Annotated in this window: 55 protein-coding genes and 1 CRISPR repeat array (2 of these 56 cut by a window edge); of the genes, 7 read left to right on the forward strand and 48 right to left on the reverse strand. The window is 34.9% G+C overall.

Going from position 1 to position 57,671, the window contains the following annotated elements; genetic code table 11:
* From kdpA to BCR23_RS09980, 5 genes are all read right to left on the reverse strand, one after another.
* Window positions 1-294: the 5' end (the start) of a potassium-transporting ATPase subunit KdpA gene (gene kdpA / locus BCR23_RS09960; RefSeq protein WP_069635351.1), read on the reverse strand. 1,389 nt of this gene lie to the left of the window's left edge; the window shows 294 of its 1,683 coding nt (coding positions 1-294); its start codon is at window positions 292-294; the stop codon falls past the left edge of the window.
* Window positions 291-371, reverse strand: a complete 81-nt coding sequence (gene kdpF / locus BCR23_RS15020) for a K(+)-transporting ATPase subunit F (RefSeq protein ID WP_069635352.1) — start codon at window positions 369-371, stop codon at window positions 291-293. The genes kdpA and kdpF overlap by 4 nt, the downstream gene beginning before the upstream one ends.
* A 531-nt stretch (window positions 372-902) precedes the next feature.
* Window positions 903-1,376: a glutathione peroxidase gene (locus BCR23_RS09970; RefSeq protein ID WP_069635353.1), complete on the reverse strand. Its 474-nt coding sequence runs from the start codon at window positions 1,374-1,376 to the stop codon at window positions 903-905.
* A 109-nt stretch (window positions 1,377-1,485) separates the two neighbouring features.
* Window positions 1,486-2,748, reverse strand: coding sequence for an MFS transporter (locus tag BCR23_RS09975; RefSeq protein WP_083241938.1), 1,263 nt, complete (start codon window positions 2,746-2,748; stop codon window positions 1,486-1,488).
* A gap of 282 nt (window positions 2,749-3,030) precedes the next feature.
* A complete protein-coding gene (locus BCR23_RS09980) occupies window positions 3,031-4,362 on the reverse strand; it encodes a dihydrolipoyl dehydrogenase family protein (RefSeq protein WP_069635354.1) in 1,332 nt (443 codons plus the stop codon).
* Between the two features lie 817 nt (window positions 4,363-5,179).
* Here BCR23_RS09980 and BCR23_RS09985 point away from each other — a divergent pair.
* Window positions 5,180-5,713 carry a LysM peptidoglycan-binding domain-containing protein gene (locus BCR23_RS09985; protein ID WP_069635355.1) on the forward strand — a complete coding sequence of 178 codons (534 nt, stop codon included), beginning with the start codon at window positions 5,180-5,182 and terminating at the stop codon, window positions 5,711-5,713.
* A gap of 352 nt (window positions 5,714-6,065) precedes the next feature.
* Here BCR23_RS09985 and BCR23_RS09990 read toward each other — a convergent pair whose 3' ends face one another.
* From BCR23_RS09990 to BCR23_RS10015, 6 genes are all read right to left on the reverse strand, one after another.
* Window positions 6,066-7,616, reverse strand: coding sequence for a bifunctional metallophosphatase/5'-nucleotidase (locus BCR23_RS09990; protein ID WP_069635356.1), 1,551 nt, complete (start codon window positions 7,614-7,616; stop codon window positions 6,066-6,068).
* A 26-nt stretch (window positions 7,617-7,642) separates the two neighbouring features.
* Entirely contained in the window at window positions 7,643-8,851 is a 1,209-nt protein-coding gene (locus BCR23_RS09995) for a bifunctional metallophosphatase/5'-nucleotidase (protein WP_069635357.1), read from the reverse strand.
* Window positions 8,852-8,868: 17 nt separating this feature from the next.
* On the reverse strand, window positions 8,869-9,648 hold the full coding sequence (gene phnE, locus BCR23_RS10000; protein ID WP_069635358.1) for a phosphonate ABC transporter, permease protein PhnE: 780 nt from the start codon (window positions 9,646-9,648) through the stop codon (window positions 8,869-8,871).
* On the reverse strand, window positions 9,648-10,427 hold the full coding sequence (gene phnE / locus BCR23_RS10005) for a phosphonate ABC transporter, permease protein PhnE (RefSeq protein WP_069635359.1): 780 nt from the start codon (window positions 10,425-10,427) through the stop codon (window positions 9,648-9,650). The genes phnE (BCR23_RS10000) and phnE (BCR23_RS10005) overlap by 1 nt, the downstream gene beginning before the upstream one ends.
* Window positions 10,424-11,191 carry a phosphonate ABC transporter ATP-binding protein gene (gene phnC, locus BCR23_RS10010; protein WP_069635360.1) on the reverse strand — a complete coding sequence of 256 codons (768 nt, stop codon included), beginning with the start codon at window positions 11,189-11,191 and terminating at the stop codon, window positions 10,424-10,426. Before phnC ends, phnE (BCR23_RS10005) begins: the two co-directional genes overlap by 4 nt.
* A gap of 164 nt (window positions 11,192-11,355) precedes the next feature.
* Window positions 11,356-12,285 (reverse strand): phosphate/phosphite/phosphonate ABC transporter substrate-binding protein, encoded by a 930-nt coding sequence (locus BCR23_RS10015; RefSeq protein WP_083241939.1) that lies wholly within the window; start codon window positions 12,283-12,285, stop codon window positions 11,356-11,358.
* Between the two features lie 681 nt (window positions 12,286-12,966).
* Here BCR23_RS10015 and BCR23_RS10020 point away from each other — a divergent pair.
* On the forward strand, window positions 12,967-13,446 hold the full coding sequence (locus tag BCR23_RS10020) for a hypothetical protein (RefSeq protein ID WP_069635362.1): 480 nt from the start codon (window positions 12,967-12,969) through the stop codon (window positions 13,444-13,446).
* A 210-nt stretch (window positions 13,447-13,656) separates the two neighbouring features.
* Here BCR23_RS10020 and BCR23_RS10025 read toward each other — a convergent pair whose 3' ends face one another.
* From BCR23_RS10025 to BCR23_RS10105, 17 genes are all read right to left on the reverse strand, one after another.
* On the reverse strand, window positions 13,657-14,193 hold the full coding sequence (locus tag BCR23_RS10025) for an HdeD family acid-resistance protein (protein WP_069635363.1): 537 nt from the start codon (window positions 14,191-14,193) through the stop codon (window positions 13,657-13,659).
* A 337-nt stretch (window positions 14,194-14,530) separates the two neighbouring features.
* On the reverse strand, window positions 14,531-18,910 hold the full coding sequence (locus BCR23_RS10030; RefSeq protein WP_069635364.1) for a MucBP domain-containing protein: 4,380 nt from the start codon (window positions 18,908-18,910) through the stop codon (window positions 14,531-14,533).
* Window positions 18,907-19,968 carry a WxLIP family cell surface protein gene (locus BCR23_RS10035; RefSeq protein ID WP_069635365.1) on the reverse strand — a complete coding sequence of 354 codons (1,062 nt, stop codon included), beginning with the start codon at window positions 19,966-19,968 and terminating at the stop codon, window positions 18,907-18,909. Before BCR23_RS10035 ends, BCR23_RS10030 begins: the two co-directional genes overlap by 4 nt.
* A 135-nt stretch (window positions 19,969-20,103) precedes the next feature.
* Window positions 20,104-20,829: a WxL domain-containing protein gene (locus tag BCR23_RS10040; RefSeq protein WP_069635366.1), complete on the reverse strand. Its 726-nt coding sequence runs from the start codon at window positions 20,827-20,829 to the stop codon at window positions 20,104-20,106.
* An 87-nt stretch (window positions 20,830-20,916) separates the two neighbouring features.
* Window positions 20,917-21,141, reverse strand: coding sequence for a hypothetical protein (locus BCR23_RS10045; RefSeq protein WP_069635367.1), 225 nt, complete (start codon window positions 21,139-21,141; stop codon window positions 20,917-20,919).
* Between the two features lie 9 nt (window positions 21,142-21,150).
* On the reverse strand, window positions 21,151-21,468 hold the full coding sequence (locus BCR23_RS10050) for a hypothetical protein (RefSeq protein ID WP_069635368.1): 318 nt from the start codon (window positions 21,466-21,468) through the stop codon (window positions 21,151-21,153).
* A 2-nt stretch (window positions 21,469-21,470) separates the two neighbouring features.
* On the reverse strand, window positions 21,471-22,574 hold the full coding sequence (locus tag BCR23_RS10055; RefSeq protein WP_069635369.1) for a WxLIP family cell surface protein: 1,104 nt from the start codon (window positions 22,572-22,574) through the stop codon (window positions 21,471-21,473).
* A gap of 34 nt (window positions 22,575-22,608) precedes the next feature.
* On the reverse strand, window positions 22,609-23,262 hold the full coding sequence (locus BCR23_RS10060; protein ID WP_069635370.1) for a hypothetical protein: 654 nt from the start codon (window positions 23,260-23,262) through the stop codon (window positions 22,609-22,611).
* 126 nt (window positions 23,263-23,388) lie between these two features.
* Complete coding sequence (locus BCR23_RS10065; RefSeq protein WP_069635371.1) at window positions 23,389-24,138, reverse strand: winged helix-turn-helix domain-containing protein; 750 nt, start codon at window positions 24,136-24,138, stop codon at window positions 23,389-23,391.
* Between the two features lie 267 nt (window positions 24,139-24,405).
* Window positions 24,406-25,497 (reverse strand): tyrosine-type recombinase/integrase, encoded by a 1,092-nt coding sequence (locus tag BCR23_RS10070; protein ID WP_069635372.1) that lies wholly within the window; start codon window positions 25,495-25,497, stop codon window positions 24,406-24,408.
* A 599-nt stretch (window positions 25,498-26,096) separates the two neighbouring features.
* Window positions 26,097-26,401: a CRISPR direct-repeat array (repeat unit 34 nt; unit sequence AATTTCAATCCACTAGCTCTATACAGAGCTAGAC).
* A gap of 171 nt (window positions 26,402-26,572) precedes the next feature.
* Complete coding sequence (cas2, locus tag BCR23_RS10075) at window positions 26,573-26,863, reverse strand: CRISPR-associated endonuclease Cas2 (RefSeq protein ID WP_069635373.1); 291 nt, start codon at window positions 26,861-26,863, stop codon at window positions 26,573-26,575.
* A gap of 9 nt (window positions 26,864-26,872) precedes the next feature.
* The gene (cas1c, locus tag BCR23_RS10080; protein WP_069635374.1) at window positions 26,873-27,904 is read right to left on the reverse strand and encodes a type I-C CRISPR-associated endonuclease Cas1c; all 1,032 of its coding nucleotides are present in this window, start codon (window positions 27,902-27,904) and stop codon (window positions 26,873-26,875) included.
* Complete coding sequence (cas4, locus tag BCR23_RS10085) at window positions 27,901-28,554, reverse strand: CRISPR-associated protein Cas4 (RefSeq protein WP_069635375.1); 654 nt, start codon at window positions 28,552-28,554, stop codon at window positions 27,901-27,903. Before cas4 ends, cas1c begins: the two co-directional genes overlap by 4 nt.
* A 1-nt stretch (window position 28,555) precedes the next feature.
* The gene (gene cas7c / locus BCR23_RS10090; protein ID WP_069635376.1) at window positions 28,556-29,419 is read right to left on the reverse strand and encodes a type I-C CRISPR-associated protein Cas7/Csd2; all 864 of its coding nucleotides are present in this window, start codon (window positions 29,417-29,419) and stop codon (window positions 28,556-28,558) included.
* 3 nt (window positions 29,420-29,422) lie between these two features.
* Window positions 29,423-31,345: a type I-C CRISPR-associated protein Cas8c/Csd1 gene (gene cas8c / locus BCR23_RS10095; RefSeq protein WP_069635377.1), complete on the reverse strand. Its 1,923-nt coding sequence runs from the start codon at window positions 31,343-31,345 to the stop codon at window positions 29,423-29,425.
* A complete protein-coding gene (cas5c, locus tag BCR23_RS10100; RefSeq protein WP_069635378.1) occupies window positions 31,345-32,076 on the reverse strand; it encodes a type I-C CRISPR-associated protein Cas5c in 732 nt (243 codons plus the stop codon). The genes cas8c and cas5c overlap by 1 nt, the downstream gene beginning before the upstream one ends.
* A gap of 44 nt (window positions 32,077-32,120) precedes the next feature.
* A complete protein-coding gene (locus tag BCR23_RS10105; RefSeq protein WP_069635379.1) occupies window positions 32,121-34,550 on the reverse strand; it encodes a CRISPR-associated helicase/endonuclease Cas3 in 2,430 nt (809 codons plus the stop codon).
* Between the two features lie 97 nt (window positions 34,551-34,647).
* On the opposite strand from BCR23_RS10105, the gene BCR23_RS10110 reads away from it, so the two are divergent.
* Window positions 34,648-34,863 carry a hypothetical protein gene (locus BCR23_RS10110; protein ID WP_141706733.1) on the forward strand — a complete coding sequence of 72 codons (216 nt, stop codon included), beginning with the start codon at window positions 34,648-34,650 and terminating at the stop codon, window positions 34,861-34,863.
* A gap of 217 nt (window positions 34,864-35,080) precedes the next feature.
* Here BCR23_RS10110 and BCR23_RS14635 read toward each other — a convergent pair whose 3' ends face one another.
* Window positions 35,081-35,173, reverse strand: coding sequence for a type I toxin-antitoxin system Fst family toxin (locus BCR23_RS14635; RefSeq protein WP_071870065.1), 93 nt, complete (start codon window positions 35,171-35,173; stop codon window positions 35,081-35,083).
* Window positions 35,174-36,100: 927 nt separating this feature from the next.
* Between BCR23_RS14635 and BCR23_RS10115 the strand changes: the two genes are divergently transcribed.
* Window positions 36,101-36,373: a hypothetical protein gene (locus BCR23_RS10115; protein WP_069635381.1), complete on the forward strand. Its 273-nt coding sequence runs from the start codon at window positions 36,101-36,103 to the stop codon at window positions 36,371-36,373.
* A gap of 212 nt (window positions 36,374-36,585) precedes the next feature.
* A complete protein-coding gene (locus BCR23_RS15025; RefSeq protein ID WP_420809726.1) occupies window positions 36,586-36,738 on the forward strand; it encodes a hypothetical protein in 153 nt (50 codons plus the stop codon).
* An 88-nt stretch (window positions 36,739-36,826) separates the two neighbouring features.
* Here the strand turns inward: BCR23_RS15025 and BCR23_RS10120 are convergent, their stop codons facing one another.
* The 5 genes from BCR23_RS10120 to BCR23_RS10140 form a co-directional block, all read right to left on the reverse strand.
* Window positions 36,827-37,102 (reverse strand): type II toxin-antitoxin system RelE family toxin, encoded by a 276-nt coding sequence (locus BCR23_RS10120; protein ID WP_069635382.1) that lies wholly within the window; start codon window positions 37,100-37,102, stop codon window positions 36,827-36,829.
* Window positions 37,099-37,320: a type II toxin-antitoxin system RelB family antitoxin gene (relB, locus tag BCR23_RS10125; RefSeq protein WP_069635383.1), complete on the reverse strand. Its 222-nt coding sequence runs from the start codon at window positions 37,318-37,320 to the stop codon at window positions 37,099-37,101. The genes BCR23_RS10120 and relB overlap by 4 nt, the downstream gene beginning before the upstream one ends.
* Before the next feature lie 291 nt (window positions 37,321-37,611).
* Window positions 37,612-38,229, reverse strand: a complete 618-nt coding sequence (locus BCR23_RS10130) for a type 1 glutamine amidotransferase family protein (protein ID WP_069635384.1) — start codon at window positions 38,227-38,229, stop codon at window positions 37,612-37,614.
* 59 nt (window positions 38,230-38,288) lie between these two features.
* Entirely contained in the window at window positions 38,289-39,227 is a 939-nt protein-coding gene (locus BCR23_RS10135) for a helix-turn-helix transcriptional regulator (RefSeq protein ID WP_069635385.1), read from the reverse strand.
* A gap of 170 nt (window positions 39,228-39,397) precedes the next feature.
* Window positions 39,398-40,054, reverse strand: a complete 657-nt coding sequence (locus BCR23_RS10140) for a Crp/Fnr family transcriptional regulator (RefSeq protein WP_069635386.1) — start codon at window positions 40,052-40,054, stop codon at window positions 39,398-39,400.
* A gap of 257 nt (window positions 40,055-40,311) precedes the next feature.
* On the opposite strand from BCR23_RS10140, the gene BCR23_RS10145 reads away from it, so the two are divergent.
* Window positions 40,312-41,496 (forward strand): MFS transporter, encoded by a 1,185-nt coding sequence (locus BCR23_RS10145; RefSeq protein ID WP_069635387.1) that lies wholly within the window; start codon window positions 40,312-40,314, stop codon window positions 41,494-41,496.
* Between the two features lie 21 nt (window positions 41,497-41,517).
* Window positions 41,518-41,685: a hypothetical protein gene (locus tag BCR23_RS14750; RefSeq protein WP_167352169.1), complete on the forward strand. Its 168-nt coding sequence runs from the start codon at window positions 41,518-41,520 to the stop codon at window positions 41,683-41,685.
* A gap of 59 nt (window positions 41,686-41,744) precedes the next feature.
* Here BCR23_RS14750 and BCR23_RS10150 read toward each other — a convergent pair whose 3' ends face one another.
* The 14 genes from BCR23_RS10150 to BCR23_RS10215 all read right to left on the reverse strand — a co-directional run.
* Entirely contained in the window at window positions 41,745-42,566 is an 822-nt protein-coding gene (locus tag BCR23_RS10150; protein WP_069635388.1) for a MetQ/NlpA family ABC transporter substrate-binding protein, read from the reverse strand.
* 19 nt (window positions 42,567-42,585) lie between these two features.
* Window positions 42,586-43,260 carry a methionine ABC transporter permease gene (locus tag BCR23_RS10155; protein WP_069635389.1) on the reverse strand — a complete coding sequence of 225 codons (675 nt, stop codon included), beginning with the start codon at window positions 43,258-43,260 and terminating at the stop codon, window positions 42,586-42,588.
* Window positions 43,257-43,988 (reverse strand): methionine ABC transporter ATP-binding protein, encoded by a 732-nt coding sequence (locus BCR23_RS10160; RefSeq protein WP_069635390.1) that lies wholly within the window; start codon window positions 43,986-43,988, stop codon window positions 43,257-43,259. The genes BCR23_RS10155 and BCR23_RS10160 overlap by 4 nt, the downstream gene beginning before the upstream one ends.
* 15 nt (window positions 43,989-44,003) lie before the next feature.
* Window positions 44,004-45,017, reverse strand: coding sequence for a lipoate--protein ligase (locus BCR23_RS10165; RefSeq protein WP_069635391.1), 1,014 nt, complete (start codon window positions 45,015-45,017; stop codon window positions 44,004-44,006).
* 400 nt (window positions 45,018-45,417) lie between these two features.
* The gene (locus tag BCR23_RS10170; protein WP_069635392.1) at window positions 45,418-47,703 is read right to left on the reverse strand and encodes a glycosyl hydrolase family 18 protein; all 2,286 of its coding nucleotides are present in this window, start codon (window positions 47,701-47,703) and stop codon (window positions 45,418-45,420) included.
* A 299-nt stretch (window positions 47,704-48,002) separates the two neighbouring features.
* On the reverse strand, window positions 48,003-49,325 hold the full coding sequence (locus BCR23_RS10175; RefSeq protein ID WP_069635393.1) for a hypothetical protein: 1,323 nt from the start codon (window positions 49,323-49,325) through the stop codon (window positions 48,003-48,005).
* Between the two features lie 120 nt (window positions 49,326-49,445).
* The gene (locus tag BCR23_RS10180) at window positions 49,446-50,186 is read right to left on the reverse strand and encodes an LptM family lipoprotein (protein WP_069635394.1); all 741 of its coding nucleotides are present in this window, start codon (window positions 50,184-50,186) and stop codon (window positions 49,446-49,448) included.
* 10 nt (window positions 50,187-50,196) lie between these two features.
* Window positions 50,197-51,138, reverse strand: a complete 942-nt coding sequence (locus tag BCR23_RS10185) for a DUF5067 domain-containing protein (RefSeq protein ID WP_069635395.1) — start codon at window positions 51,136-51,138, stop codon at window positions 50,197-50,199.
* A 9-nt stretch (window positions 51,139-51,147) separates the two neighbouring features.
* Window positions 51,148-53,760, reverse strand: coding sequence for a YfhO family protein (locus BCR23_RS10190; RefSeq protein ID WP_069635396.1), 2,613 nt, complete (start codon window positions 53,758-53,760; stop codon window positions 51,148-51,150).
* A gap of 28 nt (window positions 53,761-53,788) precedes the next feature.
* The gene (gene lepB, locus BCR23_RS10195; RefSeq protein ID WP_083241940.1) at window positions 53,789-54,520 is read right to left on the reverse strand and encodes a signal peptidase I; all 732 of its coding nucleotides are present in this window, start codon (window positions 54,518-54,520) and stop codon (window positions 53,789-53,791) included.
* Window positions 54,521-54,540: 20 nt separating this feature from the next.
* Window positions 54,541-55,272 (reverse strand): signal peptidase I, encoded by a 732-nt coding sequence (lepB, locus tag BCR23_RS10200; RefSeq protein ID WP_069635397.1) that lies wholly within the window; start codon window positions 55,270-55,272, stop codon window positions 54,541-54,543.
* Window positions 55,273-55,296: 24 nt separating this feature from the next.
* Window positions 55,297-55,965, reverse strand: a complete 669-nt coding sequence (locus BCR23_RS10205; protein ID WP_069635398.1) for a hypothetical protein — start codon at window positions 55,963-55,965, stop codon at window positions 55,297-55,299.
* A 23-nt stretch (window positions 55,966-55,988) separates the two neighbouring features.
* The gene (locus BCR23_RS10210; protein ID WP_069635399.1) at window positions 55,989-57,095 is read right to left on the reverse strand and encodes a WxLIP family cell surface protein; all 1,107 of its coding nucleotides are present in this window, start codon (window positions 57,093-57,095) and stop codon (window positions 55,989-55,991) included.
* An 85-nt stretch (window positions 57,096-57,180) separates the two neighbouring features.
* A protein-coding gene (locus BCR23_RS10215; RefSeq protein ID WP_069635400.1) for a WxL domain-containing protein crosses the window boundary here: on the reverse strand, window positions 57,181-57,671 show its 3' portion. Its footprint extends 280 nt past the window's final position; the window shows 491 of its 771 coding nt (coding positions 281-771); its start codon lies off the right edge, out of view; the stop codon is at window positions 57,181-57,183.

Raw genomic sequence — 57,671 nt, forward strand, 5'->3', positions numbered from 1 at the left:
TGGAAGCTTTTCCGGATTTAACGGTAAAAACTGCTGCCCCATCATCATTGCTATCAGTAAAATCAGCGAAAAGACGCTAAAAAATAACACACTGAAAGTGTATTGTTTGGCATTCATTTCTTTTTGAGCCGGAGTTCCTAAAAATCGATAAATCTTTTCTTCAAGTGGATTGATGATTCTTGTCAAGATTGTTTTTTGACCCGTCATCACTTTATGGATATAAAAGCCTAGCGGAATCGCTAAACCGATTAATACAATAAAAAAGATGGCTTGTTGAATAAAAATAGCGCTCACTGTTGATCCCCCCAAAATAGTTCATAGAATAAATAAATTAGCAGTAATGCTGCAATAATTCCAGAAATAATCGTCATCAAAATTCCTCTCCTTCATTTGATAGGAGTATGATATCAAATTTCATATAAAGATAGTGTTAAAGATGAAGTTGCTTCTTTATACAATCTTTATACGTGAAAAACAGCTTAATTCATCCTAAAAAGCCGTCCAAAAATACTATTGCCGGACAGCTTTTTATCATCGATTCTCTTAGACTATTTTTAATCTTACCATTCGCCATAAAAATAATTACCATCTCAAGTAATTAAAATAACGGATTTATCCCCCATACAACGTATGTTATTTTGTCGCCTTTCATACAGCCTTGCGACCGAATGGAGGTGTCCTCTTTATGTTTTTAGCATTTATCTGTCCACTTCTCGTTGGAATTCTGATCTCGTTATTCGAGTATTGGCTAAGCAACAAATACAAGAAGTAGAAGAAAATAAGGCGACATTAATCAAAAAAACCCCTGGAGAGCGCAATCTCCAGGGGCTTACTCTTTATGTTTTTAGCAAAGTAATTATACCATGAAACGATCATTGGCAACAAGAATAAAAAAACATTTCTTACAATATTTTTTCAATGTCTCCTGAAATTTTTTCAGGTTCCACAGTTGGCGCAAAGCGCTTCACAACATGTCCTTCACGATCTACTAAAAACTTGGTAAAGTTCCACTTGATCGCTCCTCCTAAAAGACCACCTTTTTCACCTTTTAAAAAATCATACAGCGGATCGGCATTTTCACCATTTACATCGATTTTTCCGAAAGTTTGAAATGTTGTTTGATATGTCAACTGACAAAAATCACTAATTTCCTGATTGCTCCCAGGTGCTTGATGTCCAAATTGATTACAAGGAAAATCTAAAATTTCCAATCCTTGTTCTTTGTATTTTCTATATAATGCTTCTAATCCTTCATACTGAGGTGTAAAACCGCAACCTGTTGCTGTATTCACGATCAAAAGTACTTTTCCACGATATTTTTCCATTGAAACAGATTCATCATTTGTCGTTTTTATTTCATAATCATAAATACTCATTTTGCGTCTTCCTCTCATGTTTCGTACTCTTACTAAATACTAGCTAGTAAAAGAATTTTCGTCAAGGAAACGAACTTTGACTCTATCTCTTTTTCCACTTAGATAAGCATCAATCAATCACGCCTTTTAGGTTGACTCTGTCCTCGTTCAGTTCGCTGGCTTTTTCACTTGTCACTTTTTTATAACGGTAACGAATAACGACGGCAGCCAAAACACCGATAGCGGTTAAAAAGATATTCAATCCAAAAATCATCGATACATTGATTTTTTCCAACTGACCAGTAATATATGGAATGATCATCACTGAAACTGACGTGGCAATTGAGTAATAACTAGTGATTCTCCCTTTTTCTTTAGAAAACAATTCCAATAAAACGGCCAACCCTAATTGCCAGATACCACCTGCGGCAAACACGCCGATACCTATTGATCCGATCAAAAACATTGGTACACTTGGAAATAGTGTCATTCCAATCAATAATAACAATGAAATCAATGTACACCAAACCAATAATAATGTTGGCGCCGCACCTCTTTTTACAATAAAGGCCGTCAAAAAAACTGATGCAAAAGAGCCAATACTATACGCACTTACCAAAACTAAGCTATTTGAATGATTCATTAAATTTAGTGACTCTGCAAAAGATGGTACCCATAAAATAAAAATATTAAACGTGGATACACAAGTAAAACTAAAAACCAATAATGCAAGTCCTTCTACTTTAAACAGCGGTTGTCTTTTTGAATTGGCGGTTTCATTTTCTTCAATTATTCGTGGTTCAGTTCTATCAATTGTTGCTCTTTCTGGAAATTTAAGTTTAGATACATACAATAAATTAAGAAATAAGCCCAATGCACATCCAATGAAAACCAGACCGTAATAAATCCCGTGATTCAGCATAAATCGAGTAAGTAAGGGCAAAATGAACTGTCCTAAAGAAATAAAAGCCTTATTCAATACACTAAGTGAACTATTGTCTTTTTCGTTTGGATAGGCTTCCATCAAGGTCGGATACGTACTCGTATCTAAAAAAGCGTTGCTAAATCCAGCAAATAAGGCAAAAAAGAGTCCTTGCAAATAATTTTGGCTAATTAAAATTCCAATGAAAAAAATCAAATAACTAATAATTCCTAATTGAACTGTTTTCTTACGTCCGAATTTATCCGAAAAGTAACCAGCAAAATACAAAATCAACACCCGTCCCAAGCCAATACCACTAATAACTAAAGTCACTTGCTGAACACTAGCTTGCCAATTATCCATTAAAGCATGAAGATTTTGAGATAAGATGATTGCTGCCATGCCTTGAAAAATAAAATTTGTATACAGCGATCCGATTAAAGGGGTATAGTTTTTTTTCTTCATTTCCATCGTAATTCTCCTAGCTGTTTTAAATTAACTTTGTTCAACATTTCACTATCTATAGTTTAAAAAGAAATGTCTATAATATCTAATGCTTTTTATTTATGTAATTGATAAATAAAATTTATCAATTCTAGTATACCAAAACAGTACTTTTCAATTTTAAAGTAATTATCCTATTATTACTTACACCTTGCTGCAAGTCAATAGTTACTTTCCCCCTACATAAAGCATAAAAAACAAGGGGGAGACAAAAGTAAAAAGTACTTTTGTCCCAACCTCGTCTACTGGTTAGTATAGATAACCCAAATCACTTGAAACAGTTGGATAAAGCATAATCATGTCATCTACTTTAGATGATGTTACTTTTTGGTTGATCATCAAAGTAAACATATTGATCAGTTGATCCGCTTCATTTCCTAGTATAGTTGCCCCTACTAATAAACCAGTCGCTTTTTCACTAATAATCTTAGCTTTAACTAAAGGTTCATTAATATGTTTATACGTAAACCATTGTGACAAATCTAAATCTTTTATCTCATAGTCATTATTTTCTAAAGTCTCTTTTCCTGTCAAACCAACTTGAGCAAGTTTCGGTGAACTAAAGATAATCGTTGGTAGTGCAGGATAATGAATTTTATTTTGCTCTTTTTCGGTAAGTAGTTTTACAAGATAACTACCTTCAAAACTAGACACTGGGGTTAGCTTAGGTTTGTTTTTTTGTAGACAATCTCCTAATGCATAAATATTTTCTACAGTGGTCTGCAAGTAATCATTTACGACAATTCCTTTATGTGTATAGTCTAAACCTATTTTCTCCAAATTTAGATCTTCAACGTTCGGTATCCGACCAGTTGCACAAAATACTTGATCCACTGACAATGTTCCTTGACTGGTTAAAACTACTTCGAATTGTTCCCCTTGTTTCGTAATCACTTCAGCTGACTCGTTAAAATGAAAATGAATGCCTCGATCTTTAAGATTTTCAAGAAGATCATTCGTTAACTCTTCATCAAACCCTTTTAATGGCCGTTCATTATGATGCAACAGATGAACCTCACTACCGCAACTATTCGCAATATTTGCCAATTCAAGGGAAATATAACCACCACCAACAAAAGCAATCTTTTCAGGTAACGTTTTCATACTTAGAAAATCAGTACTTGTGCCAAAGTACTCTTTTCCTGGAATATCTAAAATGGCTGGTCGCTGTCCAGTCGCAAGAATAAAGTTCTCTGATTCATAGTCCACATTATCTACTGAGATTGTGTGCTTATCTTTAAATACAGCTTTTCCAGTAATAGTGTAGATACCTGCTTTAATTAACCCCTCTTTTTGTTCAACTGGTACAGGTTGAGTGAACTTTTCTTTAAAGGTCATCAAATCATTCCAATTGATTTTCGGAACTGAACTAAAACCGCGTTCCTTCAATTGAATCATATTATCTCTTGCTTCAACCACTCCATAAAGAACTTTTTTAGGATCACAGCCACGATTAGGACAAGTTCCACCCCAAAGATCAGCTTCTACTACAGCAACTTTTTTTCCTTTTGCAGCTAAACCGTATGCTGCTGCCATTCCTCCAGGACCGCTGCCAATAATGATAACGTCAAATCGCTTCATTGTAACATCCTCCTCTATTTCCAGCTCATTTAAGTTTGATCAATACTGAAATCTAACCCCATAATACGATTTTATTATAACAAAGGTTTGAAAATGACGCATATAATCGGCCACTTTAAGTCAAAATTTGAGACTAAAAAAGCCTGAAGTACATAAGTCTCCATACTTTCAATTTATTTATATTTTGATTTTTTTGCATGTAGCAATCAACAAACTCCATAATACCATCAATAATAATCGTTTGACCTGTAATATAAGCTGAATCTTTCTCCCATAAAAAAAGAACCCACCTTTTCTAGCTCTTTCGGCTCAGATAAACACTTTAATGTACTATCTTTTCAAGTTGTTGTATGACCCATTCGTCATCTTTTTCAGCTTCACACCAAAATTAGTTCTCTGTCCATGAAAAATCTGTCAAACAGTATAATTAATAGATTCATAAACTTATCAAAAACAATCATATTTCCAGAAAAATAGCTTTTTATTTGCGATTTTTTGTAATTAGAATGCTTTTCTAGATAAACTTCATAACTGCGTAAAGAATTTTCCGAACTATTTTATAAGCAAAAAAAATGAAAAATAAATTTATTATCAAGAATAATCATATACAAATACTCAAAAACCTATACATTGACACTTAAAGATATTTTTTTTCATGTTATGCGTTTTTTTATTTTATTTTTTTTAACAAAAAAAATAAGTGCCACCATCAACAAAAATTTTGCTCTTGGTGAGAGCCTTATTATTGTGATATACTATTAGTGCTTTGTTCTACAGTATTTGCCTTATATATTTTTATGAAAGGAGGGCAAACATTTTGAAAGAAGAATACTCACGACGTAATCAGCAACGACCTGCAACAACATCAAAATCTTCCATAGTAATCGTTATTTTATTGTTACTTATAAATACACTTGCATTGAGCGGATTACTATTTTTGTATGTCCAAGCAAGTTCAAAACAGAAAACACAGTTGGATGGCATAGAAAAAACAGTAAGCTTATTAGAACAACGAACCAACGGACAAACATCCGCTTCTGAAACCACAGAACATAATGTTCCTGTTAAAGAAAGTTCTACTCAGGTAAGCAAAACCGTAGAAACTGGTGTGACCAAAGAAAGTTCAAACCAATCAGATCAAACTATCCCTTCATCGGAAGTTACTGAACAACAAACTGAACATTCAACAGAGCCAGTGACACCACCTGCAGCAACATCTTATACCGTTCAAGCAGGAGACACACTATCTGTGATTGCTGAAAAAAATAAAATTCCACTTCAAGAGTTAATGACTAAAAATAATTTGACTGATTCCACAGTCTATATTGGACAAGTGTTATCATTACAATAAATTATTATTTTCCCCTACATAATTTTATCTAAAATATTACACTTGTTATACAAGATACGGAACGAAACTAAAAAGTTTTGTTCTGTATTTTTTCGTTATTATGAAATTGGAAATTCTTCTCTAAAAAAATCTCCGTTAGTAAAAAAGAACAACTAGCAGATTATCCAAGTAGTTTGAAAGGGGATGGGGCAAAAGTAAAAAGTACTTTTGCCTCATCCCCTAACTACGAATAAACAATGGGATCAAAAGTCATCCCTACGACTTATTTCCGAAGGGATTTCACGCCCTCTATTTCTAAAAACTCTTGCCTTTCGCAATAAAGCAAGATAAAACTAAAAATTTACCCCTTTTGTTACTTAGGTCCATTCTTAATATCTTTGATACAAGAATAATTTATCTCATACTTTAAATTCTTTGGTATTCTGATTTCTTCTTGTGACTGAATATACTCAACAATCAATCCTACAATCTCTTCTGATCCCTCATCAAGTACAGGACATTCTTGATAAGTAGGAAAACCTCCACCACCACTAGCACGATAATCACTTAACGCGATCGTAAATTCATCTGAGTCTTCGACCCGTTGATTTTTATAACTCAATTCTACCAATCGTTCTCCTGCTTTTTGGCAAAGATCAATTGTATAATCAATCCCTACAAAAAAGTCAAAATGGTAATGCTGGATTTTAGGATACAAATAGTTTGGTGAAATAATCACCTTATCCTGTTCATCCAAACTAAAATAATCTGAGTTTTTCTCAACAACTTGCTTCAATTGCTTACCTGTGATTTTCAATGTAATCAGTTGATTCGTGTAGGGATACGTAGCAATCACATCCCGCATTGTTACATTCTTATGAAACCCAGGCGATGTATTGGCTAAACATACAACTGCGATTTGAGCTTGGCTTGCTTGCAGCTGAACCGCTCCAATCAATTCTACAATCGGACTTCCGTGTAGTGCCATCTGCAATTTTCCTTCAGCTAAAGCATCAGTATCCAACTTACCGATCGCTTGATCCAACCAACTCTGCACTTTCGTTTCTAAAATCTGTAACTGATTTGTTAAATTTGATTCTGCTTTGACACTAGGACTGCCAACAGTCGATGTTATCTTTATAGTATCTTGTGTTTTTTCGATATCAATTTCAAAATAATTCGCTGCATTAGCAGAAGGTTGTACAATATAAGTACCATGTAATAATTGTCCTTCGATTAATAGATGTTGATGTCCTGTCAAAAGAAGATCAAAATCAAGCTCCTCACAGATTTTATAGCCGATATTTTCACTTGTCTTGGACAATATTTCTCCAGACCTTACATCTCGTTCAAAGCCACCATGATATATACAAATCGTTAAATCAACATGGCCTTTTATTTCTTCTAATGCTTCTTTAGCTGCTTCAAATGGATCAGCCACTGTAATATCCTTAATATTTTCGGCCTTTTCCCAAACATTGATATAATCTGTCACTACACCAACTATCCCAATTTTCAACCCATTTGCTAAGGTTTTTATCGCTCGTGGGAATTTTTTCATTTGTTTTTTTGTATCTATTATATTTTCACAAACACATGTTGCATCTAATGCCTCTAAATACTTATATAAGTAACTTGTTCCGTAATTGACATCATGATTCCCCAATGTGACAAAATCATACCCCGTTCGGTTTAACACTTCTGCTTGAGGAAACCCTTCTTCTGGATGAGCTTGGCAGTAAGTAGCTAAGGCTGATCCTTGAAGCATATCTCCCCCATCAATGATCAAGGTATTTTCATCTTTTTGAAAATTGGGGACACATTTTAATAACCCCATATTTTTTTCTTCTGTATCGGCGTAATCTGTTGGAAACAAGTAGCCATGTACATCAGATGTATAATAGATTTTCATATTTTTTTTCATATTTTTTCACCTCACATCTAATTTAGTCACAAATGGTCGCTATCGTTATTCAAAATAGAAATATACTCATCAAAAACATTGTAGATGTAATTACTTTCCAATCGATAACTCGGAAAAATTGCTGTATTTGCTGTGATGCGATAACTTGACTGCTCAGGTATAATCTGACCTTCAGTTAATGTTATCCCTTGAACTGACTGAGTTAGTAGTAGTTCTTTTAACTCATCTTTTGACACATGATATGTAGAAAGTGTGTAAGGTGGTTTAAAACTGGCTAAAAAGTCCCCTATTGTTTTCCCCTTAATATTGACTTTATAATACGATCCTGGAACTTTTTTAGCTAAATACTGACTAAATCCATTTAGATCTAGCTCTTTTTGCAACCATTTTTCAAAATCCCCTTCGTTGTATAAAGTATAGCTGGCCGTTGAATAGTTTTCAGTATCAATCAATTGCGCTTTTTTATCAATTATTTGTGTATTTTGAAACGAGAATGTTAACTCTCCAATGTAATTCCCTCGATATCCAGGCTGTACAAAAGCAGTATCATTTAGAATCCCCGCATTCATTCGATGTTGATGACCGCAAATAACCCCATCAATCCCAGTAACTTCACTAATAATTCGATAAGTCTGATCTTCACCTGTATCATATTGCGTTGGACTGCCATCTATCATATCTCGTTCGATGCCACCATGATAACTAACAATCACTACATCGACTTGCTCACGAACAACGGGTACCCATTGATTTAAGGTATCAACAACACTGATAAACTTTAAATTTTTGATTTGATCATAATCAGCAATTTGTGGCATCGCACTAGTAATTACACCAATAATACCTACTTTTATATTGCCGCGTTCAATGATTGTATATGGATCAAAAATCAGTCTATCTTCTAAATCTAAAACATTTGCACAAAGGTACTTCCCATTAAATGCGTTCACTTGGCGTTTCAAAAAATCAATACCATAATCAAAATCATGATTTCCTGGAACCATTACGTCAAATCCAAGCTTGTTTGCCAGATCGACTAAGGGAGAAACAGTTGTAGTTGTATTAAAAAAAGTAGTCAAAGGACTACCTACAAAAAAATCCCCATTGTCGATTAAAATTGGCTCATGATAGTTTTCAGCAATTGTAGAAAGAGAGCAAATACCGCTCTCTTTCTGTTCTGATGCTGTCAAAAAACCATGGACGTCTGTTGTACTTAATATTGTTAATTCATCCATTTTTTTGTCCTCACGAATTACTGTAATTTTTTACGTAGATAACCGGTAATTGCATCAATCACAAATACCGTAATAATGATTCCAAATAAGATAATACCGACTTTATCCCATGCTCTTGATTGAATCGCAAAAATCATCGGCGCACCAATCCCACCAGCTCCAACTAGGCCTAAAGTAGCTGCACTTCTAACAGCTATTTCAAAATGATTCAGGGCTAAAGATAGGAACGTTGGAATCAATTGTGGCAATCGAGCATAAAACATTGTCTGCCAAAAATTAGCACCCACAGCTGTCATAGATTCCACTGGCGCTTCGTCCATCGACTCAATTTCTTCAGTATATAGTTTACCTAACATTCCAATCTGATGAACCCCAATTGCCAATACCCCAGCAAAAGGTCCTGGTCCTACCATCTTTACAAAAATAATCGCATAAACAAGTTCTGGAAAAGCTCTCAAAACATTACAAATGAACTTGCCTATTTTCGATACGATTGTATTTGATTTCCATAAATTATGCGCACTAATAAAAGTCAATGGCAACGCTAAAACAGTTGCAATAACAGTCCCTAAAAAGGCAATACCAATCGTCAATACCAGTAAACTCAATAAATCTTCACCACTACCATCATAAACATATGCCCAATCTGGGTGAAATAATCCTGAAAGAACGGATGTAACCATATCAAAAGACATATTTCCAGCTTCTGAATAATCAATACCAGCTGCCGAGTAGAGAATAATTGCTAAAACGACAATAATTGGCAAATAGCTTTTTAATTTTCGACTTGTGCTCATTATACCAACCTCTTTCTGATAATTTCACTAATCCAATCGATCGTAATCACCACAACCAATATAGATAAAATAATAATCGATACACGATCATAACGCATCAGGCTCAACGAAGAATTCAAAATCACACCGATTCCACCAGCTCCAACATAACCTAAAATTGTTGATGCACGGATATTCACTTCAAATGCATACAATGAGTAGCTAGCAATTTGATGAGAGATTTGCGGTGCAATTGACCAAAATGCGACCTGAGTTTTCGTTGCACCGACTGATTCAGCTGCTTCAATCGGCCCATGATCGATTGTTTCAATTGCTTCATAAACTAATTGAGAAACCATTCCAAAAGTAAATACGGCAATCGTTAGCACACCTGTAAATTCACCAATACCAAACATTGCTACGAATAAAGCAGCTAGCAGTAAATTAGGAATCGTACGAACAACACTCATCAAAAATCGAATAACCGTCGTCACAAAAAAGTTTCTGGTAACAACCGTTGTTGCTAAGAATGCAAACGGTACAGCAAAAACAACTCCAAGTGTTGTTCCTACCACTGACATTTTTATCGTCTTTAGCATGGGTTCTATGATTTTAGGAATATAGCTCCAATCAGGACTAAGAAATCGTTGTAAAAAGATACCCATCTGATCTAAGTTATTAAAGACATCCGCCATTTGTGCTCCCGTTACTCTAGCACTTGAAAACACACATAAAAGAACCAATGCGACAATAAATAAATGTTTATACAAATCACGGTGAATCGTATCTTTTAACTTCATTGATCAGCACCTTCAGTTTGTTTCAAAATATCTGCTCCGTAAATACTAGTTAAGACTTCGTCTGTTGCTTGTGCCGCTGTTCCATCAAAAACAATTTCTCCGTCACGTAATCCAATGATTCTACTAGAAAATTCACGCGCTAAATCAACCGAGTGCAAATTAATCACAACTGTATGGTTCAATTCTTGATTGATTTTTTTCAAGTCTTTCATGATTTTTTGAGTTGTGATTGGATCTAATGACGCTACTGGCTCATCAGCTAAAATAATTGATGCTTGTTGAACCAATGTTCTTGCGATTGACACACGTTGTTGCTGCCCCCCACTTAATTCATCACTTCTAGAGTGTAATTTATCTGCTAAACCGACACGCCCTAAAGCATCACTTACTAAAGCATAGTCGTCTTTTGAAAAAATACCGAAAATACTTTTAAACGTTGAATAATAACCTAATCTGCCAGAAATAACATTTTTTTGTACTGAACTTTTTTTCACTAAGTTAAAGTGTTGAAAAATCATTCCAATATTTCTGCGAATTTTTCTTAAGTCTCTTTTTTTGGCTTTAGTAATTGAAGCACCATCAATGATAATGTTCCCCTCACTAATTTCGTTTAAACGATTAATTGATCGCAGCAAAGTACTTTTACCAGCTCCACTTAACCCGATAACAGAAACAAACTCACCATCATTAATTGTTAAATTAATATTTTTTAATCCTTTAACCCCGTTACTATAGGTTTTTGTTACATTTTCAAATTGAATCATGATTTCTCCTTTTGATAAAAAAATAGAAAAGTGAGTAGAACAAAACTCTATAAGTTTTGCGCTACTCCTTTAGAATCCGTATAAAATATAGAATAGAAGCAGCTTGTCAGAAATCCTACTTCTATGTCTCCGTCTTTCAAGCCAACTATTAATGTAGCAAAACTTTATTCCGCTGCTTTTTCTGTATATTCTTCAACGGTATCATAGTTTTTATCGTCCGCTTCTACATAGCCTTTATGTCCCCACATAGCCATAGCTTCAACACCATCTTTGTCTTTAGGCATTGCCAAGAAAACGTCTTTGACTTTTGCTTGTAAGTCTTTATCCATTTTCGGCTGAACAGCGATCGCATCGTTGGGAATATCGCCTTTTGTTAGATAAAGAACTTTTAAATCTTTGAACAAATCGTCTTTTTCAAATTTTGAAGCAAACACATTACGAGCTCCTTCAAAAACAAAACAAGCATCTTGCTGACCATTTAGGACAGAAGTGATTTCACTTGGGATATCATTAACTGTTGTAAGTGTGACATCTTTGGTTGGGTCAATCCCTGCTTCTTTCATTTCAACAACAGGATAAATGTACCCACTAGCTGAGTTTGGACTTAAACTAGCAATTTTTTTGCCTTTCAAGTCTTTCAAAGAATCAATTCCACTATCTGCTCTAACAAGAACTTCTCCTTTAAATGTGCTGGATAATTTGCCTTCTTCTGGTTTACCTGTTTCACGATTAAAAGCACCTAGCTCTGAAGATAAAATCGCCGTTGCAGCTTTTTGATTACGTGCTTGAACATATGCTGAAGGTGGCATGATACCGATATCTACTTTGCCAGAGGCCATCGCTTCAACAATCGTTGAGTAATCTGTTGCCAAAGTAACGTTCACATCACGGCCTAATTTTTCTGATAAAAATTTTGCGAAAGGCTTCGCCTTTGCTTCCATTGAGCCATCATTGTTGGTAGGAACAAATTGTAATTCTAATGGTTTTGTATCATCAGCAGCTTTTTTATCGCCACTTGCCCCACATCCTGTAAGTAACCCTACACTCAATCCAATAACAGACAGTAATCCTAACAATTTCGTTCTCTTTTTCACTCTTTCCATCCCTTCACATTTCGGCGTTGCTAAAACAAAGAATTCTCTTTGCTCCAGTCATACACATTGTATTTTAGTGGTGTAAATTTATCATAATAATGGCGTAAATATTGTGTAAATTCTCAAAATCTACTGCACCATTACTTATGTAAAACAACAGTGTAAATAAGTGGCACTTTTCAGAAATTCCCACTGATTTTCTCAATGTAAATAAATGTACCAAACTAAAATCAGTATAGCATAAAATCAATATTTTTCTAGACCAGTTTTTATTTTTCACTTATTTTTTTCTCATTTATCTCTTTCTATTAAAGGTAGGAAAAACCTTTATTCTAGTACATTTCTTTACTTCTCTTTACTAATTGTCTTTCTTCATTTACATCAAATTTTCGTTATCCTTTCATTTTATGAATCGTTTTTTTAGCAAAATAAATAAAATTTGAGCCTCTACAAAAATCAGCTATTTTTTACACAAAGATTAATATACACTATTATTTATCGGCAAAGTTTTAACTATTATATGTTTGTTTAAAACTGTTTCAACTGTAAAAATAGCCAAAAATAATCGGTTATAAAAATATTTATGTATATAGTGATTCTGTAACGACACTGTGAATACCACATATTTATTTTTTATAATAAACTTTCAACATTGGTAAATTGAAAACAAGGAGGATATTTATGAAACTTTTCAAAAAATTATTTATTGTAACTACAATGCTAGTATTTTTCAGCACATTCTTATCTACTTCTGCACACGCTCAACAAGCAGAAACTACGCGTTCTGGTTCGTACACTTCAACTACAGCCTTTTTATCCAATCTTGATATGAGAATTGGTAGCGAGAGATATGCAGGTAAAATGAATGATTTATTATTAGATGTTGATAATCAATCATTTACTTTAACATTTAAATTGGACGATGAGACCCATGTTTTCAAAGGGGAAAGAGATCCAAAAAAATCTGTGTTTAGAGCTTGTGATCGTTATTTGATAGATACAATCGATGATCAAAAAGTTGGAACAAACGTAGTCTTTGAATTTTTCCATTTTTCCGGCTCTAAATATCAAACCTTCCAAGTTCACACTTCTCCAGGTGGAAAAACAAGTACTGGATTAGATGTAAACCTAAGAACAAGCGCAGCTTTATATAAAAAATAATAAACATTTTCTTTACCAATGTTGAAAGTCGTTTGAATGATCCAATAGAAATTATTGTTTATTCAAATTTAGAGGGGAAAACAATACTAAAATTAAGTATTGTTTTCCCCTCTTTTATTTCTTCTATTTTTCCTGATACACTTAACTTTTTGATTCTCTCTAACAATTGGTAGTCATAAAAAAGAAGCTGACGTCAGCTCCTTTTTTACTTTATTTAATATTACGCAATTGGAAATATGACACAACTTCTCCAATGCCCATAAAAATCAGAATTCCGCCAAATAGTTGGAATAAAACCAGTAAGCTGCTGAAAGGATTAAAAGTCAACACCAAACCAGCAATGACTAAAATCACACTGTAAATCAACATCGGCATCCAACTAACATTGACATAGGTACGTAGATTAACCGCTTGAATCGCCCGAGTAACCCCAACAATCACGATTACCAAACCAAGAAAAACAGGTAATATGCTCACAATACCTTCAGCAAACGTAAGTACAATCCCTGCGATCACTAATAAAATAATCCCACCTAGAAAACTCATGCCATACGTTCCCGTTGCTTTTTTGATTTTCAATCCGTCATACAAATTGAGTATACCTATAATTGCAATATAAGCAGATATAAAATAGACAGCTACTTGAAAAACACTTCTTGGATTGATTACAATCAGTAGACCAAAAATCATATAAACGAGTCCTCGTAGCAATGCGTATTTTCTTAATTGCTCCATAACGTTGTTCATGATGAATCCCCTCCATTATCTCTCATTTATGTTACTAACTCTCTACTTACATTGTATAGAATTTCTTTAAATAAGACGAATGATATGGATTATTGATTGTTATTCTTATGAACAATAATTCTTAAATTCAAAAATGAACGCTAGTTGAAAACAGGTTATGGAAGCTCACTTAAGTTCGAGTAATTGAACTAAAACACTGCACAATACACGCATGTATTGTGCAGTGTTCGTAAAATTTCCGAAATGACTGACTTTTTCACATCATTTATTCGGATTTTTATCGCCTGAGATAAAGCTCAAAGAGTTTTGTTTCAAACACTTTTTGAGCTTACTTTTATTATGGTGTTTGTTCTACTTGCCATAAAATCGTAGCTCGATACCCACCTGGCTGTAAAACTTCTCCTGACGGTACTTCTAGTACTAGTCCTGATTCATTTTTATCCCACTCATTGCTTATATTATACTGTCCTTTGCTTTCATGTGTTCTTTCAGCTATTGATTGGGCAGTATTTTCTGATAAAACAACTGTTTCTGTATCACTTACTTTATAACGAATAGCAAATGGCAGAGTTTTACTTGGGTCTTCTTGGCTTGTTAATGGTTTTGTTAATGTTGCTGTTAAATTCCAAGAACCACTATTTTTACGATTATCCCAAATAATCAATGGTTGATCATACTTGGCTTTTTCGACTTTTATAAATGGTATTCCTAACGTCTTGCGTCCAAAATTCAAGTAATTGGGGGATGATTGCACGAATAATCTCCCTTTGAATTGATATTGAACGGTACTTTCGTCACTTGTGACTGGAATTTTAGTTTCATTCTCTGGTTTTTTCACTAGTTGATAATTTTTATCCAAAATAGTTTTTAGAGCATCTTGTACTTTTTTTTCTTCCGTTAAATCAATAGTCGTTCCAACTGCTTTATCGAAAGTAATTTTATCATGTAAAGCTTCTCCTGTTTCATCCACAAACTCTACGTTCACTTTTTGGTTGCTTTGAATGTCTATCGTGATCGTTTTTTCGATTGTTTCTGAGTCTTTAACAGCTTTAAGTACAGCATTATAACTTCCTATTTCTGGATTAACTGGCAATGTAGTTGATTTTACTGAAAGCATAATATCTTCACTTGAACCAGTAGCAACATCAAAAGCAATTGCCTCTGATTTTTCAAGAATCAATTTATTGATTTCACCTTGGGTTAAATTTTGAAAAGATTCAGGTACACTACTAAAATTATTAGCCATAATGTAGAGTCCTTTAGTTGGCGGTACTTTATCTATTACTTGTACTGGGACTTTAATCAACGCTGTCTTGTCAGGTTGATTGGTGTCCGTCATTCGTACCATTACACTTTTCAAACCAACTGTTGATGTATCTGGCATCTCTCCTTTATACTCATACGAAGCTGTATGCCCTGGTAAAATTACAGTATCTTTGATTACTTCTGATGCCTTTTTATTGAACGCAGTTCCTTTTTCGATAATTTGGGGAATTGGTTTTGCACCAAGATTGTACACGTTAATGTTTATTGATAAGTCCTCGGAAGGCAATCCTTTCATTGGTCCTTTTGTTTCGTTAATAGCTGTAATATCCGTCACATGTTTTTTTATTGTTCCTGGTTGATCATTCAAACGACCTGGGAGTTTCTTACGATCAATAGTCACATGCCCCTTAAACTCCTTATTGGCATTTGCAATAAACGGGACCGTTACTTCTTCTTTATTGGGATAAGAAATGAATATAGTTCCATAATCACCTACATTTGGAATTTCACTTAATACATAATCACTGTCAAATTTTTTAAAATCTGAATCTTCGTAAATATTGAATTCACTTGGATTAGCAGTAAGTTTCATGAGCGGAAGTTCTTCTCCAAATCTGGCTTCATAGCCAACTTGCACAGCCTTACCAGGCTCAACACTCTTGACCTCAGAGCCATAAGTATACCCCTCTATGTATACGCCCGTTTGTGGTAACGGTGCTCCTATAGGTAGATCTTTACTCTCTAAACCTGGGTTAGAAATATCACTTCCAAAGAAGTAGCTATTCTTTGCTGGTGCTCCGTAACTCCATTGAGTTGTTCCATTGATCATTTCCCCTTTTGAATTTTTAAAGCGCATGATTAATGTGCGTCTTATATTAAAATAAGCTAGAAACTTTTTAAAACCAGCACCATCACCTAAAGAAAATGCCTTATCACCTGCCTGAGTAGTTGTAATCTGTCCCGCATTGAGTATGCCCATGTTCATAGCAAAATCTGAAATATTAAAAATTTTTTCAGATATGTTAAAATTCAAATTGCGTGTTAAAGAGAGATCATACACATACAAATTTTGTGCCTCTTTCTTAAGTAAACCGATTCCTCTCAAAGCTGTGCCATCTTTTCTACGATAAAATTTAGTGTAAATATAAGTTGACGTATCCTGAAAGCCAATACCATACTTGGGTTTAAAATCCCCGTTAAGACTATATGTGCTAATCTCTGTACCTTGCCCTCTTGTATTATTAATTCCAAAATCCTTGTTATCTTTCATTCCATATGCTAACCCTTGACTCATTGTTGATGAAACAGTTATCCCCTCAGGTCCAAAATATTGAGGAGTATTTAATCCAGGATATTCTAACAATGAAGAGTTATCCGAGTATATTCCAACATCTCGAAAACCAATATACGAATGATCAACTGGATTAAACACAACCCCTTTTTCCTTAGGAATTCCATAAGTGATTTCTTCCCACTGATTTATATCTTCATCAGCAAAAATATCATCTGGATAAATTGGTTGTATCACTTGAGTATCTTTCACTTTGCCATCCGGCATTGTTGTTGTTACTGTCACTTCTCCGCTGCCTTTGCTAGAGGCATTAATTGTTGTCTCAGTAATTCGTACATCTAGTTTTTCACCAGAAGTCAACTCCCAAGCTTCGGGTGCTATTTTTTGTGTAAGTAATTGAATAATTTGCGAAACTGTTTTCCCTTTTAGTTCTCCCTCACTTAACGTCTGTATAGCAGAATTGTAACTAAGACCTACTTTTGAATCTAAAATGATTACTTTATCTTCTCGAGTTACCGTAATAGGTATAGGAATAACTGTTGATATATCCTTTCTGCCCTTATCCGTCATTTTAATATAGCCCCAGTTAAGTCCCGCTTTGTTAGTAACAAATGTATTTACTGGTTCCGTGGGCTCGCCTGCTTCATTTTTGACCCATTCATATTTAGAGCTACCCGGATTATAGTCGTTTAAAGAGCGAACTCTATAAAAAATATTTGTTGCCTCTGTCCCCATGTCAAAATCTTTATACTGTTCCACAGTAAAATATCCTGGGGGTTTCACATTCCCTCCAAAAAGAATGACATTTCGTTTAGTAGTCGATGATTTCCCATCTAATTCTACTTTGATCGTCCCAACATACTTGTCAACCAAATCATTAACCACAGTTGTATCCGTAAATGATGCCGCAACAGTTTCCCCCGTACTCATATTCCACGCACTCAAATTCGCTTTCGATTGAATCAATTCCATTACTTCTTCTTTACTTTTCCCTTTAGTTTCATTAGGATAAATAACAATATTTGTATCAGCTTTTACCATCACCGTGTTCGCTAACAAAGCAGTTGTTTCAGCATTTGTTACACTAATAGGTACTTTGATAGTCACTGCTACATCTTCACTGGTTTTATCTGTCATTTTTACATAAGCCCAGTGAAAACCAACTGTACCTGTATCGAATTCTTTCAACGCCTTGCCATTTTCATCAACAAATTGATACACCGCATTTGTTGCTGTTGAACTGTTCACTGTTTGAAACTTGGTAAATAAGTTAGTTGGATTTGTTCCTAATTCTAATGTCACATTTCGGCCTATAGTTACAAACGTGCTCGGATTAGCGCCAAAGACGGTTACATTTTTTTGTATTGAAGCTTTTTTTTCCCCTTCTTCTGTTCCAATTGTGACCTCAAATTCAGCCTTGTATGCTCCTACAGAGGTTGCTGAAATCGTTGTTTTGATCACATCAACTGAAACGGACGTTCCGTCTTCTACGTTCCAAGAGCGGACATTAGACTTTGTTTTTACTAATTCTTGTAGCTCTTCTGGTGTCTTATTTGCTGTTTCATTTGGATACAGAATAATTCTACCATTCGTGTGATCTGTTTGAAGAGCTATTTGATTATCCATTAATAAAGATGTTCCTAAATCGGTAACCGTCACTGGTATAGGAACAACAATACTTGTTAGCGTTTTTTTCTCTGTAATTTTCACATAAATTGTTTGAAAACCTATTTGTTTACTACTGGGAGTTACAGGTGTACCATCGACAGTTACATATTCATACACAGCACCAGCTTCTGGATGTGGAATAACTTTTTTAGAAAAGAGTTTGCTGAGTTCTGTCTCATATTTAATATTAGGAAAAACTTCCTTTTGCTTCATGATCAACACCTTTGGTGTTGCCATTAAGCCTGCTTCGTTTTCCACTGGATCTAGTACTTTAGCTGTACGATTGTTTTGCTTTGTTGCTTTACTATCCGTTAACTTACGATTTTTTTTGTCGCTTTTGTTCATAGATTTCTTTTCTTCTATCTTATCTTTGGCTAGCACAGGAGTCGTTTTTGGGGATAAAATAATAACAGAAAGTATACCAAACACTGTTATTCCAACAAGAATCCACCTTATTTTAAACTGAGATAATTTCTTTTTCTTGCTCGTCATTTTCTCTCTCCTTGCTTTTTATTTTTAGCTTTTTTACGTTTTTTTAATTTATCATTTAAAATGAATACAACCACGCTTAAGCATAAACCCAAAAATACTATCAAGAAAATCACTTTAGCGTCTGCTTTACTTTCGCCAAATTTCCTATTAAGATTCTTCGCTTCCAATGTATTGATCATAAAATCTTCTGTCCAAGACCAATTCCCTCCGTGTTTCGAAGTAACATTAATTTGAGCCGAATATTTTCCAGCCCTCATTCCTTTATCAGCTAAATCTACGGGGAGATCAATCATTGAATTAGGTGCCATTCTCATCCCCTTTTTTTTATACTCAAATAACACTTTCTGTTTGTTAGCTTTCCTCACTTGAACGTCTACACTCATCCCTTCTACATAGACAGGACAAGTATTGGAAATATTAATGAACAGTTGACTTTTATTATCTTTAAAAGCTATGTATGTTTTATTTAGTGTTACGCTAGGTTTTATGCTGCTAGTATCACCAACTCTTAATAACATCCCAACTAAAAAAGCAAACTCATTAACCACGATATCTTTCTTTTCTTGCTTATTTGTTGGATTATTAACTGATGGTTTCAACTGGATGCCTCCTGCTATCAAACCATTAGCAGTTCCTTTTGGTAAAGAGATCATCATCTCTACCTGTTTACTACTTTTAGGAGGAATTACTACTTTGGTTGGTCCTTTAACGATATCTATGAACTTATTAGTTAAAGAAACATCTTCCTTTAGGTTATTAGGTCCGTACTCTACTTTACCAATACTGTTCGTTTTTGCGGTGTTTAAACTCACTTGAACAGATAAGTCTTTTGACAACGAATTGTATAGTTTAAGTGAAACTTTTTGCTCTTGTCCTGGTTTCATTGTAAGATCAAAATACCCTAGATTCTTATTCTTTTGATTCTCAGGATATTGAATTTCATAGGACAATCCATCAATCAAATTTTCTGATTCTTGTTTTGCAACACTTTGTATAGGATCAAAGAAGAGCGTGAGGCAAAATATTATAGGTAATAAATAGATCGAATATTTTTTCATCTGCTATCCCTTCTTTCTTTATAGATATGAATAATTCATTCCGTGTGGTAACATTCAATTCTGTGAACAATTTATAACAATAACTGTCAACCAATCTACTTACTTTATATATATCAACATACTCTCAATTAGTTTTTAGTATGTGTTATCAAGACTCCAAGTTACGCTACCTTTAAATGCTTTACCAGCAGCGCCTGTTCCTGTAGTAACAGTTAATTTAGTATCTGATAATTTTGTAGCAAAACCGCCTTTAACACTATCTGCTTTTGTTTTCGCAATAATATTTGTTGCAGTTGTATTTCCAGCTTCTAATGTCACACTTTTACCAACAACAATGTTATTAGGATCTTCAAGTTGACCTAAGTTATCTTGGCTAGGGACATTTGGTGAGAAGTCATTTATATCTGGATCAACTTCACCAATATCATAAGATTGAGGATCACCTAAAGTAAATGTTAGTTTTGATGGCAACTCAGTAGCTGAATCGTCTTTAGAAACTAATTTAGACAAAGAAGCAGTAACTTTCCAAGCTGAAGTTGTTGAAGCTTTTGTTTCTTCACCACCTGCTTCAGTCGTTTGTCTATCATCATTCACGACAATATATTGATCTCCAACGGTAGTATTGCTGTATGTAGCAATATTCGCTGTTGCTGATTGACGACCGAAATCAAATTTAGATGGTGTCCATACCAAGGCTAAATTATCTTTAAATGGTCCAGAACCAGGTTTTACCGGTCCATCAGTATCAAAACGAATCCCCAAGTCTGTTTGCTCTTTTCCTAATTCTTCTGCATTCGCAGGTTTTGCAAAAATCAGCAATGCTGATGAAGCAAGTAATGTTGTAAATAGTATTTTTTTCAAAATTTAATCACCCTTCTATTTTTGTAAATAAAATTGGCGACAGTTACTGTTATAAATCGTTCACAGAATAATTGTTTTCTTGCTAAACTAGCCGATTAGCTTTATTTGGTCTTTTAATAAAATAAATAGATAAATAATCAAAGCTAGACTTGTGATAGACACCGCTAACAAACTAAAATTAACAGCCAATTCCTCCTTCTTTTTCCTTAGCTTCCTTACTAAAAATACATCTCTGGAAAGTGTTAAAAGGAAAAAAAGTAACGAAACAGAGGTAAGACCTCCTAATATATAAATCCATAAATAATCTTTCATATTACACCCCTATACATGTACGCTATATATTTTGCGTAAACTAATAACACCTAAAAATACAATCAAACATGCTACACCCAACAACAACAAAATGAACGACGTCATTAGTTGTCCTAGATGAGGCAAAGCTCCGTCAGTTGATGGATATCCTGTTGGTTTCGCTTCATAAATGGGTGGTTTTGGCTTATCCTGCTCAACAAATTGATTAAATGAGATGCCCATGTCTGTCTGATCTTGATCTGCTAAAACATCTGGCGTATGACTGAATAAAGCCAAGAATACATACACCACAATGAACAATGGCCAACTAGAGTAAAGTTTTTCCATACTTACTCACCATCTCTTCTGTTGCTTTTTTTTCGTTTCTGCTTTTGCTTCCCTTGTTTTTTTCGTTTAGCAATTCGAACTTTCTTCCATTGCTTCTCCCATTTATCTCTTCTAAAAAGAGTCATTGACACAATCAAAACCGTGAGTATAATCAAGAAAACTGATGTGCCTTTAATCCAAGTTGGCGTAACAATTTTAAAGGCACTTTCTTCATTCATTTTTTTAGCCTGTTCGTTTGTAATTGTAAATTCTTTGCTCAGCTGCCACTCTTGGTAGTCATTGGAAGCATCTAATTTTAAAGTGTAGGTTCCAGAAGGCAGTGCAGCTATCCCCCAATCCATTTCAAAATCAAAAACGCTATTGGGCGCCATGCTGTAATTTTCGACAGACTTTCTTTTAACAACCTCATCTGTTCCTTTTTTAGTCATTGTCGCTACGATATTTAAATTTTCTAGTACTTTGGGTTCAGGATTTTGTAAATTAGCTAAAACCATTTTTTTACCGCGTTTAATTGATGCTTTTACTGAGTTTAAATTCAATGTTTGGGCATTATTAAATTCATCTCCCGACTCGGACGTAATCACCCCGACTCGATAAGAAAACTCTGTGGAAACCCCACTTTTTGCTTTCTCCTCATTATCCAAGGCAAATACCACAGCCCCCATTTTAACGCCAGCATATTGTTCTTTGGGAGGAGTTAATTGGATTTTCACTGTTTTTTCTTCATAATTGCCAACTGTGATAGTTGGCGTTGCTATTTTTAACATTGAAGTTATAGGTTCTTTTAAGGTCTTATCGTAATACGTTTTGTCGTTACTATACTCGATAGTTCCTGCATCTCCTGTGATCGCATTGACTCCATATATCTTTAAGTGAACACTCTCATTTTTGGTACTTTTGATTCTCACTTCCAACGTCTGTGATTCCCCTGGCGTCGTTTTCACATAAAAATAACTTCTATTGGGATCTATCTGCTTATTCGATTGTACGAGTGTCACTGTATAGCCTAAATTATTATCTTCATCTGCAGCCATCGCTTGATCTGCTAAAAAAAATAATGAAAAGATACAGACACACACCACATATAACGCATTAATCTTTCTCATGAAAAAGGGTTCTCCTAACTACTAATATTTGTTCTTATTTGATTGATTGAATTGTAATTTCTATATACCATTCATTTTTTTCATCACAACTTATTGATTCAACGAGACAGTAGCCTTTTTTAGTAAAATAGTCCGCCCAGTGTGCCAAAAATTCTTTGATATATTTTTCAGCTGCTTCTTTCGATTGAAATGGTCCTTCTACTTTAAGCCGCTCATTTTCTTCATAAAACTCATCTTTTTCTTCATACAAGTAATTAGTAATGACATATGTGATATAAACAATGGTTAAAGAAAAGATAAACAGCAACAAGAATAGCGGCCATACAATTGTTCTCAATAACATGACACAATTTATTCCAATAATTGCTAGAAATACGATTATTGAATAACGCACTGCTTTGAGTTCATTACCTTCGCGCTTATTTTTGATGTGAAACATCAAAATAAGTAGAAGATTTAACGTCATCAATAAAAAAGAAACAAATAAATACTTTAATAAATCACCTAGATAATAATTCACAGTAAATAATAGCTGAATAATGAACCTAGCTTTCCTATCAACATAAAACACTATGTTTTCGTAGAACCTTGAAAAGAGTATAAAGTTAGTGATCCATCCCATTAAAAGTGCTATTTCATAGAGATAAAAACTTCGATATTTTTGGAAATAATTCTTTTTGTCTTTCACACGTTTAGCCATCCATTTCTTTTGATAATTGCTCAAGCTATGCAAATTTTATTTATTTATCATCTTGTCATATGACTGTTATGACACTACAATCAGACAGCGATGTTTTTTCTGCTCCAATACTGATCATTGTAAAACTTTGTCATTTGTATTTTCTAAAAGATTACGTTCATTGTTTGAATAAGTAAGAAGGTATCCTTTCGTTCGAATAATTTCAATTTCAAAATATGATTGTTCTTTTAGCTTATTCCTGATATGAAAAATGAAGTTTGCCACCTTGTATTTTTCTAACAACTCTCCTGTTGAATCACCATAAATAGCCTTATTTATCTCATCATAGGTAACGACGTTATCAATATTTCCATATAATAATTCAATGATTTTGAATTCTTTTTGGGTTAATGGTATGATTTTGTCATGGACTATTAGGCTTAGCTTCGATGAATCTAAACAATGATGGTTCTGTGTATTTTTTAGATTCAGGTTATTTAATAACTGATTCTTATAATTGATTGCATTTTTTATCACTATTCCAAGTGTCTCAAGCCCTTGATCTTTTTGGATAATTTCGATTATTGAATTTTTACTTAAATGTGGATACAGTTTGATTAGTTCTGAGTTATTTTCTCCGCTAAGAATCCAAATAAACAAGGAATGATTATCTTGCAACTCAATAAGTAATTGCAACGCTTTAAGATAATCAGATGTTTCTTCCAAATTAATGATCAAACCATCTAATAGCTCTATTTGTTCTTTTTCTGTAATATCAATTAGTGAATAGCTCTGCTCATTGAGAGCTCTTTTTATCAAAATACCTACGTTATGGTTCTGCTTAGAATCAGTGCTAATATGTAATATACCAATTGTATTTTCCATAAGGCCCCTCCTTTTCAAATTTTCCTAACATTTATTTTCTTGTTTTATTTACAAACAAGAAGTATCCTCAAAAAAGCATCTATACCGACAATCTCAACCTTAAATGACGGCAAAAATGACGGCGTAATGATATTAAGATTCAAATAGATACTTTTCAAAGACTATTAAAATAGATAATAATATACAAAAAACAAAAAAGGATCGTTAAATGAAATAAATAAAGCAATCATCAATCAAACATTATAATGTTTCAAAAAAACAGAGTGTTTAACTGATTAAATTAATCGCTTTTCTTTTTTCTGACATGAATGAACTTACATACGTATCCAAGGTCATTTTAATAGAATGGTGCCCTAATAACGCACTAATTGTTGCTATATTCACACCTTTTTCCAAGCATCTAGTAGCAAAACTATGTCTAAGTTGATGAAAACGAATAACAGGAAGATGGAAACTCTGACATATTTTTTTTAACCATATGGAAATAAGTCTTGGTTCTACTGGTTTATTTCCTCCTAGTACAAAGTCTCCATTCGTTTTTTGTTTTTGAGTAGTCAAAAGTTTTCTTATATTTTTTGATAGAGGGATGGTTCTTTTAGAACTAATACTTTTAGGTGTTCCTTCAATAATTTGCGTTTTTCTATTTACACCACTAGTAACTTGTATTCTTTGTATTGTCCGCTTTACAGTAAGAACATTGGATGAAAAATCTATATCTTGCCATTTCAAACCAGCAATTTCTCCAATTCTCATTCCAGTTTCCAATGCTAATAGTATTGCAAGTCCGTTGGGATGTGTTGCTGCTTTTTCTTTCAGCTTTTTTTGTTCTTTCGATGTGATTGCGTGTATATTATTCGGCGCTTTTTTAGGTAAAACAACGGATTTACAAGGGGTTTCCGAAATGAGCTCCCTTTTTACTGCAGCAGCACAACATGTCCTCAACACTTGGTAGACAATTCGAACTGAATTAGGAGCCAAACGAGTTTCTACTTCTTTGATCCAATTATTTAAAGTATCTGTTGTGATTGATTGTAAGGGGATATCTCCTAAAAGCGGAAGGATATGTTTTATCATTTTATTTGTATAACTGGCATACGTACTTGGTTTTAATTGCCCTTGTATTTCTGTTAGCCAACAAGTTGCCCAATCTCTAAGAGTCCCTTTATACCCAATCGTTTTAAACGTATAATTATATGAATATAATGCTTTTATTGTTAACAAACTTTCTTTCAGAGCTGTATATGTTTTATTATATACATAGCCATATATAGCGCGCCCGTCACTCTTTCTCCCTTTTATATACCTTCCCTCCCAACGACCATCTTTTCTTTTATAAATGTTTTCACCTTTTCTTACCATAAATCATTTCCCCTCTCGTTTTTATTTTGACGGCGATTTGACGGCGAATAAAACTTATTGTATAACACTTATTAAATACTGATATACAAAAAAGAATTAAATAATTAGAAAATAAAATATATAAATAAATAATGTTGACAAACTAAAATAAACGTTATATCATACTTAAGGATCAAACAAACAATAGGTATTCTAAACATATTTCTTGTTAGTAAATAAAACAAGAAAAAATAAATAAATAACAAAAAATAATAATCGTATTCTTCTGATAAACTTATCTTTATTAAGAATTTCTTGTATCGTCTGATTTAACACGAATTGTTATTTAAGGATATAATTCCATGATTTTTATTCTGATCGTATATAAAACAAACTTAATATCTACAACGCTTCCCTCTAAAACATATCAAATATATAACGAAAAGAGTGATTAGGATTATACATCCTAGTCACTCTTTTACATAGTTTTACTGACCCTAAACAGTCTTATATATATATCATATGATCTTTTTAGAGATTTTATTTTGCATTTTTTATTAAAGTCTAACTCTCTATACAGAGCTAGACGAAAATCATCCCAACTTGTACTATGTTTCAAAAATTTCAATCCACTAGCTCTATACAGAGCTAGACTTTGGGAACATTATATTTGTGGCATATGTTTGACTATTTCAATCCACTAGCTCTATACAGAGCTAGACAAAGCCAACAAAAAATTCATTATCACGTCATCAAATTTCAATCCACTAGCTCTATACAGAGCTAGACATTTCGATGAAAAAATATAGATTAAAATTTAATTAATTTCAATCCACTAGCTCTATACAGAGCTAGACTAACTCACTTAATTCGGTTGGGTCAGTTATTGTCAATTTCAATCCACTAGCTCTATACAGAGCTAGACCGTGAAACCGGCAAATATATACGACATATTTTCAACAATTTCACAAAAAAGAACGAAAAAATTAAATTATAATGAGAAAAACGGTGTTTTAGGCCCGAAAAATCATTATTTTTTGGTGCGAATCCCCCAGTGATTTTATGTTCACTTCGGGTTCGCACCAAATTGGACTACTTAAAATATCAAAGGAGCTTCTACATCAAAACTTTCTTTCGCCCCAATATGCTCTACTTTATTTTGATAGTTATTTCCTAACCGATAAATACGCAGACTATCTACATCTTCGTCAATTAAATCTATTAATTCTTTCTTCAATCTTGTCAGTTCCGTAGCATCAACTATACATTCGAAAACTGAATTTTGAACACGTTGCCCGTAATCTTGACACTTTTTAGCTACTTTTCTCAAACGACGTGTTCCGTTTTTCGAGCTAGTTGCTACATCGTAAGTAATCAGTACTAACATGCATTGCACCTACTTCCATAAAAATGGCGGATAGCCATCCAAATCATCTCTTAAAAAACGACTTAACAACAATGCCTGAGCATAAGGAACCAAGCCCCAATTGATTTTCTCTCCTAAAAATGGATGTTGGATTTGTTCTTGCTTCCTTTCTTGCCACTGCTGAAAGAACTTTCGTCTACCATCATCGGTCAAAATCACTGCACCACTTTCTTTTTTAAGAAAATCCTTTCCGGTAATAACCTTCTTATTAATCAAAGTTAAAACAAAACGATCTGCATAAATTCCTCGCAATTCTTCCATTAAATCCAATGCTAACGAAATTCTTCCTGGTCGATCTTGATGCATAAATCCAACATAAGGATCCAGTCCAACGGTTTCTAGAGCGGCTGCACATTCTTGTGCCAACAATGTATATGCTAAAGAAAGCATGGCATTTACATTATCTAGCGGCGGTCTGCGATTTCTACCGTAAAAACCAAAATCCTGTTTTTGTTGTAAAATCATTTGATCAAACAGCAGAAAGTAACGATTAGCAGCCTGCCCTTCGATCCCTCTTAAAGATTCTAAGTCATTAACTTGGCGAATATCTTCAATGTATTTTTTCAGCTCGCCAGAAATTTGTTTAAACCGTTCGACATCGACTCGAAATGAATTATCTCGTGTAATTCGTTCCAACATCCAGCGTTGATTATATAATTTACCAATAATAAAATGACGGGCAATCGCTAGACTGTCCTCTTCGTTATCAGAAATACGATATTGCTTTTTCCTTAATATTACGTTTCCAGTAGTACCACCTGTGACACGGCTACCGAACTTTCCTGTTCTAGTCAAAAAAGTCAGTCCAATATTTTTTTCAGCACATTTTCGCATCAAAGCTGGGCTCGCACCCAAATAACCAGTCGTTACAATTGATTCTAAATTGTGAAGAGGGACTCGTCCTAAATTCGTGTCCTCCTTTTTTATCACAATATTTTCACCATCTAAAGCTAAATAAGTTTCAGGGGTTGTAACAAATAATGTATTTAACAACTTTCTCATTCACATAACCTCCGATCTAAATAGCCTTTGACGGTTTGAACATTCATTAATTTAGGTAAACAGATATTCTGTAACGAACATTTCTTACAGAAATTACCTGTTTTGACTTTAGGTGTATAGCGCCTTGCCCAGTATTGATGCATTTCAGCGACATTTTTCTTGAGTTCGTCACGTAAAGCTTTCGTAATGTTGATTTCTTCTCTGCGTTTCGTTTCATGATAATAGAGATAGCCTTTTGGTACTTCACAAACCAACATTTCTTCTAAGCAAACGGCTTGGGCTGTTAATTGCAAAATATCACTAAGTTCTTGTTTAGGCTTTCCATGTTTGTATTCAACAGGAATAGGTAAAAATGTTCCCGATTCTCCATGCAACGGCACACCGTTTGGTTCCTGTACAAATTCTACAACATCACAGATTCCAGTAATACCTAAAGTTGGCGAATGAATAGGCAATGCACGAACAATTAAGCGATCCTTGCGTTTTTCTCGAATGGTCGGCTGATCGGCTTTTTCGTGTAAGTATTGCCCTTCAAGCGTCAACACATTTTCTTGCCACTGTTGTTCAATATGGATCAACGCCCATTGACGGCGGCAAAAGAGAAAATGTTGAATACCGGAGATCATTAAATAATCTTGTTCGTCATACATACTATAGCCCTTCGATGACTGTTAACTCGATTCCTTCTAATGATTCAACTGTCACTTTATAATCATCAAATGATTTTGCACGATCTACTTCTGGAATTTTTTCGATTTTTACAGAGCGGTGCACTTTAGCGGATGATGCTTTCCCCATTTTGCTGGGGTGTTCCCACCAGTATACTTTTTCTACAGCCATGCTGCCGTCTGGACGAGCAGATGATGCATCGTTTTCGAAAAGAGTCGTTAAAGCTTCTTTGATTTTTTCTGCGTCCTCTTCAGTAAAACCAGTTTTTTCGGCGAGTTGGACGTTGATACTGCCGTTGAAGACGTAGACACCGAAGTCAACGAAATGTTTGGTTCCCATGGTGTCAGAGCTTTTTCCACCGCCCTCACTGACTGAATTGACACTTTTCGTGATTTGCATGGTGTTAATGTCGATTGGTTCAAGGCTTACTGCAGTTTGGATGGAAACTGGACCACGAACACCTACAGAAAGCTCCAGTCCTTTAAACGCAAATACTTGTCCAAAACTACGGGTATCGATCCAAGTCTCACAAGCCACTTCACTGAATCGGTTAACGTCTGCTTTCTTTTTATCTGCAGCAATTTTATTTAATTCTTCAACTGAATCTACGCGATCTTTCAAACTTTTAAGTCCGTCATCTGCTCGATCATCAGACTGAACAAAAATTCTTTCTCCCATATCTTGTAGTCGATTACGAATTTTACGTTTAATTGCTACATCTGATATTTCGCCGAAACCGTCGAAGTTTTGACGTGGTCGGTTCCCGTTTAATGGATCGCCGTTTGGATTTGCATTTGTTACTGATGTGATTACCTTAAAGTCGATTTTGTGTGTTAAAACTGTCATGATTTATTCCTCCGTTTTCTCTTCTATTTTTTTCTTTAACTCTGCCCGTTGGCTGTAATATCCTAATAAATATTTTCCATCTAATGCTTTATCTGTATATTGTTCAAGTTCAAAAGAAGCACCGACCTCATCTAATAGTTTTTGGTAGTAACTTCCTTTTCCTCTTAATCTCGCTTGATACGGAATCAAATTTTCTTGAATGATCTTCCACGTTTTTAATGGATGATTACTAAATGCATTCATGTAACGAATAGCATTTGTACTTCTATTAATTCCTGCTTTATATAAAGCGCGTTCTTCCAGAACATCAGCCACTGCCAACATTCTTCCAAATAAATAATTACGATCCGTTTCATTTTTATCTAATGCCACATTTTTTTCCTCCTTTTTAAAATTAAAGTGCTTTTTCATTACAGCACACGCAATACTTAGTGTTTTTTCCCATTCCCATTTTTCCATGCTTACAGGATTTGATGCTCGTTGCAAGAGATTTCTAACAAGATTGATTGGAATCATTTTGCTGTCTACAACACAAGGAAATAGTTCTTGGATTGTATTTTTTATTAAAGTGTCACTAGCTCGTGCACCAAAAGCTGCTTCAGCGATATCTCTAAGTGACGGAGCGCCCCAAAATGTGTAGCGTTGTTTATTTTTACTACCATACGTATGACGCCAGAAACAAGTTTGATGCCACTCTTCAATTCGAGCAAAGTATTGCTCTTTTTCAAACGAACGGTAGTACAAAATCCCCATTCTTCCAGGAGTAGCAGCATCTAAAATCATAATATAAATCGGCTCATGGTAAGAAAGCTTTACGCTATAACCATTCAAAGCTTTCTTAAATAATTCAGAAAACTGTTGATGCGTTGTATCTGGATTTAGTAGTATTTCTGCTTCTTCATCTTTTGCAAAAATAGCATCAAAATCAAGAAAATCAGCACTTGATTCTTCTGGATTAGGCACCTCTGTTTCTTTCCTTCCCCAAGTTAAGAAAACTCGTCCATCCAAAATAAATGCTTGTTTGCCAATCAGCCACTTTAAAGCATTATGCCCTTTTTGAGAGACTTCATAACTAATTGATGCGACTTGATTTTTATCTGTAAAACGACCTTTATACGTGAAATTTGTAGAATCATTTCCCGAGATCAATTTCGCCATATCTCCACCATAGCGTACTTTTGAAGGATGATTTTCTGTTAGAGGTAACATTTCTCCAGTCACATAATCCAGTCCTTCATTCGTCAGCTCGTTTGTATAATAGGCGACAAATGAGTCAATTACTTCTGAATCTCCCCAGAGTGGGCGTTTTCCTGTCCCCTGTTCTTGAACAGCAAATCTAACAAAAGAGGTTGCTTGTTCTCCAACTACTACACTAAATAAAGGTGGCTTCTCCCCAAGTTCTGCTTCTAGTTCCTTTGACCATTTGGGGATAAGTTGATGATCCTTCTCAAACATTACATTTTCTTGTACTAAATCTTCAATCAGTGTTCCTTTTTCTAAATACCTTAAAACACTTTTAACAACTGACTGGGAATAATCTGATTCGCACCATGCCTGCAAATTTTCTATATACATCTGATAAGAATTTTTTCCAGCTTTATTCTTTTTATATACACCACCATATTTTTCAAAATCTCCTGCAACATAGACTAAGTTATCATGGATTAAATGGGGTGCAGACGTTGAGCCAGATCTTCCTGCAGACTCAATCGTTACTGGAATCATAGTTTGTGCCTCTTCTTTCGGCACTACATTTGCTGAATCAAATTCACCGTCTGGCGTTATCGTTACTTCGATTTGAGCATTTTGATAAGCATGTGCAATTGGTAAAAGAACGATTTCTTTTCCAGAAGATGTTCGTTGAACTTTCCCTACTTGATCAGCATTTTCTTTGTAAGTTTCATATAAGTCATTTAACCAACTCATCATTCAACCTCCTGTTCCAAGGTATTAAACAATTGATCGACAGTTTCTATCGCTGAAGGTTCAAATATTTTTGCTTGCATCGTTCTAAGCGGTCGAACTAAAGTACATTCCTCTGGACGTGGAAACTTAATAATTCCTTTTTCCATAATCGGACGCCATAAACGAACAGCTAGTTCGTCTTTTCCTGTTTCATCTGGATAAGATAACCCGTGCACCATCGTGCCAAAATGTAACTCCCCTTCATAATTGTCATAGTCACCTTTTGTCGCACCAAAATCAACAGGTTCCACATATCCTTGACATTCTCTGGTTCCAAGAAAAATATCTCTTCTTCCGCCAGCTTTGATTGACCGTTTTAAAATTTGATAATGCTTATCTTCATTCCAATCCCCTTTTAAATCAGGACGATGTTGATTAAACTCAAAGTGGACTTTCACTTCATAAACAGGCTTTTTCAAATACGTATAATACGCCAAATCACTAGCGCTACTATCGTTGTATTTCATTGGTCGCATGCCTTTTGATTCCATTTGAATCGAGTTCATCACGCGAACTTCATCAATGTAGTACACAATTGATGGTTTCCAATAAATGCTTTCTGTGATTCCTTTTAGTGCTTGATAGGTGGGAACTTGGTAGGTCATTTTTTCACCACCCATTTTTGTCAAAGGATCTGTAAAAAGAGCGTATTCACCTTCAACTCTAAATGAAATCTGATTTTTATATCTCATAGTTGCTTCCTCCTTTATGATCAAACTCTTGAAGTTAGATAACATTAAAACCCTAAATAACCACTCGCCGCTTCTGCTTCTATATCTATTCCAAACTTCAAATCATATGCATTACTGGTAAGAGCCAAAATATCTCCATTCAACAATGGATAAATTCCGCCACTTGCTTGAAGTTCCATCAATTCATGCTGGAAGATATTGACCATATATTGTTGTGCTTTTTTCAACGTTGGCGCATACGCTTCTGGTCTTAACTCACCATTTAAATCCGCAATCAATTCATTCCCATATTCATATGGAACAAGCACCGATGTTGTTGGACTATCGATAACTTGAAAATACTTCCCCACTGTTTTAGGACTGCTTCTAAATACTAAGATAGGAGCAGAACCATGTGTTCGTTTATAATGTTCCAGCGCATTAGCACCTTCTCCTAATAAACTAAATAGTTCGAGCGATGTTTTTTTAACGGGATAGTTTAATTCATTCTTAAAACAATCATAATAACGATCAAAATACCGTTTTTGAACATCATGAGAAAGTAATTCATCTTGTTCGAGTTCACTGTTTTCTTTAAGAATATTTAGCGAAATTCCTTGTCCCTTTTTAATTTCTGGCAAATGAGTTAGATTTTCAAGGTCTGTTGAAAGATTGACTAGGTAGACTGGCTGCTGTGCGGTTTCCCCATGTCTATTGCAACGCCCTGCGGCTTGAGCAATTGAATCCAAGCCAGCTACTGAACGAATCACGGATTGAAAACTGATATCCACGCCAGCCTCAATTAATTGAGTTGTAATACAAATTAGTTTTGTTTCGCTACTTTTTAGTTTCTCGCGTAGCTCATCCAACAAATTTTTTCGATGTTTGGCACACATCGAGGTACTCAAATGATATAATTCAATCCCTTCTAATTGTTGCTCTTCCAAATATTGATATAAACTACGAACAGCTTTTTTGGTATTTAAAATAATCAACAAATTTTCTTTCTCTGATAAAATGTCTTGACTGAAATCGGCTAATGCTTCAAGCTTCCATGGTTCATTCGTTGTCCGATCAATGATTTCTACTCGTTTAAACTGGGATTCTACTTCTGATAAATTCGAAACCATTTCGCCATCGGAGTCTTTGGTTAACGCTCGTCCAACATTCTCCAAAGATGGTTGAGTTGCTGTACACAGAACACTCGTTGTCGCACCGAATTTTTTTAAGAAGTTCAAACTTTCATTAAATAAATGCGTACAATTCGTTGGAACACCTTGAGCTTCATCAAAAATAATCACAGCATTCGTTAAATTATGAAAACGACGTGGATTTCTAGTTCCTCGACTGTAAATAGTGTTTAGAAACTGCACCATCGTTGTGAAAATTACAGGACTTTCCCAATTGTCTTTCATTAATGCTTGTTTTTGCTCTAACGCTTCTTTTTCTGCTTCTGATTCTTCGGATTTCCTTGCTGTCATCTCTTCCTGATCTGTAAAAACATTGGAATGATGCTCTAGAATATTTCCTCCATCTTTTAAAATCTCCCGTACTGTCGCAGCGTTCTGTTCGATAATTGTTGTGAACGGTACGACATAAATAACACGCTCTTTTCTATGTTTGATAGCGTGATTCAAGGCAAATCGTAAACTGGCCAACGTTTTCCCGCCTCCAGTGGGAATCGAAAGGGTGTAAATCCCTGTGTCTCTTTTAGCAAAAGCTTTGCATTGATCTGACATCTGCCCACGAAGTTGATTAATTGGTGTGTCAGCGGTAAATGTTGAAATGTATTCTTCCAGAGTTTCACCGTAAGATTTCAGTAAGGCTTGATTTTCATGTGCTATAAATTGTTTATCTTCTTCAAATAACATCGTATTTGTTCGGTCAGCATCTAGTAAGCAACTATAGATGAATTTTAAAAGGAAAAATGTATCATTTTGTTTGACTCTATTTTTTCCATTTGATTGATAAAACCCTTTCAATTCAACTATTGCTTCTGACAACAATAGTTGAAATTGTTCTTCTGACATTACTTCTTCAAAAAAACGAATTTTAATCTGTTCATAGTCCACAACCTCTATTTCAGCTACTCGCCTAAGATAATCAGAAGTTGCTTCTCCTTCTGGTGTAAAAAAATCTTGCAGCCCTCGACTGCTGTGATGAGAAATAATCGCATTCCCTACCAGTTCAGCAAAAATATATGAAAATGGATCACGACTATTTTTGTGGCAATAATCAAAAAGAAGCTTCCCACCCGCAGATGAATGATCCACGCTACCACGTATCACACTTTTCGGATCATCAACAGCTTTTCGCAAATATTCTTGGAATTCGTTGGAATACTTCCCTAAATCATGAAGTAAACCTGCTATATAGCTAACTTTTCTTAATCCAATTTTTGCGCCCCACTCACCACTCAATACGGCACATTCTAGTAAATGATCTTTTAAGAGTTGCTTTTCTCCATCTGATTTCCTCACATGTGCGATATACATACTTAAACTCCTTAATTGATTTCTAAATGTCTTAAATAAATTATACCATTTATAAAAAAAAGAACTATCTAAAATTTTGGATAGTTGGATTAATTTTTTGATTGATAGAGAAAAAAGTAACAGAATTGGAGCGATAAATATATTATTCGAAAGAGCAAATGTAGAAGGTAACTCTACGAGTACAGTTTTTTCTACTCGTATTGAAAATAAAAATGAATTAACCAACAAATCAATGATTGACGACCCTTTTTCTGATGGTTACGAAGGCGAATTTTATGAACCCGACGAGTGGCCAGAATTAACATTTGATTAAAATAGAATATTTTCATAATAAATACATTCTTAGATAAATAAAGTTCACTGCCTTAGGTTATTCAACTTTACTTTTTTGGTATCTATACGAAAGAAAAACTTGACTCCACCTTTCTTTTCATGTATCTTATAAGTAGAAAATAACGAGCATGTAGATACACCAAAGACCCCATCACTTTCGAGGAGTGATGGGGTCTATTTTGGCTTTCAGCCGCTTTCTAGTCCTGCCGATTATCAAGCCAATGTTTGAATAGTCCTAAGACTACTCCAACAATAATCGGACCAATGATTGTGGAAAATAAAACGAGCATGTCGAAACACCTCCTTTATGCGATTAGTATCGCCATCGCAAAAGAGAAAGCGACCACTTTTAGCATAGCAAAGGTTTTGTTTCTTGCTAGCTTTTCTTCATAATTAATTCTGCTTTTGTCAAATTTGTCCTATTCTTAAAACTATTTTGACCATTTTCATTAATTTTTACTTCGCAGAAAAAAATAGCCATTTCAAAAATTTTTTGTTATTTTTCTTTATATATAAGGGAGCATGATTTCGATGTTATTTAATACCGTTCCACAAAAAAACTCATTGTGAACCAGCCACTCTTTATGTATAATAAAACGCATAGGATAGAAATAACTAACATTAAAAATAAATAAATTGGCTCTTCGTGGTCTGGCGCCAACCAAACCAGAAGCCTTGTTTAAACAGCAGTATCTGTAAAACAACTTTGCCAATAGCGTAAGGATAAATCTATTTTTTGTTGTACACTCATTACAGTGACAACATTTTTTATAGCCTCTTTATCTTGCCTATTTGTAGACGATTACAGGTCACCTGTGGATCGTCTTTTTTATTTCTATCCTATAAATTTTGAGAAAAGAAGAAATTTCAGGGGAACAACTTTCATTTAGTTCACATTGTACTTTTCATCATCTGCTCTGCCTTATTGTCAGTCGCAGTGATTCAAAGCAAAAAGGCACTTCATTGTTCGGCGCCAACCGTTCAATGAAGCCCTGAATAGAAAGCAGTATCTCTCTATCCAAGTTGCCCATTTGCCAGTACCGTAGTACCAGCTTCTTTATTGTACCTAATTCTTGTAAGAATTTCTAGACACTTTTACAATTTTTCTCTGGATGCTCAAAGAAGTTTCCTGCATACTAGCATAATTCAACGATAGAGATGGACAGCTTTAACATTTTTCTTTTGCTCCACATACTAAAGAGAAAAGGAGAATTACCATGAAAAATTCCATCATCTGCATCAAAACTGTCCCTTATCAAGAGATTCTAAACCTTCGAGATTCACTCGAGCGTTTAGAATCTTGGAAAGAACCGCTAGAAGTTTTGGAAAAGTATTTTACCAATTCAACTACGCCAATCAATAAAAAACAAGTAGTCAAACAATACTACGCTAGTGCAAAATTGTTTGAAACATTTCATAAAGATTATGCGCTTTTGATAAACGAGTCTCAAAAACAATTAGCCAGTATTACACAAAATCAAAAGATCTAATCAAAAAATAAAAGGAAATAACTTTTGCGTATTTAGATATTGCAGGAGATAAATTGAAAAATCTAACGTTTTCCTGTAACATAAAAGCTTTTAAAAATGTAATTATTAGTAATTACACGACATAATAGAAAAAAGGAGGTCATCTTATGGATACTGTAAAAGCATGAAAACAGGGAACTGCAATCATAGTTACCTTATCAAGTAAGTTCGCCATAAAAGAAGGTCAGGAGTTCTTTTCCTACAAAGACAGTGAAGGCATTATTTCTCTCATACCAAAAGTTGGTGACTACTTTGCTAATGCTAAACCAGGTGAGTTTACCGATAGTGATGACCATTTAGCAACTAATTCTCCCTACAGGAACTGAGCTGGATGATTAAACAAAGAGACATTTTCTCTTTTTAAAACAAACGAAAGACTTAGAAGTTAGTCACCCTCTTCTAAGTCTTTTTCTATTATTTATATACATCTTTCCTATGTCCAATTGTTACAACAAGAATCGTAATTGTCCCATCGTCTATATCCGCAATAATACGATAGTCTCCAATTCGGTAGCGCCATTGACCACTTTTATTTCCGACCAAGCCTTTTCCAATAGTTCTGGGATTTTCAATGCCTTCCAGATATTTATCAATCCATGAAAGAATTAATTTTGCTTGAAATCGATCCATCTTTTTTAATACTTTTTGTGCTTCTTTTTCATACCGAACAACATACTTTTTTACTGTCATAAACCAAGTTCCTTCATCATTTCAGCATGAGAAATACTTTCATCTTTCATTTGATGCTCTTTCATCAATTTATTATAGGTTTCCAAATCAATTTGATCTTCTAAACTCTCCAAAATTTTAGTCCTAGCAAGCTCAGATAAGGATAACCCATTAAAATCAGCCATTTTTTGCATGAACTCTTTTTCATCCTCAGATAGTCTGAATGTCACAGTACTCATTTCGTCCCCTCCTTTTGTATACAAATGTCTTACAAACATTGTAACACATTTGTACACAACTCTCAATTTTACCATCCCTTCATTTTGGATTGTTTATACCTAGTTTTTCAATTCTCAATCACATAATCAATCTCAATAACCAAAGTATCGCCATCTAAAAAATACTTGTCAGTTCCTTGAATCCCTGAAAGTTCTTTCGTTCCTGTTTTCTCTTTTATCACTAATTCATTTTATGGATGTTCTGTAGGGAATTTCTCTAGTAGCTCTTCATCCCATGAAACAAGCTCCAACCTACTTTTTCCCATCACCTAAACTTCTAAGGTCTTGTTTTAGCGCTTCATAATACCCTAATTTAAAAAAGTTATACCATTGCGCAACTTCTTTCTCCGACATTGCTTGAAGTGCCAACAAAATTTCTCTAGCAAACTCTAAATACCCAGTCCCATTGGCTGTAATCAAGTTATTTGCTCTTATTGCTTGGGTTTCTACAAAGTGATTTCCGCCAGTATAGCGATCACCAGCATATTCCTTTAAGTCCTGCAATTGATTGCTCGTGTGTTTACTATCATTTAATAAACCTAAACTGCCCAGATAAACAGTTGCATCACAAATCGCAGCGATCACGGCACCTTGCTGTTCTGCTTTCTCCACTAAAGCTGTAACTGCTTCTGCTTTGTTCGTTCGCCAAGACTTTCCACCGATTAAAATCAATGCGCCAAAGTCTTTTTGACACGCTTCAGCTAGCGTATAATCCGGCAATGTGGAAAAACCGCCCATTGAATGAATGGCTTGCTTTTCATTTGAAACAGTTTTAACTGTGAATCCCTCTTCCTGATTCAGTACAGCGGCAATTGAGGCCGCTTCCCAATCTGCATATTCTTCTAACAACACAAAAAACACTTCTGTCATATTTTATTCCTCCTTATCCATTGGAATTTATCATACAACAGAAGTGTGACAACTGATTGTCAGCTTTCATAAAGAAAATACATTTGTTCAATTTTCTCTTTGACTGCGTCAACGAGTATGGGCGGCTCAATGACTCTCACCTTGTCCTGAAAACGTAAAATGAAATCAACAGTTTTCTCCTGATTGATCAGTGGAAATACGATTGTTCCAACAGCTGTGTGTTCTTCTTGTTCCTTAAAAAATTCTGCACCAAATTTGTCGATCAAGGATAATTTATCCTTTGGCTCATACGTTAAAACAACTTGCTGAACTTCCGATGAAACCGTTGAATCCAGACCATCTAATCTAGATTCAATAGTCAATTTTATATCTTCTAGGGGTCTAAGTTCAAATCCCTCATCTAACAAATCATAGGTTTGAATCCTTGTTAGTTTAAACAACCGAAACGCTTTTCTTTTTAAGCAAAAAGCATAAAGATACCAGTAGGAAGCTTTAAAAACAAGTTTGTATGGTTCTACTTTGCGCTTTGAATACCCCTTCTTGGAATGATACTGAATAATAATGATCTGTTGAGTTGCTATTGCTTGTCGTAGATCGTTTAGTTTATTTTTGCCTTTGTTTGGTGTATACCAAGAAGATAGATCAATTAACAAATCACTTTGTGGTTGTTGTATTTTCGTGTTTGGTGCAATTTTTGCCAGTAAGGGGCTGATGTCAGTAAATGGTGAGATACTTTGAATCGCTGAAAGCCCAGTCAAGATAGTTGAAATATCTTCTGTTGAAAAAATATGCTTATTCACTTTGTACCCTTCAACTACGCCATAACCACCATTAACTCCTGAATAAGAAATAATCGGAATTCCAGCCAAGTTCAAGGTTTCAATATCACGGTAAATGGTTCGTTTAGACACTTCCAGCCGTTCAGCCAAACCTTTGGCAGTCATTCGGTCATTTGCCGCTAACAAATTTACCAAACTCAATAAGCGATCAATTTTCATTTTTTCTCCTTTTCACGACATTCTATGTATAAAAAAAGGAACCCATTTGCCAACCGCCATCGAGTCCTTTTTTCTTGTCTTTTATATCATTATTATACTGTGTAGTTGGTTATAACACAATTCAATCTCTTAGATCAAACACACCACAATAAGAACGTATATCCGTTCCTCTACAAAATAATATTATCCTTCAATAGATCCATATCTGTAATTATGATTTTTCGATCTTGAATCTTAATTGCGCCTAAATCCTTTAACTGCTGCATCATCCGATTGACACTACTGGCCGAAGTGATTCCACAAAAATGAGCAATCTCTTCGTTCGTTACGACAAAATCAATTAATAGCCCATCTTTGATCTGCACGCCAAACGTATCGTACAACTCATAAATCTGCGTACAAACAGCGCCAAATTTACCATTCATCAACATTTGCTGCATCTTCTTCATCGAATACATCAAACGAACGCGATAATAATCTTTCACGTACATCTGCAACTCTTTACTCTTATTGATATCTTTCCAAAACTGAACTCGATCAATCTGATATAATTCGGCTTGTTCTGACTCAATCCGAATGTTGAACGGTGCGTCAATAAACTGAGAATATTCATCCCTTAACAAAGAAACGATCTCCAAACTATTAATATATCTCAAATTAAACTCTCGTCCATCGGGAGAGATTACACTGGTTTTGATCGTGCCGCTCTTCAAAATATACGCATAACGATCCTGTAATCCTTCGTATGTAAGATACGTTCTTTTTTTCTTGACTACTATAGGAAATGAGTGTTTATCTAAGTACTCTTGTAATACATGACTGTCCATTGATTGGCTCCTCACCGTTTTTTGTAAATTTTCTGCAAAAATAAATACTAGTCTTATTTAAAAGGATAACACATCCAAAAACAATAACAAATGTATATGACTTTTGTTGTGTTTTTTTGTTAATAACTTTTTTTAAAAACAAATCCGCATTTTTTTTAGTGACTTTTTTCGTATAGTATCTATACAACTGGCTTTCAGAAAAGATTTGTAAATTACAATTTAAGCTTATTATACTAAGAAAGAAGGATCTCTTTACAATGACGGAACATTCTGAGGAAAAATTATTTAACAAAGGCTTTATCAGTATTACTTTAATCAATTTTGTGGTGTATCTCGTATACTACTTATTGATGGTGATCATTGCAGTAATTGCGCAAGATACCTTGCATGCGTCTTTAGGTCAAGCAGGTCTTGCCTCTGGGATTTATATTATCGGTACTTTATTTGCTCGTTTATTTATGGGGAAACTGTTGGAGTTGCTAGGGAGAAAAGCTGTTTTAAGGTACGGTGCCTTATTTTATCTCATCACAACGATTGCTTATCTCTATATTCCAAGTATCGGCATTCTTTACCTTGTTCGCTTACTAAACGGGTTTGGATACGGGACTGTCTCAACAGCAACGAATGCGATCGTGACCGCTTATATCCCTAAGTCAAAGCATGGCGAAGGTATCAATTATTATGGGTTAAGTACAAGTTTGGCAGCAGCTATCGGCCCATTTATTGGGATGGTTCTACTAAGTACAACAAGTTTTTATTTTATTATTTTGTTTTCAATCGTTCTTATTTTACTTACAACGATTGCTTGTTTTATGTTTCCTGTAAAAAATATTCAATTGAGTGCAGAACACAAAGCTAGTTTGTCTCGTTGGACGTTTGATAGTTTCATTGAAAAGAAAGTGCTATTTATTTCCTTTATTGCCTTTTTAATGGGTCTTTCTTATTCAAGTGTTTTATCTTTTCTTTCCTCTTATGCCAAAGTAATTGATCTTGTTAGCGCTAGTTCATTTTTCTTTGTGGTTTATGCCTTGGTGATTACAGCGACTCGACCAATGTCTGGCAGAATTTTCGATGCTCGTGGTGAAAATGCGGTGATGTATCCTAGCTTTCTTTTTCTAACAGCTGGTTTATTGTTACTAAGCGTAACGACGAGCAGTTGGATGCTATTTATTTCTGGAGGATTGATTGGACTTGGTTATGGAACCTTTATGTCAAACGGCCAAGCAATTTGCTTAAAAGCTAGCCCAACGAGTCATCGAATTGGTATTGCTTTGTCTACTTACTTTATTGGTTTAGATCTTGGTTTAGGCGTCGGGCCTTATGTTTTGGGAGAGTTACATACTTTCCTTTCATTCCAAGGATTATATTTCGTTGCTGGATTGATTCCAGTAATCTGCACAATACTTTACGCTTTATTTTATCAATCAAAGACACCTAAATAAAACAATAAAAGGAGAGTTATGATGAATACAGAAGAACGCATGCTTGAAGTCCTACAACAAACTTTAGCAAAAATAGAAGAATTAAATATCCGTTTGGGGCAGATTGAAATAGATCTCACTTCCAAAGATCGTTCGGATCATTATACAAGAGTAATAGAAGCTGTAGAAAACAACAATATTATGGGGTAGATACCTTGCAAAAAAAGCCGCACTTGCAGTCCTTGCATTTGGCGGCTTTTTTACAATTTCTAAAACGCTGGTGTTAACGTCTCGCTATATTTAGTTTCTAGCAATTCTCTGACTTTGTCACTTGTCATTGCTTTTTTCAAGGCTTTGATTTTGTCTGAATCTTTATTGTCTTCTCTAGCCACCAAACTAATTGCAAAACGATCATCCACTTTTTTCTCTAATAAGATCGCATCTTTTGGTGTTAAACCAATTTTGGCAATATATGTTGGATAATTGTATACCATAGCAATATCTTTTTCGTTATAGGCTTCTGCTAAATTCAATAAATCAACTGATACCCACTTAAAATCTTTAGGATTCTCCACGATATCTTTGATCGTACCATTAAAGCCTACGCCCTCTTTTAGTTTAATCAAACCAGCATCATCCAAGATTGCTAGTGCACGCCCTTCATTTGAGACATCACTTGGCAAGGCAATTTTTGCACCATTTGGAAGATCTTTAATGTCTTTATAATTCTTAGAATAAAAGCCGACTTTAGCGTTGTAAATTTTTTGTACAACGACTAGATTGCCCTTTTTTTCTTCATTGAACTTTTGCATAAATGGTTCATGTTGAGCAAAGTTTGCATCGATTTCTTTTGCATTCAACAGCTCATTGTATTGAATATTATCATTGACTTGAACCAATTCAACTTTATACCCGTCTTCGATATTTTTCCCCGCCAATTCAACGACTTCGACAGTTGAAGGAATGTGAGAGGCCACTTTTATTACTTTATCTTCCTTTTTAGCTGTATCTGCCTTACCTTTTTGTCCACTGCATCCTGCAACCACTAACCCCGCCACCACTAACATACCGATCAATACGTTCTTTTTCATGTTTTTTTGCTCCTAACTATTATTTTTTATTTAATTTTTTAGCCAACCAACTGCCGCTGATTTGTATGAAACTGACAAAAATAATCATAAGTACAATTGCTGTATACATCACAGCATATTCATAACGCTGATAACCATAACGTAGTGCAAAATCGCCAATACCGCCGCCGCCAATCACCCCCATAACTGTCGAGTAAGAAACCATACTAATAATGACTGACGTCAGAGCTAAGACTAAACCTGATCTCGATTCTACATACAAAAAACGGAAAATCAGTTGTGTTTTACTACTCCCTAAAGACTGTGCTAATTCTAAAATATCATTGGGAATCTCTAACAATACTTGCTCAACTAACCTAGCATATAACGCCACTGCTACAAAACTTAAAGGCAGTGAAGCTGCATAGGTTCCAAAAGCTGTACCTAGCACCAAGCGAGTAAAAGGAATCAATGCAACCACAAATAATAAAAACGGAAAGGAACGTACAATATTAATGTATCCATTTAAAAAAATGCCAGTCAGACGATTGGATTTCGTTGGGCTTTTCTTAGTTAAATACACAGATGTTCCTACAGGTAATCCGATACTAATCGCAGCTATTATTGAAATAAGGATCATTATCCCGCTTTGTGTCAATGCATTGCTTAACTCTGGAAGGTAATAACTAATCTTATCTATATATGCTGTCATCATCCCAAACTCTCCCGAACTCTTTCATAATACGAACCAAATTGCGCCTGTTGTTGTCCGTTTTGAATCTCGATGGTTTCTAAGACTTTTCCTTTTTCTAAAACTGCGGTTCGATTACATAATTGTTTAATCAAATTTAGTTCATGGCTGACAATAACCATCGTTGTACCAAACGTTTGATTGATTTTCCGTAATAATTCCGTTATGTCATAGGCATTTTGTCCATCTAAAGCTGACGTTGGTTCATCACAGAGTAAAATTTCTGGTTGTGTAATCAATGCCCGTGCAATTCCCACCCGCTGCTTTTCACCACCGCTGAGCTGTCTTGGGTAGTGATTTCCTTTATCTGATAGTCGAACGAATTCCAAGACTTCTTGAACTTTCGCTAAATCATGCGACTTGTTTAAACGTAATGGTAAGCCAATGTTTTCGTTAATGGTTTGATTGTAAAGCAAGTTAAACTGCTGAAAAATCATACCGATTCTTTTACGATTTAGCCGCTTTTCAGTCTCATTTAACTGCATCACATCAATACCTTCTACTTTAACTTTTCCTTGGCTCGGTTGTTCCAATGTATTGATCATTCGTAATAACGTCGATTTTCCAGAACCGCTTTCGCCGATTACACCAAATAATTCATGCTCTTTGATTTGTAAATCGACATGATCTAATGCAGTGACTTCTGTTCCATCATGACTATATTTTTTTGAAACCTGTTCAAATGTAATCATTTTATTTCCTCCAACTTAATCAACCAGCAACTGAAGAATTTCCTCTTTAGAGACATTGTTAAAATACTCGCCTACCTCAACTTCATCTAATACCCCTTTAATTGCCTTATACTCATAGTTGCAGCCCGTCAATAAACTCTCTAGTTCTTTTGTTTCTCTTTGGCTGAAATAATCACCGAAAATCGTGATGGCTTCGATTCGTCCTTTTTCTACAGAGATATTTGCTTCGATCAATCCACCTTGGAATTTTTCTTCTCTTTTGATCGTAAATTTAGGTTCTTCACCAAATATCCAAGTATCATTTCCATAGATATTTGCAACTAGCTGATCAATAGATTGCTCATCTTCTTGGGTCAAATGATATTCTTGCCCTTTAATGTCTTCCATTGTGTCAGACTTGAATAAATGCAACAATAAGCGGTCTCGAAATGCTTCTGTAGAAATCCCTTGATATTCTTTAGATAGATATGGCTTTAAATTGGTCACTCGACTTCTAACTGATTTTGTACCTTTAGATGCTAATTTTTTTTCAGAAACAGTCAATACTCGACTCACTTCCTCAAGATCAACATCCAACATCAACGTGCCATGTGAATACATTTTTTTGTTTTTTGTATACATGGCGTTGCCGGAGAATTTTTTCCCATCAATCAATAAATCATTACGTCCGCTAATTTCAGCCCCGGTTGCCCCCATTTCATGTAGAGCATCAATTATCGGTTGTGTAAATAATTTAAAGTTACCAAAAGATTTATGATCAGCATTAACGACAAAACTAAAACTTAAGTTCCCTAAATCATCATATACCGCACCGCCTCCAGATAATCTTCGAGTGATTGTGATTTGGTGCTCTCTAGCATAATGCAAATCGACTTCTGCCCGTACATTTTGATTGCGCCCAACGATTACACATGGTTTTTGAATATAAAATAAAACTAAAGGTTCGTCAAACGTTCGCTGGTTTAGCAAATATTGTTCAGTAGCTAAGTTCCGGCGGATATCTTGAGAGGGCATAATAACATAATACATTTTACTCCTCATTTCTATAAAAGTGCTTTCAACCAAAAGATTGGGAAATTTCTGACAATTCCAATAATAGGTTTAGTCTATCATTCCCAGTTATAATATTACATATATTTGCTCAAAAAAGCTCTATATTATGGGAAAAAACTTTATTTTATATAACAGAAATTTGCATTTGAGACAGTTTTTAGTACACAAAAAAAGACTTTTTCTTGATTGATACAATGAAAAAATCTCTATTTACAAAAAAACTGGAACAACGCAATGAGATGGGAGAAACAAGAGAAGTTATCACTGATTATCATGGAGAAGTATTCTCAGTTTATTTTGGAGTGCTAGATAGACTGTTTCCACAAAAAAAGAAACTAGGCTAACAATAAATGTTATACCTAGCTTCTCGCATTGTCTATCCTACTAATTCCCAAGGTCCCCATTGTTCTGTTCCTGGTACGTTACCTTGTGTCCACCATTTAGCTTTGTAAGTTTTACCTTGATAGGTTACAACATCTCCGCCATTATAGGCTTTAGCTGCATCCCAAGCATTCGTAACAGGTGGTGTTGTACTGTCTTTTGTTTTCACAGCTACTGAATTACTATCCGCTGAAAGGTTACCTGCAGCATCATAGGCTTTTACTGTGTAATTGTATGTTGTGCTAGCTTTTAGATTTGTGTCTGTAAAGGTGGTTTGTGCAACGGTACCAACCAATACGCCATCACGATACACTTTATAACCCGCTAATTTCACATTATCTGTTGTGGCTGTCCAATTTAGTGTCGCCGCTGAATCAGTAATTGTTCCAGCTACTAAATTTTGTGGCACTGTAGGTGCTGTTGTATCTGTCGGATCTGGATTAACTGCTCCACCACCATAAATAGTTTGTTTGCTTAGTTCAGCACCATTTTTTGCAATGCGTTGTGTCAAAGCGATGCTGGCAATTCTATTTACATCAACTGCGGCAGCACTTGATTTTAATCTAAAGGTATAACTTGAACCTTGTGGAATTTGTTGTGCGTCATAAACAGAAGATAAATCTACGACTACATTTCCATTTTGAACCGTTACTGTCCCAGCTTTATAGTCTCCGGCTGTCAATGTTTCGGCTGCATTGACTGGGATATATAATTTTGGTAGTTTTACTGTTTCAAAAGCTGCTTCAACTGATTTTAGAACATCGTCTGTTTCATTTGCTGTTTCATTATTTTTAACAGTTATTTCATAACCTGCGCCATTTTCACTGTATGGTGCAATCGTTGCTTTGACATTTAAATCTGCGTAAACTGTTTTGTTCCCTGAAAGTGCTGTCGTACCAAACAAACCAGTTTTGATTGCTTTAGTTAATTCGTCACGTTTCGTTGTATCTGTTGCTTTATCTTGAGATTGCATCCAAGAAATTACGCCGCCTAATTGATTATTTTTTACATATTCCGCTTTATAACCAATTGAACGAGGATTGTCATAGGTATAAAATTCACCTGTTTTTTGATTGTACATATATGGCGCTTTTGCTACATCATCCCAATATTCTTTCAAGTCAGGAGATTTCACTTTAAGATCGGCAATATTACGGTATGGCCAAACGCCTCCTGCACGACCTCCATCACCTGATTTTAATGGATTTTTATTATTCGCACCATATGTCGGCGATAAATCGGCATCTTTATTATTTTTTTCAGCTGCTTGGAATAAACCTGGATGAGCTGCGTCTGTGCCTTGTGCTACTTTATTCCAACCACGAGTATAAAAGGCTGCTCCAATCACGATTTTACTAGATGGCGCACCATTGGTTTGGAGATATTTAACCGTTTGGTCTACAGAAAATCCACTAGCATAATTAGGATCTGCGGGATTTCCGTAAAGTGCGCTATGATGGGCACTGTTTGGTGTCCAAGCGCCATTCATGTCATAAGTCATCACGTTGGCAAAATCGACTACTTTAAATAATTGCGCTACATCCACACCATTTTTCAAGGTATTTTGTGCAGCTGGCAAAGCCACAGAAAGTTCATAGGTTTTCCCTAGGTCTTTTCCTTGTTTATCAATTGCTGTACGAATATCTTGTAATAGTGTAATAAAATTTTGTTTATCTTCAGGTTTTGCATGGGGTGTTCCTTCGTCATTAGTATTGTCAACCTTATCTGGTTCACGAACAGACGCTGGGTATTCCCAATCTAAATCGACAAAATCCATATTTGTATACTTGATGAATTTAGCGATATTGCTAACGAAATTTGCACGCACAGTCGGATTCGCTGCTACATCAGAAAAATCACCTGATTTAGACCAACCACCGATTGAAATCCCAATTTTCAAGTTAGGATTTTTTGCACGAATATCTTGAATTGCATTTAAAACTCCAGCACTAGCGCTATTCCACTGAACCCCATCTTGCCCAACAGGCGCACCAACTGCTGCATCTTTATCTGTAAACTTCAAATTTCCATTGCTGTCAAAATCTAAAAAAGCATAGTTCAAATGTGTTAGCTGGTCAGCAGGAATATCTTTAGGATAGAAATTATCTTCTCCGCCCCAAATCGACCAATCGCCATAGTACATAACATTACGATATTGAGCAGGTTCAGCAGCTTCAACATTCTTACTAGGTGCTAACGCAGATAAAGATAAAACTACACTAGAAACAATAAGTACTAGAGAAGATAAAACGTTCACATTTTTTCTAAACACTTTTTTCAAATTTTCCACCTCGTTTTAAGTTTTTGTTTAATTGCCTCATCATACAAACTAAATTCATCGTACTTCTTATAGAAAGAAGATCACTAGTTCTCTTTGTCAGCACCTCCTAGTAAACTCTTAATTCCACTTCATAATAATATAACTTTTTTGTTAAAAATGCCAAGAATATACTTTGAAAAATACTATTTTATTATTAGGAAAATATAATTATTAAACAAAAGAAACACTGTTTCATTACTTTTTGAGTAGTGAAACAGCGTTTCTTTTATTTTTAAGTCATCATATTATTTAACTTTGAACTAAGAACCCATTGGCATATCAACATCATAATAGTAATTTACAACGTATTCACCGCCATCTTTCACTACTTCAAAATCTTGACGATCAACTTTTGTAAGATCCCATTCAGTTGCACCGAAATCATGTACGTAATCATTCACTTTGAACATATTTCCGATTTCGATAGTATAAACTTTTTCTTCATATAATTTATATTCACCAGTTGCATGATCCAATACCCAATGTTTTGTTGTTACTGGTAATGCAAATCTGGTTGGTGTTTCTGAAAATATCACTTCATGTTTGCCGTTAGTTTTTAATTGAGTTACTTCATTTTTATTTACTTTACTTTCTTGGCGAGAGCCAACGATTTTCAGTTCTTTGGGAGTGCCCTTAGACATGTCTCCTAATAGACCACCTTGATTGTTTAAAAAGATATTATCTGGTTCTGAAATCCACGTATAATTTTTCATATCTTTCATATTACGGGAAACACTTGCATAATCTGTGACAAAAACTGGTGCATCTTCCGTAATTTCAAATGTAGGTTTTTTGTATTCTTCACGAACTACTGCTCCTGAATAAGCACGTAACATTTGTTTATCTGCATGCAGAGCAGCATATTGGCTATTTATATTTGTAGAGATACCGGTAATTGAACTTCCAGCCCCTTCAGCTTGGATATGAGCAATGATTGAACGTGCTCCGCTAACATGACCTTCTCCCACAACAGTTGCGCCTTTCCATGCATAGATATCACGATACGCATAGATTCCAGTTCCTTCGCTACTCGTACCTTTTAATACAGAATCATTATATGGTTTAATGTCATTTTCACTATATACACCATAGTTTTTACCAAACCCTTCAACAGTACCGCCATCCATTTGAATTTCATTATGAACAAACACACCCGTTCCAGAAGCGGTTGCGCTTATATAGCCTTTACCATATTTTGTAAATTTAAAGGCTTTCAAATGTTCACCAACATTAATACCAACTTCATCTGTTGTATTGACATGCAATTGACCATTTCCTCTAAATTCAAGTGTTCTTTTCGCATCGATTGCTCCCATTTCAACTGGTTTTGTATTGTCCAATGTAATCGTAATTGTCTTTGAACTGTACAAAGCAGCATCTTTGGTTAAAAGATATTCTCCTTTTCTTGTCGTCAATACGTTTGTTCCATCTGCTTTAGTTGTCACAGTTGCAGCATAACCGTTTAAATCAATATTAGATGTCAATAGCTCAGCAGCAGCTACCTTTTGAGCACCTCCTATTGCAAACAAACCTAAAGATAAACCAAAACATAAAACACCAGCAACATTTTTAATCTTAACCATACTTTTCATACCTGCCTTTATTTATATTAGTTGTTTCTAACACCATTACTTCAACACATAAAATAACTAAACTATAAATTTTTTATCATTGCACGCTATCTCTCCCCAAACAATTATCGACTAGATTCGATAATCTATCGTGATAGCATAAATCTTTTCTAAAACCCCAAACTCGTTATATGTTACGCCCATACTTTTCCCGAAGCTCCGCTTTTTTTGACCTTCATGGAAATCTTCATAGATGACAATATCTTTTCCCTTTATATTACCTTGATCAGCCGTTTCTTTATTAAAATCCATCAATAATTTATCTAAATCATCTAATTGCAACAAGCTTCCCAATTGTTTTAACGTATCAGCCAAATCATTCCCGTTATAGTTTCCGTTAGCTGTTGAATTGTAGATTTCAATTCGTTGGCTAGACAGTTTGACCTTGTTCAGATTTTCCAAATACTGATATTTAGCTGTAACAGTTCCATAAGAAGTGTACTGATTTTCTTTATTTTTAAACTTTACCTGGCTAGTAAATCCCAGTTCACTTTTTGAAGCAACGAATGAAAACTCTTCTGGTTCCTGGCTAGCACCATCTATTAGAAAACCAGATTTAATTATGTCGCGTCCGATTTCAAAAGAAGGTAACAGTTCCACTTGAAATCGATTCTTCAGGTCTTCCATCGCTTGTTTTTCATTGATTCCTGTGTAGTTATACTCTCCAAAGGATTTAAACCGATCTGACCACCAAGTAAAAGCTACTTCATTTTTAGGTAGTTTCTCATTTGATGTCGTTTTTATGTTTTGGCCACAACCAGCTAAACTAAGGATAATTCCTAAAACAGTCAGCCAACTTATCCATCGTTTCATACATATCCCCCTATCTTTCAATGGTTAAAACCTTTGGTATATCCCCTCTTATTTGACCTTCATTCACACGAATTTTAATTACTCCATCGGATTGAAGGGAGTAAATAACAGCACTTTCTACCGATTCTCCAGCTAATAACGGCTGTTTCCCACACGCCAATAAATAATCCAGTTCTGAGTCATTGGTTTTTGGCTGATCTGACATCAATAACTTCTTTCCTAATTCTTCTATAGTGAACATTTTCTGCCATTCATCCCTTGGTAATAACTCCTTACTAGATTTGTTGGTTACAACATAACGTAAGATTAATTGATTATCCTCAATTTTATTACCTGTTAGTTGAATTGATACTTGTTCATTTTCCAACTTTTGATTGTTCTCGAGTGTAGGATAATTGCTATCAACTGTTTTTTGATCATCATTTAGCTGCTTCAATGTTTTTACCGATTCTCGGATTAATTGTTGTTGTTGTTCAGCATTATTATCTTTTGATCGATAAAACTGAAAATTAACAAGTTGAGTCTTCGTTGTTACAAAATACATATCCAACCAAACAGCTTTTTTCTTATAAACACTTGGCATTAAATAATGAATGGCGGGCATTCCGTTTACTTCAAAAGTTTCTACTTTACCGGCTTCCAGTTTATAGTATTTAGATAAACTTTTTTTCGTTTCTTCTTTCAGTTGTGTTTCATTCATTGATTCGCTTTTTTGTGTTCGAATAAACATCACCCCACGGCTATTGGTATCTTCTGCTCCAAACACAGCCGCTTCATTTAATTCATCTTGATAGTCTTCCTGAATTTCCCATCCACTAGGAAGCTGAAAGCTATAGTCGCTGCCATTCGAAGAAAAAGTGTCACTTTTTTTATTTAAGCGATCCTTTTGACAACCAACTAATATTAAGAATAAAAAACAACCGAGTATGCCTTTAAACATTCGTCGTTTCATTTACTTGCCTCACTTTATTTCATTTGTATTTTCTTTTATTTGTTGCCTTTGATTTCTCTGTAACCACCAAACATAACTAGTAAACAGCATTATACAAATGACAAACAAACTAGCACCTACTACAAAGCCTTGTGGTAAAAAAACAAATTCAATATCATGCTTTCCAGCTGGTACTTTTACGGATAGAAAAGCATCTTTAAATGTAGTAACTTCGGCTTTTTTTCCATCGATCAACACTTTCCAGCCCTTATCATAAGGAATCGTTGTTAATAAAACTTGATCTTTATTTAACGAAACACTTGCTTTTGCTTTGCGCCCCTCTGTTTGAAAATCAATTCCTTTTTCCTGCATTTTATCCACTGCTTTTACAAAACGGTCTGTGTTAAGAAATACAGCATCCGGTCGATAGAGCTCTACTTTTTGTTTTCCTTCTGAAAAGCTTGCGGTCACTTCTACCGTTGTCGGCTGATCATAGTAGCCTAAGTTGTAATATTGTCCAGTATTGATCAACCCGCTTTTTCTGCTAACACCGCTTACTTTCAGATCTACTTTCACACTAACAGCTTCCGCCATATCTTTTGCTACCAAACTTAAATAGCCTTGCGTTTTAGCTGGTACGGTTACTAACCATGTAACTTGTTTAGGTAAATTCGGCTCTTTTTCTGCAATCGTAACTGTTTCATTTTCTGTAACAATGGCATTTTCATTTCCAATCAAAGCTGCCTCTCCAAAACTGAACAGTTCGCCTTCCAAGCCAGAAAGATGATTGAATAATTCTGTCTGATTTTGTACCGCATCTGGTTTATAAATTTTATCATCCGTTAAAATACCTAAGGGCAATGCATACTGATTTTCATATAAAGAATACTCTCCAACACTGCTGATCTTTTTATACCCAAATTTCATTAAATCATCTTTGGCTAAATTATATTTCATCCCAACTAAGGTATCAGCCAATAATGTATTGTTCACATATTCGATCGTTAAATTTGTTCCTAAAGAGCGAAAGCCTAACGCATTCAAATATTGTGAAGAGTGGCGATTGCGAATGGAGGAAAACATTGATACCCCATGAAATCCAAAGTTGAAACTGGTATTTAAGGATTCTACGTCCAAATTTTCTAAACGGAAGAATGACTCTTCTTTTCTATTAGCTTGTTCTACTAACTCTTTTGTTTCATCATAATGTTTTGTGTATAGTACTCGTGAAGGATAGCCCCAATCGTTTAAAACACCTAGTACCATTGTCCGAGCATTAAAACCAGCTTCAACAATCATTAAGAGAATCACCACTAACGGTATCCACTTTGTCACTTTAGTTGGTGAAACCCATAGTAACCAAATACATAAATAGATTAATAACAAAGCGATCGTTAGAACCAAAGATTCCAGAGTGATCACGTCGTAACGTTTTTTATTGGAAAACAAAACAAATAACAAAAACACCCCGCAAATGCTTAGTACACCATTCACCAAACGATTACTTTCCACTTTTTCAAACTGTTCCAGTCCATAACCAGCCAGTAAAATCATTAAAAAGGAGAACAGAAAACTAAAACGGAATAAAAACATATTCGGCACATGAAAACCATGCCAAAACAAATTTAGCGGATAAATATAGATACTAGCAATCAAAAATAGAAATAAACTGCCATAGCCTAGTTTGTCTTTCCAAGTAATCTTTTTACTAAAAAAATAATACACACAAAAAATCAATGGGACTAAACCAATATAAATAAATGGCATGCTTTCATATTTAGAGGTATCGTAAACACCTACCATACTCTTTGCAACAAAATCCCAAGGTCCAGTATCTGGTGTTAAAAAAGTATACACCGAGCTTAAACTTTCACCATTTGCACGCAAATCAATCACGGTTGGTAACACAGTAATCATTGATGCGCCGCCCGCTAAAAACGAAGTCCCTATATAAGATAGAAAATGCCTCTTATATTGTTTCCAATGACAGAGCGTTCGAATCACTGTATATAAAAATGTAAAAACACCTACCATAAATCCTATGTAAAAATTTGATAGGAATAATAACAGATAACTGACAAACAAGAGAGCAGGTTTTTTCTGTTCAAACAAGCGATGGATTCCCCAAATAATCAGAGGTAAATAGACAAAGGTATCCAACCACATGATGACTACAGAATAACCCACTGCATAAGACATCAAAGCATAAGAAATACTTAGCCCCACTTTCAGCCAGCGATTAATCTTAAACGTATGCTCCGCAAAGAACCAAAAAGTCAGTCCGCTAAAACCAAATTTCAATAATGTAAGGTAGTAAATAGTATCTGGCATTGTTTCATTATTGAAAAATCCAACCAAGGGAGTGAAAATCCCATTCAGATAATACGCTGACAATGCCCAGTAATTTAACCCTAATGATCCCGACCAAGTATAAAAGATGCTTTGTTTTCCGTGGAGGACATTATTAAAGCTAGCATGAAAATTAGCATATTGAGCAAACGAATCTGTTGCTAAAATGCTCCGCTCACTCCCTGGATAAATCCCAATAGAATAATAGGCAATAATCATCAATACTACAGGTATACCAAAGCTCAAAAACATCGCCGGATAGTACTTTGTCATAAATTCTCGAATTTTTTTCATTTAAGTTTCTCTCTTTCTTTGACTCTACTCAGTGTACTGTTCCAATCTTAGAAAAAGGATAATAGCGATAAATAACGATCCCCTCAATCTGAGCTTCGTCAATCAATCCGAAAACTCGACTGTCATCTGAATGAAGGCGATTATCCCCTTGAACAAAATACTGATTTTCTGGAATCCGCTCATATTGAAGCAACTGTTTCATAACAGCTGCTGACACGATTACTTTAATCGTTCCATCTGGTACATCTTTCGTTAGATCGACTTTATCCTTACTTTCATTTTCTTTCGGCAATAAAAACAATGCATTTCCCATTAATTGAATGCGGTCTCCTGGCATACCAATGATCCGTTTTACATATGATTCATTTTTCTTGCCTTTCGGTTCAAATGTGACTACTGCATATCGACTAGGTTCACTGTTTTGAGAAATCAAAATACGGTCTTTCGTTTGAAATGTCGGCTCCATTGATTGACCATCCACTTGATGTGTTGAAAATCTCAAGAAAAAAAAAGTAATAGCTGCTAATAATACCAACAGCCAAATTGTCTCTTTTTGTTTAAAGGACTGAAAAAAATCATGCCCTATTTTTTTCCAAGTAGTTCTTTTTTTTAGAGCAACTATCTGTTTCTTCAGTGATTTATTTTTTATTTTTGAAGAGGAGGTTCGCTTTTTATTGCCTTTTTTGACCGATTTTTTAGCCTGAACCTTGTTTTTTTTGGCAGCTCTTTTTTTACTAGAATACTTTTTTTGCTCGTTCATTTCCTATTCCTCAAATCTTGTCAAAACTGACGCATAGCATGAATCGGAAAAATTCTTGCTTTTACCACACCAGTGATCTCTTTTTTCTTAATAAATCCAAAATAGCGACTATCAGTTGCATATAATCGGTTATCTCCCAAGACAAAATAACTATCTTCAGGCACATAAGCAACTTTAGTCACTTCTTCTAGAGTGAAATCGACCGTTTGCGGGTCTTCTGAAACTTCTGATAACGATGTAGATAAAAATCGTTCTGGAATTTCTGATCCATTTATAAACAAACTCCCATTTTGATAATAAAGCTCATCACCTGGAAGGCCAATGACCCGACGAATCATGCTTCCATCTTTATCAGGACTATCAAAAGAGATCAAACTAAATCTTCGAATTTCACTTCTTTTAGACACAAAAAGCCAATCTTGATCATTGATAGTCGGCGTCATAGAATACCCTTCTACATTTGGTAATTGAACGTTCAGAATAAAAAGAATACTTAAAACCAGTATAGAAATAACGCTAGTAACTAATATTTCTTTGATTAATACCCGTTGCTTTCTTTTTTTCCTACTTGTTTTTTTGTATTTCTTTTTTTGACGTATAGCCTTTTGTTTTTGCGGCCTATATTTTTTTACACCCTGTTTATTTTTCTTATGTTTTACTTTTTTTACTGATGTTCCGTTTTGCTTTTTTTTCTTTACCTCTGTCACTTGTTTGTTGTTACCTTTAGACAATCGCTGCTTCTTTGTATTCATCTTCAGCACCTCTGATCGCCATGCTTATTTTTTCTTTTTCAAAGCTCCCTCGTTGACACTGAATCGCTTAAAGACTTTGCTTTGGTTGTCTTGTGCTTTATCAATATCTTTTAAATAGGAGTCTGCTGTTTCTGTATCTTGTAGATTTTCTACAGTCTGGCTATTCAGATTAACCCCTACTTCTCTTAAAAGTTTATAGTGTCTATTCAACAATGTTTGCCCATCTTCTTTTAAATTAAAAGAAGATTTACGTGCCCCGTAACTGGCTAGACGAGAAGTGATTTCTTGAAGGTTCTTGATTGATTTTTGCGGATTTTCTCCTGCTTGTATATGTTTGATCTGAATTTTCGCATCTTCCAACAAATAATAACTTTGAACTAGTGCTTCAGAGTCTTCTCCTTGTAGATGATTTTGCTGATAATCACGAGAATAAAAACCACTAATTAATGTTACGCCTGCTGATAAAACAAATATAACACTCCACAAAAGTTGCCTTTTCCTCTTCTTTTCTAATTGTTTACGTAATCGTAAAAACACTCGCCTCTTCTTTTTATTCTTCGGAGGCCGTTTCTTTTTTGTCAGCTTATATTTTCGCGCCGTACGTAAAAAATTGAACACAAAAATACATGCAAATAGGAAAAAGAGAAGTCCGGCGGATAGTAAAACAACGAATGACCAGTCTAAAACACTCATACTTCTCCTCCTTTTCTACTCCTTTAATCCTTCTGGACCTTATTATTTTTTTTTCTCTTACGCGCAGCTTTTTTCTTTGCTTCTTGCTTTTTACGAACTAAACGAACAACCACAAAAACAATCAAGATAATGACTAATGCGCCACCTACACCAATTGCTACTAACGTCCAATTAATCCCTTCTTCTTGGACCAACTCTACGTCTTGTTTATTATATTTATCTGCTTCTTCATCTGTGATTGTAAACTCTTGTTCCCAGTTCCATTTGCGCTCACCTGAGGTTGCTGCGATCTTTGCACGATAGTCTCCTGCAACCATTTTTTCACCGTTCATGGAAATGGGAAAGTCAACTAAACTATTTGGTGCTACACGCATGTTCGCTTTCTTTGTATCATAAAGCACCGTGTCAGCATCTTTTGGCATCACTTGGGCTTCAACAGTTAAACCTTCTAAGTACGTCGCTTCAATATTTGAAAAGTTAACAAAGACACTGTTACGATAATTATTCATTCCAGCATAAACACTGTTCAGTTGTAAATTTGGCTCCACTACTTTATCGCTTTCTGTTAATAACATCCCGACCATAAAGGCATATTCATTGATTACACCCTTCTGCTCTTTTCTAGCTTTTTCATCCGCTTTTTTTTTCATCTGGATACCACCTGAAATTACACCATCATAACCAGCTTTTGGCATTGTAATTGTGAGTTCCAAAGGAAGAGTACTTTTTCCTGGCACGGTTACCGATTCTGGGCCTTTAACAATATCTACAAAATCATATTTTAAAGACTTATCATTATCAATCTTACTTGGTCCATACTCAATGACACCATTTCCGTTTGTTTTTGCACCATTTAATGAAACGATAACTTCTACTGGATTTTCTGAGTCATTTGACAATTCAATTTGGACTGTTTGCTTTTGTTCTGGTGCCATTTTTAAATCAAAATAGCCTACTTCTTTATTTTGTTGATTCTCTGGCTGAATGACTTTATAGGTAAATCCTAGCGGGCTTCCGCCTTCCCCTTGTTTGACAGAAGTATCGTCTGCATATGTGGGTACCCCTGTGAAATAACTGATTCCTGCTATGTATAAAATCATGGTAACTATTAGTGTTATTCGTCTTTTCATACTTTTATGGACCCTTCTTTCTTTTTATAAAAGAAGGTTCCCGGTTCGTTGAACCGGCGAACCCTTCTCATTATTTGTTTGTAGATTAAACTGTTTCAGATAATGTCCAAGTAATTACAGCATTGTAATCACCAGCACCTACTGCAGATGTTTTTGGAATGTTCAATGTTACTGATTCCGCTCCAGTAGTTTTGTCTCCAAAGTTTAATTCAAATTGACCGTATCCAACACCATCAACACCTGTATTCGTAATGAAATCAACTGTATTAGATGATGCAGAGTCAATGTTTCCACCAGCAGTGTTGACGCCGTTAGGATCTAATTCAGATGCACCTGTTTGAGTAACATGGACATTTTTATACGTAATGTTTGCGCCTTTAAGTTCTACACCCTTTTCACCAGCAGTTTTGAAGTTTTGTGATAATGTTGCTGATAATTTGTATGCGTGCTTTTCTTGCGTACGTAAGTCTTGGTACTTCACAAAGTTTTGTACATCAAATGCTGCTGTTCCTTTTTCTGGATTTGGATCTACAGAATTTGCATGGAAAAGATCTGCATTGTAGTCACGTTTGTTTG

This window comes from Enterococcus quebecensis (assembly GCF_001730365.1).
Classification (GTDB): Bacteria; Bacillota; Bacilli; order Lactobacillales; family Enterococcaceae; genus Enterococcus_L; species Enterococcus_L quebecensis.

Coding starts and splice junctions, on each gene's coding strand:
- BCR23_RS10160 (WP_069635390.1), bottom strand. CDS start 43,988: ATGATTACATTTGAACAGGTTTCAAAAAAATATAGTCATGATGGAACA.
- phnC (WP_069635360.1), bottom strand. CDS start 11,191: ATGATTCAATTTGAAAATGTAACAAAAACCTATAGTAACGGGGTTAAA.
- BCR23_RS10175 (WP_069635393.1), bottom strand. CDS start 49,325: ATGGTTAAGATTAAAAATGTTGCTGGTGTTTTATGTTTTGGTTTATCT.
- BCR23_RS10145 (WP_069635387.1), top strand. CDS start 40,312: ATGACGGAACATTCTGAGGAAAAATTATTTAACAAAGGCTTTATCAGT.
- cas4 (WP_069635375.1), bottom strand. CDS start 28,554: ATGTATGACGAACAAGATTATTTAATGATCTCCGGTATTCAACATTTT.
- BCR23_RS10150 (WP_069635388.1), bottom strand. CDS start 42,566: ATGAAAAAGAACGTATTGATCGGTATGTTAGTGGTGGCGGGGTTAGTG.
- BCR23_RS10190 (WP_069635396.1), bottom strand. CDS start 53,760: ATGAAAAAAATTCGAGAATTTATGACAAAGTACTATCCGGCGATGTTT.
- BCR23_RS09970 (WP_069635353.1), bottom strand. CDS start 1,376: ATGAGTATTTATGATTATGAAATAAAAACGACAAATGATGAATCTGTT.
- cas1c (WP_069635374.1), bottom strand. CDS start 27,904: ATGAGAAAGTTGTTAAATACATTATTTGTTACAACCCCTGAAACTTAT.
- cas7c (WP_069635376.1), bottom strand. CDS start 29,419: ATGACAGTTTTAACACACAAAATCGACTTTAAGGTAATCACATCAGTA.
- BCR23_RS10185 (WP_069635395.1), bottom strand. CDS start 51,138: ATGAAACGACGAATGTTTAAAGGCATACTCGGTTGTTTTTTATTCTTA.
- phnE (WP_069635359.1), bottom strand. CDS start 10,427: ATGAAGTTAAAAGATACGATTCACCGTGATTTGTATAAACATTTATTT.
- BCR23_RS10055 (WP_069635369.1), bottom strand. CDS start 22,574: ATGAGAAAGATTAATGCGTTATATGTGGTGTGTGTCTGTATCTTTTCA.
- lepB (WP_083241940.1), bottom strand. CDS start 54,520: ATGAACGAGCAAAAAAAGTATTCTAGTAAAAAAAGAGCTGCCAAAAAA.
- BCR23_RS10120 (WP_069635382.1), bottom strand. CDS start 37,102: ATGACAGTAAAAAAGTATGTTGTTCGGTATGAAAAAGAAGCACAAAAA.
- BCR23_RS09995 (WP_069635357.1), bottom strand. CDS start 8,851: ATGGATGAATTAACAATATTAAGTACAACAGACGTCCATGGTTTTTTG.
- BCR23_RS10205 (WP_069635398.1), bottom strand. CDS start 55,965: ATGAGTGTTTTAGACTGGTCATTCGTTGTTTTACTATCCGCCGGACTT.
- BCR23_RS09980 (WP_069635354.1), bottom strand. CDS start 4,362: ATGAAGCGATTTGACGTTATCATTATTGGCAGCGGTCCTGGAGGAATG.
- BCR23_RS10155 (WP_069635389.1), bottom strand. CDS start 43,260: ATGATGACAGCATATATAGATAAGATTAGTTATTACCTTCCAGAGTTA.
- BCR23_RS10050 (WP_069635368.1), bottom strand. CDS start 21,468: ATGGAAAAACTTTACTCTAGTTGGCCATTGTTCATTGTGGTGTATGTA.
- BCR23_RS09990 (WP_069635356.1), bottom strand. CDS start 7,616: ATGAAAAAAAATATGAAAATCTATTATACATCTGATGTACATGGCTAC.
- BCR23_RS10135 (WP_069635385.1), bottom strand. CDS start 39,227: ATGAAAATTGATCGCTTATTGAGTTTGGTAAATTTGTTAGCGGCAAAT.
- phnE (WP_069635358.1), bottom strand. CDS start 9,648: ATGAGCACAAGTCGAAAATTAAAAAGCTATTTGCCAATTATTGTCGTT.
- BCR23_RS10025 (WP_069635363.1), bottom strand. CDS start 14,193: ATGAACAACGTTATGGAGCAATTAAGAAAATACGCATTGCTACGAGGA.
- cas2 (WP_069635373.1), bottom strand. CDS start 26,863: ATGTTAGTACTGATTACTTACGATGTAGCAACTAGCTCGAAAAACGGA.
- BCR23_RS10105 (WP_069635379.1), bottom strand. CDS start 34,550: ATGTATATCGCACATGTGAGGAAATCAGATGGAGAAAAGCAACTCTTA.
- cas5c (WP_069635378.1), bottom strand. CDS start 32,076: ATGAGATATAAAAATCAGATTTCATTTAGAGTTGAAGGTGAATACGCT.
- BCR23_RS10070 (WP_069635372.1), bottom strand. CDS start 25,497: ATGGTAAGAAAAGGTGAAAACATTTATAAAAGAAAAGATGGTCGTTGG.
- BCR23_RS10165 (WP_069635391.1), bottom strand. CDS start 45,017: ATGTATTATGTTATTATGCCCTCTCAAGATATCCGCCGGAACTTAGCT.
- BCR23_RS14635 (WP_071870065.1), bottom strand. CDS start 35,173: ATGCTCGTTTTATTTTCCACAATCATTGGTCCGATTATTGTTGGAGTA.
- BCR23_RS10210 (WP_069635399.1), bottom strand. CDS start 57,095: ATGAAAAGACGAATAACACTAATAGTTACCATGATTTTATACATAGCA.
- BCR23_RS10065 (WP_069635371.1), bottom strand. CDS start 24,138: ATGGAAAATACAATTGGTATATTACATATTAGCACTGATTCTAAGCAG.
- lepB (WP_069635397.1), bottom strand. CDS start 55,272: ATGAATACAAAGAAGCAGCGATTGTCTAAAGGTAACAACAAACAAGTG.
- BCR23_RS10030 (WP_069635364.1), bottom strand. CDS start 18,910: ATGACGAGCAAGAAAAAGAAATTATCTCAGTTTAAAATAAGGTGGATT.
- BCR23_RS10140 (WP_069635386.1), bottom strand. CDS start 40,054: ATGGACAGTCATGTATTACAAGAGTACTTAGATAAACACTCATTTCCT.
- BCR23_RS09975 (WP_083241938.1), bottom strand. CDS start 2,748: ATGGAAATGAAGAAAAAAAACTATACCCCTTTAATCGGATCGCTGTAT.
- BCR23_RS10035 (WP_069635365.1), bottom strand. CDS start 19,968: ATGAAAAAATATTCGATCTATTTATTACCTATAATATTTTGCCTCACG.
- BCR23_RS10020 (WP_069635362.1), top strand. CDS start 12,967: ATGAAACTTTTCAAAAAATTATTTATTGTAACTACAATGCTAGTATTT.
- BCR23_RS10130 (WP_069635384.1), bottom strand. CDS start 38,229: ATGACAGAAGTGTTTTTTGTGTTGTTAGAAGAATATGCAGATTGGGAA.
- BCR23_RS14750 (WP_167352169.1), top strand. CDS start 41,518: ATGAATACAGAAGAACGCATGCTTGAAGTCCTACAACAAACTTTAGCA.
- relB (WP_069635383.1), bottom strand. CDS start 37,320: ATGAGTACTGTGACATTCAGACTATCTGAGGATGAAAAAGAGTTCATG.
- BCR23_RS10115 (WP_069635381.1), top strand. CDS start 36,101: ATGAAAAATTCCATCATCTGCATCAAAACTGTCCCTTATCAAGAGATT.
- BCR23_RS10180 (WP_069635394.1), bottom strand. CDS start 50,186: ATGAAACGATGGATAAGTTGGCTGACTGTTTTAGGAATTATCCTTAGT.
- cas8c (WP_069635377.1), bottom strand. CDS start 31,345: ATGAGTTGGTTAAATGACTTATATGAAACTTACAAAGAAAATGCTGAT.
- kdpF (WP_069635352.1), bottom strand. CDS start 371: ATGACGATTATTTCTGGAATTATTGCAGCATTACTGCTAATTTATTTA.
- BCR23_RS10045 (WP_069635367.1), bottom strand. CDS start 21,141: ATGAAAGATTATTTATGGATTTATATATTAGGAGGTCTTACCTCTGTT.